Source organism: Lactobacillus pasteurii DSM 23907 = CRBIP 24.76 (assembly GCF_000297025.1).
In the GTDB taxonomy this organism is placed as follows: domain Bacteria; phylum Bacillota; class Bacilli; order Lactobacillales; family Lactobacillaceae; genus Lactobacillus; species Lactobacillus pasteurii.
Map to the genome: position 1 here is coordinate 1 of NZ_CAKD01000008.1, position 57,671 is coordinate 57,671.

General features: G+C 39.5%; 53 protein-coding genes, 1 tRNA gene and 3 pseudogenes (1 of these 57 running past the window's edge). 33 read left to right on the forward strand and 24 right to left on the reverse strand.

Going from position 1 to position 57,671, the window contains the following annotated elements; translation table 11 throughout:
• Positions 1 to 148 precede the first annotated feature (148 nt).
• On the reverse strand, positions 149 to 1,012 hold the full coding sequence (locus BN53_RS01605) for a GRP family sugar transporter (RefSeq protein ID WP_009559141.1): 864 nt from the start codon (positions 1,010 to 1,012) through the stop codon (positions 149 to 151).
• Between the two features lie 212 nt (positions 1,013 to 1,224).
• On the opposite strand from BN53_RS01605, the gene BN53_RS01610 reads away from it, so the two are divergent.
• The 3 genes from BN53_RS01610 to BN53_RS01620 all read left to right on the forward strand — a co-directional run bounded on the left by BN53_RS01610 (position 1,225) and on the right by BN53_RS01620 (position 5,476).
• Positions 1,225 to 2,535 (forward strand): NCS2 family permease, encoded by a 1,311-nt coding sequence (locus tag BN53_RS01610; protein ID WP_009559142.1) that lies wholly within the window; start codon positions 1,225 to 1,227, stop codon positions 2,533 to 2,535.
• A gap of 179 nt (positions 2,536 to 2,714) precedes the next feature.
• A complete protein-coding gene (locus BN53_RS01615; RefSeq protein WP_009559143.1) occupies positions 2,715 to 4,022 on the forward strand; it encodes an NCS2 family permease in 1,308 nt (435 codons plus the stop codon).
• A 143-nt stretch (positions 4,023 to 4,165) separates the two neighbouring features.
• Positions 4,166 to 5,476, forward strand: coding sequence for an NCS2 family permease (locus BN53_RS01620; RefSeq protein ID WP_009559144.1), 1,311 nt, complete (start codon positions 4,166 to 4,168; stop codon positions 5,474 to 5,476).
• Positions 5,477 to 5,534: 58 nt separating this feature from the next.
• On the opposite strand, the pseudogene BN53_RS09340 reads toward BN53_RS01620, so the two are convergent.
• Positions 5,535 to 6,925 (reverse strand): annotated as a pseudogene (locus BN53_RS09340) (IS3 family transposase).
• Between the two features lie 164 nt (positions 6,926 to 7,089).
• Here BN53_RS09340 and BN53_RS01635 point away from each other — a divergent pair.
• The 5 genes from BN53_RS01635 (at position 7,090) to BN53_RS01655 (ending at position 10,613) form a co-directional block, all read left to right on the forward strand.
• Complete coding sequence (locus BN53_RS01635) at positions 7,090 to 8,355, forward strand: MFS transporter (RefSeq protein WP_009559148.1); 1,266 nt, start codon at positions 7,090 to 7,092, stop codon at positions 8,353 to 8,355.
• A gap of 311 nt (positions 8,356 to 8,666) precedes the next feature.
• The gene (locus tag BN53_RS01640) at positions 8,667 to 9,188 is read left to right on the forward strand and encodes a hypothetical protein (RefSeq protein ID WP_009559149.1); all 522 of its coding nucleotides are present in this window, start codon (positions 8,667 to 8,669) and stop codon (positions 9,186 to 9,188) included.
• Positions 9,189 to 9,197: 9 nt separating this feature from the next.
• Complete coding sequence (locus tag BN53_RS01645) at positions 9,198 to 9,752, forward strand: hypothetical protein (protein WP_009559150.1); 555 nt, start codon at positions 9,198 to 9,200, stop codon at positions 9,750 to 9,752.
• Positions 9,753 to 9,776: 24 nt separating this feature from the next.
• Positions 9,777 to 9,998, forward strand: a complete 222-nt coding sequence (locus tag BN53_RS01650) for a hypothetical protein (protein WP_009559151.1) — start codon at positions 9,777 to 9,779, stop codon at positions 9,996 to 9,998.
• A gap of 234 nt (positions 9,999 to 10,232) precedes the next feature.
• Positions 10,233 to 10,613 carry an IS110 family transposase gene (locus tag BN53_RS01655; RefSeq protein ID WP_009559152.1) on the forward strand — a complete coding sequence of 127 codons (381 nt, stop codon included), beginning with the start codon at positions 10,233 to 10,235 and terminating at the stop codon, positions 10,611 to 10,613.
• On the opposite strand, the gene BN53_RS01660 is transcribed toward BN53_RS01655, so the two are convergent.
• The 5 genes from BN53_RS01660 to BN53_RS01675 form a co-directional block, all read right to left on the reverse strand.
• Positions 10,610 to 11,443 (reverse strand): IS982 family transposase, encoded by an 834-nt coding sequence (locus tag BN53_RS01660; RefSeq protein WP_040537259.1) that lies wholly within the window; start codon positions 11,441 to 11,443, stop codon positions 10,610 to 10,612. The two genes, BN53_RS01655 and BN53_RS01660, sit on opposite strands and share 4 nt — an antisense overlap.
• Before the next feature lie 94 nt (positions 11,444 to 11,537).
• Entirely contained in the window at positions 11,538 to 12,194 is a 657-nt protein-coding gene (locus BN53_RS01665) for an Rgg family transcriptional regulator (protein ID WP_009559154.1), read from the reverse strand.
• A 59-nt stretch (positions 12,195 to 12,253) separates the two neighbouring features.
• Positions 12,254 to 12,400 carry an XRE family transcriptional regulator gene (locus BN53_RS09815; RefSeq protein WP_236695141.1) on the reverse strand — a complete coding sequence of 49 codons (147 nt, stop codon included), beginning with the start codon at positions 12,398 to 12,400 and terminating at the stop codon, positions 12,254 to 12,256.
• 23 nt (positions 12,401 to 12,423) lie between these two features.
• A complete protein-coding gene (locus BN53_RS01670; RefSeq protein ID WP_009559156.1) occupies positions 12,424 to 13,197 on the reverse strand; it encodes a LytR/AlgR family response regulator transcription factor in 774 nt (257 codons plus the stop codon).
• A complete protein-coding gene (locus BN53_RS01675) occupies positions 13,197 to 14,507 on the reverse strand; it encodes a GHKL domain-containing protein (protein ID WP_009559157.1) in 1,311 nt (436 codons plus the stop codon). Before BN53_RS01675 ends, BN53_RS01670 begins: the two co-directional genes overlap by 1 nt.
• A gap of 463 nt (positions 14,508 to 14,970) precedes the next feature.
• Here BN53_RS01675 and BN53_RS01680 point away from each other — a divergent pair, with 463 nt between their 5' ends.
• Genes BN53_RS01680 through BN53_RS01695 form a run of 4 tightly spaced genes read left to right on the forward strand, consistent with a single transcriptional unit; the run spans position 14,971 to position 17,975 of the window.
• Complete coding sequence (locus tag BN53_RS01680) at positions 14,971 to 15,408, forward strand: CopY/TcrY family copper transport repressor (protein ID WP_009559158.1); 438 nt, start codon at positions 14,971 to 14,973, stop codon at positions 15,406 to 15,408.
• 2 nt (positions 15,409 to 15,410) lie between these two features.
• Positions 15,411 to 15,788 carry a cupredoxin domain-containing protein gene (locus BN53_RS01685; protein ID WP_009559159.1) on the forward strand — a complete coding sequence of 126 codons (378 nt, stop codon included), beginning with the start codon at positions 15,411 to 15,413 and terminating at the stop codon, positions 15,786 to 15,788.
• Complete coding sequence (locus tag BN53_RS01690) at positions 15,785 to 16,069, forward strand: cupredoxin domain-containing protein (protein WP_133286404.1); 285 nt, start codon at positions 15,785 to 15,787, stop codon at positions 16,067 to 16,069. The genes BN53_RS01685 and BN53_RS01690 overlap by 4 nt, the downstream gene beginning before the upstream one ends.
• Positions 16,059 to 17,975 carry a copper-translocating P-type ATPase gene (locus BN53_RS01695; RefSeq protein ID WP_009559161.1) on the forward strand — a complete coding sequence of 639 codons (1,917 nt, stop codon included), beginning with the start codon at positions 16,059 to 16,061 and terminating at the stop codon, positions 17,973 to 17,975. The genes BN53_RS01690 and BN53_RS01695 overlap by 11 nt, the downstream gene beginning before the upstream one ends.
• Positions 17,976 to 18,032: 57 nt before the next feature.
• Here BN53_RS01695 and BN53_RS01700 read toward each other — a convergent pair whose 3' ends face one another.
• On the reverse strand, positions 18,033 to 19,658 hold the full coding sequence (locus tag BN53_RS01700; protein WP_009559162.1) for a malolactic enzyme: 1,626 nt from the start codon (positions 19,656 to 19,658) through the stop codon (positions 18,033 to 18,035).
• 121 nt (positions 19,659 to 19,779) lie between these two features.
• On the opposite strand from BN53_RS01700, the gene BN53_RS01705 reads away from it, so the two are divergent.
• The gene (locus tag BN53_RS01705) at positions 19,780 to 20,664 is read left to right on the forward strand and encodes a LysR family transcriptional regulator (protein ID WP_009559163.1); all 885 of its coding nucleotides are present in this window, start codon (positions 19,780 to 19,782) and stop codon (positions 20,662 to 20,664) included.
• Positions 20,665 to 20,713: 49 nt separating this feature from the next.
• Here the strand turns inward: BN53_RS01705 and BN53_RS01710 are convergent, their stop codons facing one another.
• The 11 genes from BN53_RS01710 to rpmH form a co-directional block, all read right to left on the reverse strand.
• Complete coding sequence (locus tag BN53_RS01710) at positions 20,714 to 21,676, reverse strand: AEC family transporter (RefSeq protein WP_009559164.1); 963 nt, start codon at positions 21,674 to 21,676, stop codon at positions 20,714 to 20,716.
• Positions 21,677 to 21,881: 205 nt separating this feature from the next.
• On the reverse strand, positions 21,882 to 23,435 hold the full coding sequence (locus BN53_RS01715) for a ClC family H(+)/Cl(-) exchange transporter (protein WP_009559165.1): 1,554 nt from the start codon (positions 23,433 to 23,435) through the stop codon (positions 21,882 to 21,884).
• A 96-nt stretch (positions 23,436 to 23,531) separates the two neighbouring features.
• Positions 23,532 to 24,917 carry an NADP-dependent phosphogluconate dehydrogenase gene (gndA, locus tag BN53_RS01720; protein WP_009559166.1) on the reverse strand — a complete coding sequence of 462 codons (1,386 nt, stop codon included), beginning with the start codon at positions 24,915 to 24,917 and terminating at the stop codon, positions 23,532 to 23,534.
• Positions 24,918 to 25,025: 108 nt separating this feature from the next.
• Positions 25,026 to 26,840 carry a pyruvate oxidase gene (gene spxB, locus BN53_RS01725; RefSeq protein ID WP_009559167.1) on the reverse strand — a complete coding sequence of 605 codons (1,815 nt, stop codon included), beginning with the start codon at positions 26,838 to 26,840 and terminating at the stop codon, positions 25,026 to 25,028.
• Positions 26,841 to 27,198: 358 nt separating this feature from the next.
• A complete protein-coding gene (locus BN53_RS09820) occupies positions 27,199 to 28,134 on the reverse strand; it encodes an ATP-binding cassette domain-containing protein (RefSeq protein WP_009559168.1) in 936 nt (311 codons plus the stop codon).
• 7 nt (positions 28,135 to 28,141) lie between these two features.
• Positions 28,142 to 28,819: a hypothetical protein gene (locus BN53_RS09825; RefSeq protein ID WP_236695142.1), complete on the reverse strand. Its 678-nt coding sequence runs from the start codon at positions 28,817 to 28,819 to the stop codon at positions 28,142 to 28,144.
• A 128-nt stretch (positions 28,820 to 28,947) separates the two neighbouring features.
• On the reverse strand, positions 28,948 to 30,837 hold the full coding sequence (mnmG, locus tag BN53_RS01735) for a tRNA uridine-5-carboxymethylaminomethyl(34) synthesis enzyme MnmG (protein ID WP_009559170.1): 1,890 nt from the start codon (positions 30,835 to 30,837) through the stop codon (positions 28,948 to 28,950).
• A 14-nt stretch (positions 30,838 to 30,851) separates the two neighbouring features.
• Positions 30,852 to 32,237, reverse strand: coding sequence for a tRNA uridine-5-carboxymethylaminomethyl(34) synthesis GTPase MnmE (gene mnmE, locus BN53_RS01740; protein ID WP_009559171.1), 1,386 nt, complete (start codon positions 32,235 to 32,237; stop codon positions 30,852 to 30,854).
• A 112-nt stretch (positions 32,238 to 32,349) separates the two neighbouring features.
• A complete protein-coding gene (locus BN53_RS01745; RefSeq protein WP_133286405.1) occupies positions 32,350 to 33,219 on the reverse strand; it encodes a YidC/Oxa1 family membrane protein insertase in 870 nt (289 codons plus the stop codon).
• The gene (gene rnpA, locus BN53_RS01750) at positions 33,200 to 33,589 is read right to left on the reverse strand and encodes a ribonuclease P protein component (RefSeq protein ID WP_009559173.1); all 390 of its coding nucleotides are present in this window, start codon (positions 33,587 to 33,589) and stop codon (positions 33,200 to 33,202) included. The genes BN53_RS01745 and rnpA overlap by 20 nt, the downstream gene beginning before the upstream one ends.
• 51 nt (positions 33,590 to 33,640) lie before the next feature.
• Entirely contained in the window at positions 33,641 to 33,781 is a 141-nt protein-coding gene (rpmH, locus tag BN53_RS01755; RefSeq protein ID WP_008472873.1) for a 50S ribosomal protein L34, read from the reverse strand.
• A 468-nt stretch (positions 33,782 to 34,249) separates the two neighbouring features.
• Between rpmH and dnaA the strand changes: the two genes are divergently transcribed.
• The 12 genes from dnaA (at position 34,250) to dnaB (ending at position 48,280) form a co-directional block, all read left to right on the forward strand.
• The gene (gene dnaA, locus BN53_RS01760) at positions 34,250 to 35,614 is read left to right on the forward strand and encodes a chromosomal replication initiator protein DnaA (RefSeq protein WP_009559174.1); all 1,365 of its coding nucleotides are present in this window, start codon (positions 34,250 to 34,252) and stop codon (positions 35,612 to 35,614) included.
• 167 nt (positions 35,615 to 35,781) lie between these two features.
• Positions 35,782 to 36,912 carry a DNA polymerase III subunit beta gene (gene dnaN, locus BN53_RS01765; protein ID WP_009559175.1) on the forward strand — a complete coding sequence of 377 codons (1,131 nt, stop codon included), beginning with the start codon at positions 35,782 to 35,784 and terminating at the stop codon, positions 36,910 to 36,912.
• Between the two features lie 227 nt (positions 36,913 to 37,139).
• Complete coding sequence (gene yaaA, locus BN53_RS01770) at positions 37,140 to 37,361, forward strand: S4 domain-containing protein YaaA (RefSeq protein WP_009559176.1); 222 nt, start codon at positions 37,140 to 37,142, stop codon at positions 37,359 to 37,361.
• Positions 37,361 to 38,485, forward strand: a complete 1,125-nt coding sequence (gene recF, locus BN53_RS01775; RefSeq protein WP_009559177.1) for a DNA replication/repair protein RecF — start codon at positions 37,361 to 37,363, stop codon at positions 38,483 to 38,485. The genes yaaA and recF overlap by 1 nt, the downstream gene beginning before the upstream one ends.
• A 5-nt stretch (positions 38,486 to 38,490) precedes the next feature.
• Positions 38,491 to 40,455, forward strand: coding sequence for a DNA topoisomerase (ATP-hydrolyzing) subunit B (gyrB, locus tag BN53_RS01780; RefSeq protein ID WP_009559178.1), 1,965 nt, complete (start codon positions 38,491 to 38,493; stop codon positions 40,453 to 40,455).
• A gap of 11 nt (positions 40,456 to 40,466) precedes the next feature.
• Positions 40,467 to 42,923: a DNA gyrase subunit A gene (gene gyrA, locus BN53_RS01785; protein WP_009559179.1), complete on the forward strand. Its 2,457-nt coding sequence runs from the start codon at positions 40,467 to 40,469 to the stop codon at positions 42,921 to 42,923.
• Between the two features lie 210 nt (positions 42,924 to 43,133).
• On the forward strand, positions 43,134 to 43,430 hold the full coding sequence (gene rpsF, locus BN53_RS01790) for a 30S ribosomal protein S6 (RefSeq protein WP_009559180.1): 297 nt from the start codon (positions 43,134 to 43,136) through the stop codon (positions 43,428 to 43,430).
• 46 nt (positions 43,431 to 43,476) lie between these two features.
• Positions 43,477 to 43,980 (forward strand): single-stranded DNA-binding protein, encoded by a 504-nt coding sequence (gene ssb / locus BN53_RS01795; RefSeq protein ID WP_009559181.1) that lies wholly within the window; start codon positions 43,477 to 43,479, stop codon positions 43,978 to 43,980.
• Between the two features lie 32 nt (positions 43,981 to 44,012).
• Entirely contained in the window at positions 44,013 to 44,252 is a 240-nt protein-coding gene (gene rpsR, locus BN53_RS01800) for a 30S ribosomal protein S18 (protein ID WP_009559182.1), read from the forward strand.
• A gap of 134 nt (positions 44,253 to 44,386) precedes the next feature.
• A complete protein-coding gene (locus BN53_RS01805) occupies positions 44,387 to 46,408 on the forward strand; it encodes a DHH family phosphoesterase (protein WP_009559183.1) in 2,022 nt (673 codons plus the stop codon).
• A gap of 12 nt (positions 46,409 to 46,420) precedes the next feature.
• Positions 46,421 to 46,873, forward strand: a complete 453-nt coding sequence (gene rplI, locus BN53_RS01810) for a 50S ribosomal protein L9 (protein WP_009559184.1) — start codon at positions 46,421 to 46,423, stop codon at positions 46,871 to 46,873.
• Positions 46,874 to 46,894: 21 nt separating this feature from the next.
• Complete coding sequence (gene dnaB / locus BN53_RS01815) at positions 46,895 to 48,280, forward strand: replicative DNA helicase (RefSeq protein ID WP_009559185.1); 1,386 nt, start codon at positions 46,895 to 46,897, stop codon at positions 48,278 to 48,280.
• 45 nt (positions 48,281 to 48,325) lie between these two features.
• On the opposite strand, the gene ribD is transcribed toward dnaB, so the two are convergent.
• Positions 48,326 to 49,405, reverse strand: coding sequence for a bifunctional diaminohydroxyphosphoribosylaminopyrimidine deaminase/5-amino-6-(5-phosphoribosylamino)uracil reductase RibD (ribD, locus tag BN53_RS01820; protein WP_009559186.1), 1,080 nt, complete (start codon positions 49,403 to 49,405; stop codon positions 48,326 to 48,328).
• Between the two features lie 201 nt (positions 49,406 to 49,606).
• On the opposite strand from ribD, the gene BN53_RS01825 reads away from it, so the two are divergent.
• The 3 genes from BN53_RS01825 (at position 49,607) to BN53_RS01835 (ending at position 51,930) form a co-directional block, all read left to right on the forward strand.
• A complete protein-coding gene (locus BN53_RS01825; RefSeq protein WP_009559187.1) occupies positions 49,607 to 50,479 on the forward strand; it encodes an ROK family protein in 873 nt (290 codons plus the stop codon).
• 128 nt (positions 50,480 to 50,607) lie between these two features.
• Entirely contained in the window at positions 50,608 to 51,462 is an 855-nt protein-coding gene (locus tag BN53_RS01830) for an NAD(P)H-binding protein (protein ID WP_009559188.1), read from the forward strand.
• A 51-nt stretch (positions 51,463 to 51,513) separates the two neighbouring features.
• Positions 51,514 to 51,930: an Rrf2 family transcriptional regulator gene (locus BN53_RS01835; RefSeq protein WP_009559189.1), complete on the forward strand. Its 417-nt coding sequence runs from the start codon at positions 51,514 to 51,516 to the stop codon at positions 51,928 to 51,930.
• Between the two features lie 43 nt (positions 51,931 to 51,973).
• Here BN53_RS01835 and BN53_RS01840 read toward each other — a convergent pair whose 3' ends face one another.
• Both BN53_RS01840 and BN53_RS01845 read right to left on the reverse strand, forming a co-directional pair.
• Positions 51,974 to 53,167 (reverse strand): DUF2974 domain-containing protein, encoded by a 1,194-nt coding sequence (locus BN53_RS01840; RefSeq protein ID WP_009559190.1) that lies wholly within the window; start codon positions 53,165 to 53,167, stop codon positions 51,974 to 51,976.
• 100 nt (positions 53,168 to 53,267) lie between these two features.
• A complete protein-coding gene (locus tag BN53_RS01845) occupies positions 53,268 to 53,963 on the reverse strand; it encodes an MgtC/SapB family protein (RefSeq protein WP_009559191.1) in 696 nt (231 codons plus the stop codon).
• A gap of 196 nt (positions 53,964 to 54,159) precedes the next feature.
• On the opposite strand from BN53_RS01845, the gene BN53_RS01850 reads away from it, so the two are divergent.
• The 4 genes and pseudogenes from BN53_RS01850 (at position 54,160) to BN53_RS09840 (ending at position 55,554) form a co-directional block, all read left to right on the forward strand.
• Positions 54,160 to 54,232 (forward strand) — tRNA-Thr (locus BN53_RS01850).
• Between the two features lie 333 nt (positions 54,233 to 54,565).
• Positions 54,566 to 54,751: pseudogene (locus BN53_RS09830) on the forward strand (helix-turn-helix transcriptional regulator); the annotation flags it as partial.
• A gap of 57 nt (positions 54,752 to 54,808) precedes the next feature.
• Positions 54,809 to 55,057 (forward strand): annotated as a pseudogene (locus BN53_RS09835) (bacteriocin immunity protein); the annotation flags it as partial.
• A gap of 59 nt (positions 55,058 to 55,116) precedes the next feature.
• On the forward strand, positions 55,117 to 55,554 hold the full coding sequence (locus tag BN53_RS09840; RefSeq protein WP_009559194.1) for a hypothetical protein: 438 nt from the start codon (positions 55,117 to 55,119) through the stop codon (positions 55,552 to 55,554).
• A 222-nt stretch (positions 55,555 to 55,776) separates the two neighbouring features.
• Here BN53_RS09840 and BN53_RS01865 read toward each other — a convergent pair whose 3' ends face one another.
• Entirely contained in the window at positions 55,777 to 56,238 is a 462-nt protein-coding gene (locus BN53_RS01865; RefSeq protein WP_009559195.1) for a DUF3955 domain-containing protein, read from the reverse strand.
• Positions 56,239 to 56,428: 190 nt separating this feature from the next.
• Here BN53_RS01865 and BN53_RS01870 point away from each other — a divergent pair, with 190 nt between their 5' ends.
• Positions 56,429 to 57,445, forward strand: coding sequence for an AI-2E family transporter (locus tag BN53_RS01870; protein WP_009559196.1), 1,017 nt, complete (start codon positions 56,429 to 56,431; stop codon positions 57,443 to 57,445).
• 42 nt (positions 57,446 to 57,487) lie between these two features.
• Here the strand turns inward: BN53_RS01870 and BN53_RS01875 are convergent, their stop codons facing one another.
• Positions 57,488 to 57,671, reverse strand: the 3' portion of a protein-coding gene (locus BN53_RS01875; protein ID WP_009559197.1) for a hypothetical protein. It continues 2 nt past the right edge of the window; only the last 184 of its 186 coding nucleotides appear in the window; the start codon is cut by the window's right edge — 1 of its three bases falls inside, at position 57,671; it ends in the stop codon at positions 57,488 to 57,490.

Here is a 57,671-nt window from a genome sequence, read left to right on the forward strand (position 1 = left end):
TTATATATACGTAAAAAATCGCGATAAATTTTTAAGATTTGCGTCTTTACCATTTCTTAAGATTTAGCCAGCGGTCAGATACAGATATAAAAAAGCCGATATTCAATGTAAAAACAAAGAATATCAGCTTCTTAAAAATATTCAGTAATTAATGCATCACAGTCGTTAGAATTGCACCAACTAAGATTAAACCTAAACCAACCAAAGTAAAGATGTAGCCCTTTTTGCTCTTAGTTTCATGCAAAAATAGCATCCCGCCCAAAGTTGAGATCACAACTGACAATTGTGAAACCACAAAGGCAGTGTTAACGCCGTTGTCCTTAACTGAAAGAATGTAGCCAATTGCAGCAATAGCAAAGATAAAGCCTGACAACAAGCTTTGCCAGCTGCTCTTGTTAGTCAATTCCTTAGCTTGACCACTAGCAAGCATATAGATCAACACAGCAATAACCATTCCGATTGATTCTGGGAAGAAAATTGCCAATCCTGAAGCAGTCATTGCCTTAGGAATAGAATTGTAAATGATGTAACCGAAAGTGGTCAAAACCAACATAATCAAGGTACCAACTTGGTTCTTCTCACTACCTTCGCTGGTATTTTTATCAGAAAATGAAGTGAAGATTGCACCAACAATCAACAAAGCAATTCCGATAAAGCCCCATAACTTAGCGTTAGCAGTTGGCCATTCGCCAAACATTACTACCCCTACCAAAGAGGTTCCGATCAATTGCAAACCAGTTGAGATAGGCATAGTCTCAGATACGCCGACTCTTGCATAACTAGTGTATTGACCCAATTGACCAATTACCCAAAAAGCTCCTGCTAAAGCAGCCAAGGCAAAAGTCTTAGCATCAATTTCCATCTTGATAAATGGCAAAGCAACAAAGGCTACAATCAAAGTACCCACTGTTGTACCGAAAATTTGGTTAACTGGCTTTCCCTTAATCTTAGAAACAGCCAATGGCAAAATACCCCAAGCAAGTGCTGGGATAAACATATAAATATATTTCATCTGAATCTCCTATATGTATTGTGTAAGATAAGTAAGTGATCTAATCATTTTAGCGTTTTCAGTGCTATCTGGTCAAGTTTTATCTATCTTTCAGACTATTAATTTGATTGGCTTTATTCATAATTCGTATTTACATTTCAAAGTTAAAATGTTAAGCTTATAAAGTTGTTTAATTTATTTAAAACACGAACATTTTCTTTGGAGATTAAGTTATGAGTTTTGTTAAATCGTTTTTTAAATTAGAAGAAAACAATACTAATATCAAAACTGAGTTCTTAGCTGGACTTACAACTTTTATTAGTATGTCTTACATTTTGTTTGTTAACCCTAGCGTTTTAGGTGCTAGCGGCATGGATACAGGCGCTGTCTTTACTGCTACTGCTTTAGCTTCTGCACTTGGTACTTTAATCATGGGTGTGGTTGCCAATTATCCAATCGGTGAAGCACCAGCTTTGGGTATCAACGCCTTCTTTGCCTACACAGTCTGCGTGGGTATGCACGTTAAGTGGGAAACGGCTTTGGCATCAGTCTTTGTTGCCTCAATTATCTTTATCCTGATTACCCTTTTCAAATTAAGAGAAAAGATTATCGATGCCATTCCTAGCGACTTAAAATTCGCCATCTCATCTGGTATCGGTTTGTTCATTGCCTTTTTAGGTTTGCAAAACGGTAAAATCATCGTTGCTAACAAATCAACTTTGGTTTCACTTGGCTCACTTCACGATCCACTTGTTTGGATTACGATCTTCGGATTGCTTGCTACTATCATTTTGATGATTTTGAACGTTCCTGGTGCAATCTTCATCGGTATGGTCTTAGCTGCTATCTTTGGCGTTATTACCGGTCAAATTGCTTTGCCAACCAAGTTCGTTTCAATGGCACCAAGCCTTGCACCAACCTTTGGTCAAGCAATCTTCCATGTCAAAGATATCAACACTTTGCAAATGTGGGTTGTCGTTTTAACTTTCTTGTTAGTTACCTTCTTTGATACTGCTGGTACTTTGATTGGTTTAGCTCAACAAGCCGGCTTTATGAAAGACAACAAGATGCCTCGCGTTGGACGCGCATTGGCTGCTGACTCAAGCGCCATGATGGTTGGTTCAGTGTTAGGTACTTCACCAGTTGGTGCCTTTGTCGAATCAAGTGCTGGTATTGCCGTTGGTGGTAGAACCGGTTTGACTGCTGTCTTCATTGCCATCTTCTTCTTGATTTCAATGATCTTCAGTCCACTTCTTGGTTTGTTCACTAGCCAAGTTACTGCACCTGCTTTGATCATTGTTGGTGTCTTGATGGCTCAAAATACCGCGCACATCCACTGGAACAAATTGGAAATTGCCGTTCCATCATTCTTGATTATGCTTGGAATGCCCCTTACTTATTCAATTTCCGATGGTTTGTCCCTAGGTTTGATCACTTATCCAATTTGTATGATTGCTGCTAAGCGTCACAAGGAAATTAGTCCAATGATGTGGGTCCTTTTCTTCGTCTTCCTAATTTTCCTTTGGGTCTTGAATTTCAATTAATCGTTGGTAAATTGCGTATAAAGATCTGAAAAAATCCAGATCTTTTTTCTTTTCCTCTTGTATTTTAGAACAATATAACTTATTATAAGCTTAAACGTTCGGATAAATAATAGTTGATTCACTGATTTACGGTTAAAAGTAATTATAAATCACCAAATTAACGAACTTAGGAGGATAAAATGCATTCGCTTAACAAGTTTTTTCATTTGGAAGAAAATCACACTTCCTTTAAAACAGAATTGCTGGCTGGGCTAACCACCTTCGTCAGCATGTCCTATATTCTATTTGTTAACCCCAACGTCTTGGGTGCTAGCGGTATGGATAGAGGAGCCTTATTTACGGCAACAGCTATTTCATCAGCTTTTACCTGTATCATCATGGGTTTGGTTGCTAATTACCCAATTGCTTCTGCCCCAACTTTAGGGCTTAACGCTTTCTTCACCTACACTGTTTGTTTAGGAATGCATGTTAAATGGGAAACTGCCTTGGCAGCTGTTTTAGTTGCATCTATCTTGTTCATTTTATTGACCGTTTTCAAAATTAGAGAATTGATCATCGATGCCATTCCAGCAGATATCAAATATGCAATTTCAGCCGGAATTGGATTGTTTATCGCCTTCATCGGTTTGCAAGGCGGAAAATTAATTCAAAATAGCGATGCTACCTTGGTTACCATTGGCAGCTTGAACAACCCAACTGTCTGGGTTACTATCTTTGGCTTGCTTGTTACGGTCTTTTTGATGATTGCCCGCGTTCCTGGTGCCATCTTCATCGGTATGATTCTAGCTGCTATCTTTAGTTTAGTTACTGGCCAAGCCCAGATGCCTAAGACCATTGTTTCATCAATTCCAAGCCTTTCGCCAACCTTTGGCCAAGCAGTCTTTCATATTGGCGACATCAATACCATGCAAATGTGGGTGGTGGTGTTCACTTTCTTGCTAGTTACTTTCTTTGATACTACTGGTACCTTGATCGGCTTAGTTCAACAAGCTGGCTTGATGAAAGACAACAAGATGCCTCGAGCAGGTCGGGCCCTAGCAGCGGACTCTGCTGGTATGTTATTTGGTTCAATCTTAGGTACTTCCCCCGTTGGTGCCTTCGTTGAATCAAGTGCCGGCATTGCCATCGGTGGTAAAACTGGTCTTACCGCTGTCTGGGTTGGTATTTTCTTCTTGATTAGTACTATCTTTAGCCCAATCCTCAGCATCTTCACCACTGCAGTTACTGCACCTGCTTTAATCATTGTCGGTGTCTTGATGGCCGAAAACTTAGCCCACGTTCACTGGACCAAGCTTGAAATTGCCGTTCCTGCCTTCTTAATCGTCGTTGGAATGCCACTGACTTATTCAATTTCGGACGGTTTAGCTTGGGGAATTATCGTTTATCCAATTTCGATGCTGGCCGCTAAGCGCTTCAAAGATATTAGCCCAATGATGTGGCTGCTCTTTATTGTCTTTATCATCTACTTCGCTGTTCTCAACCTCTGATAAATCAATCAAAATCCCTACTCAATTGAGTGGGATTTTTTGCTAGCAATTTTATAAGACTAATTTTTCAAGTTTACTCAGCTAATTTGTGATAAACTTGTTCTAATTACTTTTATCAGTTATTAATTTATTTTGGAGGTATCATGCAGTTTATCGAGAAAACTTTTCATCTCAAAGAAGCTAACACTACTGTTAAGCGCGAATTGATCGCTGCTTTGACCACTTTTGTCAGCTTGTCCTATATTCTATTCGTTAACCCTAACATTTTGCACGCTGCTGGCATCCCTGCCGGTCCAGCCTTTACCGTAACTGCTGTTGCGACTGCAATTGGTTGTTTCATTATGGGACTAGTTGCCAATTACCCAATCGCTTTAGCGCCAACTTTAGGTAGTGCTGCTTTTTTTGCTTACAACGTCTGCGTGGGCATGAAGATCAACTGGGCCACTGCTTTATCAGCTGTTTTAGTTGCATCTATTCTCTTTATTTTGATTACCGCTCTTCACTTGCGGGAACTAGTCGTTGATGCAATTCCACAAGACTTGAAATACGCTATTTCTGCTGGTATTGGTTTGTTTATCGCCTTTATCGGTTTAAGAAACGGTCAATTGATCGTCAACAGCGATTCAACTTTGGTTACTTTAGGCAAGTTTTCTACCCCTGAAGTTTGGATTAGCTTGTTTGGTTTGATTTTGACAGTTATCTTGATGTGCTTGCGTGTTCCAGGCTCAATCTTCATCGGAATGGTTATTACCGCTATTTTCGGTATTGCTATTGGCCAAATTCCGTTGCCTCATTCCTTTATCTCAACCCCACCATCAATTGCACCAACCTTTGGCCAAGCTATTTTCCACTTAAAAGACATCAACACCATGCAGCTGTTCATCGTCGTTTTAACCTTCTTATTGGTTACCTTCTTTGATACTGCTGGTACTTTGATCGGAATGACTGAACAAGCTGGCTTAGTTGATAAAGATGGCAAAATTCCACGGATCGGTCGCGCATTTGCGGCTGACTCAACGGCTATGATCGAAGGTGCAATCTTGGGTACTGCTCCACTTGGTACTTCAGTTGAATCAAGTGCTGGTATCGCCATGGGTGGTAGAACTGGTTTAACTGCCATCTTCATCGGAATTTTCTTCTTGATTTCAATGATCTTTTCACCACTTTTAGCAGTAATTCCAACCACGGTTACTGCACCTGCTTTGATTATCGTTGGAGTGCTCATGGCAAGCAACTTAAAGAAAATTTCCTGGGAAAAGTTCGAAGTTGCCTTCCCTGCCTTCTTAATCGTTGTCGGTATGCCGCTAACTTACTCCATTTCAAACGGTTTAGCGCTAGGAATGATCGCTTACCCAATCACTATGGTAGCCACTAAACGCTACAAGGAAGTCTCCTTGATGATGTACATTCTATTCTTCATCTTCATCGGCTTCTTCTTGATTACTAATTTATAAGATTCAAAAAGGCATTGATGCTGCTTAAAACTGATATGAACCCCAAATTTAGGACATATTATTGATTAGCTTTGTTTAGAACCATATTCCGAAATTCTATCGAAGTATGGTTTTTTAATACCATTTTGATTCTATCGTTATTGTAGTAATGAATGTAGTCTTTGATTGCTTGTTCCAGTTCATCCATATTCTTGAAGGTCTTTTCAAAGCCATAGAATATTTCCCTTTTAAGTATGCCAAAGAAGCCCTCCATTAGCCCATCGTCTAACGAATTGCCTTTGCGCGACATCGATTGAGATATGCCGCGATTTTTAAGTCAAGCTTGGAAGGCAGCGTGTTGATATTGCCATCCTTGATCAGTATGAAAGATCACGCTGGATGTTTCTTGTATGCATCTTCCAGCATGTCCATGACCTGCTTTAGATCTGGACGTCTGCTTAGTCTGTAGCTGATGATCTCTTGTGTGCAGCCATCCATGATAGGCGACAAGTAGAGCTTTTCTCCATTCAAGTGAAACTCCGTGACATCCGAATACCATTGCCTGTCTGGCATGATGGACTTAAACTTGCGCTTGATCAAGTTGGGCTTGATCTTTCCAACAGTTCCTTGATAGCTCGAATACTTGAATCTTCTCCTAATTGAGATAGCGTACAAATACATTTTGGTCATCAATCGCTTGACGCGTTTGTGATTGACAGCGTAGCCTTCTCGTTTGAGCTGTGCAGTAATTCTGCGATAGCCGTAGCGATGCTTGTGCTCTTCGAAGATCTCTCTTATGCGCTCCATCAGCTTTTGATTGCGAATCAAGTCTTTATCTTCGCCCTTAGCTAGTATGTTGTAATACTGGCTGCGAGAAAGATGTGGAAGCTGAGAGTTGGAATTGATCGTATCGAGCACGAAACTAGCAGCTACGTGGAGTTCTCGCCTTAGCTCGGTAACTGCAGAAGCTATTTCTTTGGCTTTTGGTTTTTAGTTCTTTGAGAGACCAAGGCGTCTAATTTTTTTACGAATTCGATCTGAACAGTAAGCTTCAAGTTCTCTTGTTCTAGGTCTTTGATTTGCTTTTGAAGCTCCTGGATTTGCTTGTCTTTGTCTTTCATGGGTAGGTCTGCCTTTCTTGTGATTAATGACATTATACCCGTCTTTGATATAATTGCGAATCCAGTTGGAGATTGTGCCTTGATTTGGCAAGCCCAACTCCAATGACACACGGTAAGACGTCTCGTGATCGAAGAGCACTCTCTTGATAGCTGCTTCCTTGAATTCGACTGAGTAAGTTATATGTCCCTTATCAAGAATCTTTAGCCTATGACGTTCTATTAAAGAGAGCATATATCGCAGATTGCCGGAACAGACGCCATACTCTTTTGCCAACTGTTTAGATGATTTTCCATAATGTTTCCAACTGTTATATATATCAATTTTGTCTTGCCTAGATAATTTAGTCATAAATAAAACCCCGAAATTCTTGTCCGAATTTCGGGGTTTACATCAAACTAGTAGCTATCAATGCCTTTTGCTATCGAAAAAATTCAAATACGACTATTTCGTTCATTCAAGCATATATTCGATATGATGTGTTTAACTTTTTATAGGTACAGGGGTTAAACATTATGAATGTATTTTTGAAAAATAAAGATTATCGTAGATTTTCAATTGCTAGCTTTTTATCTAATGCTGGAGATATTCTTTTTTATCTAGCATTTATGACTTATGCAAGTAAATTGCAAAACTACTCTCTTGCTCTATCTTTAATTGCAATTTCTGAATCTATTCCAAGACTATTTAATATTTTTGGTGGATATTTAGCTGATAAAACCCGCAACAAATTTAAGAGTATTTTCTTAATAGCTGTAGTAAGATTTGTACTTTATAGTCTAGTCGGTGTATTATTCGTTACTAATATCTCTCAGTGGTCATTAGTGATCGTAGTAGTTATTATCAATTTTATCTCCGATACAGTTGGTGCTTATTCGGGCGGCCTTAACATTCCATTGATTGTTGAACTAGTTGGTCAAGATGAAATTGCTGAAGCTGAAGGTTTTACCAATGGTGTTAGCGAAGTTATTACTTCTGTTGCTCAATTTGTCGGTTCAGGCTTGTTGCTTTTTTTATCTTATTCAAATCTTGCATTTATCAATGCTATTACCTTCCTAGCTGCTGGCCTTTTATATGCTAGCGCCGGTTTCCACCATCAAACAGATACTCATTCAATTGAGTCAGAAGAAGTAAATGAAGAGAAATTTTTTGCGACAATGAAAAACTCATATACGCAAATAAGAAAGGCTTCAGGCTTATTAACTGTTGTTTTGGTGATTGCTCTTCTTAACGGAGCATTATCTGCCATAGGTTCACTATTGCCTATTGTTATAGCAGGTAACCGATCAACTATGATTATTTCTACTTATAGCTTTACTCTGGCAATCATTGGAGTCGTAGTCAGTGCTGGAGCAATTCTAGGTAGTGTTTTTGGCCCTCAAGTATTTAAAAAGCAATCTGTTTTCTTTATGGTTATTGTTGCCATCATTTTAAGTATTGCTGCTACAGTAGGCGCACTGACAGCAAATATCGTTATAATCTTGCCATTCTACTTTTCGTTGGCTGCAGTATCAAGCACGGCTTCACTTAAAATGCAACAATGGTTAGTTAATGCGATAGATCGTAAAATTTTAGCTTCAAGTGTAGGATTGCTCAATACTATTGTTATGGCTACGGCACCAATAATGACGACATTATTAACAACTATTTCTGGATTCGGAAATGTTAAATACGCTTTATTGAGTCTTTTAGCAATTGAAATTATTGCTCTCGTTATTGCGATTAAACTAAGCAAAACAGAAGTAAAGCCTAATGCTGCAAATGTGCAGATTAATCAATAATGGATGTTGTGCTAGATTGATATTATTAAATTAGGCACTAATATTTTAGGATCGGATTATTATGATTTACTCCTTTGATAATAGTTTTGTCAACAACCATTATAAGGGAGATCATGAATCTTTTGTTTTTATAAGGACCAACTGTTGCACTTAGATTGTAAATTCAAGGTATAAAAAAATCCTGTGGACAGAATATCATAAATATTCATCAACAGGAAAAATTATAGAGCCGTTAATTATAGTGATTTTTTATTGACATCGAGAATTTCATGAGTATTATTGTATAAAAATAAGTAACGAAGGTGATAATTATGAAAAGATTCAAAAAGTTGATTTTAGCAATTGTAGCACCGCTACTTGTTCAAGTATTTGTTCCACTTACCTCAGTATCTGCAGATCAGCAAAGTGTGGATTCGAGCAAGTCGATTGATTCTACTGTTCCGTACCTAGCACGTGATCAAATGGGATTAGGTTCTGGTGGAGTTGGCTTCGGAAAGCTGGGTGGCATTGCAGCAGGTGCAGCAGCTATTTATATTGGCGGACAAGCCTATCACAATGGTGTTGCAGTTAATAAGGCTAAACTTACCGAGAAAGATAGAAGAAATATTCCGAAGAAAGACCTAAAGGATAAAAATCATATTGACACAAGCAAATTCACTAAAAAAGTTAAAGGAAAAGAAGCTTGGGAGAATCCTAAGACGGGAAGTGTAATCGAAAGAGATAACTCCCGTACTAATGGACATGGTGGAAGTTTTTGGAAATATACTAAGAAACATGAAACAAATAAGCGAACAGCCAGCTTAGCAGAGAATGGGAAACTTTTAAGAAAGTAGGCTTTAGGTATGCAAGGAATTTGGAAAACCAAATATCGAGGTTTTAAACGCAAATGGCAAAAAAATTTTACATATTTTATGCAACAATTGAACGATCCAGAGGAAACAGAATTTGGTGTTTACTATGGGTTGGAAAATGGAAAGCGAAGAATTTCTGGAAAATACAAAAGACAGCTTATCGATTTTTTTCTAGAGTCACAAAAATATCGAGCTGAAAAATTTCCAGGTGAGTTGAATTACTTGTTTTTACAAATCGACGATATTTTACAATCTGAAATTTATACTACTAAGAGCCGTGAAGATTTCAATGATTGGCTAAAAAACAAGACCAAGAAATACAGTGATTGGTCAATATTTGAGCCTATACCATATCAAGAAATACCACAAGTATACAAAGATTTCTTTAGTGAAGAAGTGGCTAAAAAGGGCTTTTTGTTCAAGTGTTACTTTTTTGATGAAACAATTGATGACGCAACATACGTTTATGTACGGGCTAGCGATCAAGCATTAAATGATGATATCTATAAGGTATTCTTCAGTGATTCGAAAATCATCAATAACTGATCAATAACTATAGAGAGGATAGATATGAAAAGATTCAAAAAGTTAATTTTAGCAATTGTAGCAGCGCTACTTGTCCAAGTATTTGTTCCACTTACCTCAGTATCTGCAGATCAGCAGAGTGTAGATTCAAGTAAATCAATTGATTCTACTGTTCCATACCTGGCACGTGATCAAATGGGACTCGGTTCTGGTGGAGTCGGTTTTGGAAGATTAGGTGGTATTGCGGCTCTTTGTCAAACAACCTAAAGTAAGAGATGAATCATACTATGATGATATTATGGTTCACCTCTTATTTTTTATTTACAATTATATTGAGGTTGAGGTCGACAACAAAAGTGAATCTTGAATTCGTTTGTCAAACTGGCCCGTTAATATATTTTACTTGTGAAACTAGGTTTAGGTTGTTGGTCATTAAGATCGTATTTTAGAAATTGAGTAAGTAAAATATACTAGCCTCAATTAGACTTGTGAGGTGATATTGTGAATTTCATAGGAATTGATGTTAGCCAAGGCAAAAGCCATGCCACACAAATAACTGAAGATTTCGAAAAAAGAGTTTTTACTTTTAAGCACAGTAAAAGTGGTTTTAAAAAATTGTCTGCCTATGTTACCAAAGATACTTATATAATTTTTGAGACAACAGGATATTATTCCGAAGCACTAGCCCGTTATTTACGTCAAAACAACATAAACCATATTGAACTTAATCCGTTTGAAGCTAGTATGCGAACTGCTGAACTTAGACGTAATAAAAATGATGCTAATGATTCATTTAAATTAGCTATGTTAGGCGTTACCGCATTCAATGAAATTAAATTTCGGGGAAGAAAATGTATTGATAAGGCATACGCGTGGTGCTAGTTAAATCTGTCTAGACAATATGCCATATTGTAAGCTAAAATCGCTACTTCCAGTCGCTGAACAAAGCCAGACATGCTCCTTGCTCGATTGTTTTCTGCGTTGTAGTAGCTGAGCAATGAAAAGTCGCTTTCAATCGTTCTTCTAATCGCCATCAATTGATGATCGTTATGCTTCTTAACTCCCTGCATGTTTCTTCGATACGGAGTCCAAAGCACGTAGCCCATGCTTTTAAGCCTGCTGGCTAAGTTTCTTCCTAAGTAGCCTTCGTCGCCTAATAGATCGCGGCTGCTTGGATGAGCGTTTGCCATGAGCTCTACGGTTTCCTTGGAGTCGTGCACCGACGCCTTGGTTACTGCATAGTCGAGCAGATAGCCATCGTCGCTTACTATTGCATGGACCTTGAAGCCGTAATAGTAGATCTTCTTCGTGGCTTTATAGCCAACATCGGCTGTTCCACGAAAGATTTTGACGCGATAATTGCTAACAGGCTGGCAAAGCGGAACTGGGAAGCTGTCAATAATCAAAAGCTCTCCAGTTGTATTTACTTCCTGATTCCAAGCCCGACGAATGCAGCGAATCAAGGGCAAAAGCATTCTTGCCCGGCGATTGAAGCGAGAATGAGACAAGCCGACGAAAATGCTACAGAATCTTCTCTGAGATTCAATTCCAATTTCTGCCTGCCAAATAAGCAATGCTAGAATAGAGCTGTCGGAAAGCTTGACCTGATCAACGTTTCTACGATGCTTCAATTCGTCGGGAGCATAAAGCTTATACAAGGAACGACAGACTGCGTTCAGTCGAGAAAAACAATTAAGCTTGAGATGGTTCAATTAGATCAGACTCTTTTCTATTAATATTTTTTGCAACTCGAGTCTAATCCAATTGGACTTTTTTGTTAAAATGACTTAACTAGCACCACGCGTATCATTTATATTTTTCTAAAAGGCTATCAAGAACTTTGCTGTATTCCACCATTCCTATGCTCGATAGGAAATCTTTTGTTTTCTTGCTAATTTCGTAACTTTCTTGATCATGAACTAATCGATAGTTGATGAGGTTCTTAAAAAAGTAGAAAGCTGATTTATAAAATACCAATTCCGGCTGTGTTTTTATCTTATCTCCGTTTTTTATAAAATATTCAACTTCCTGTAGCTCACCATCTCTAAGCGAAAAAGCTAAAATATTTGCAATAATAGCAAGTAGTACTATCTGCATTTTAGAATTTGTAGTATTAATATTCTGCTCGATAATTTTTCTACTGATCATTTTATTGCTTTCAAGATCATAGAATTTCATAAAATTACAAAAAAGCGATATTTTATGGTAGTTAAAATTAGGAATATTGAATATTTTATCTCTTATTTTATTTCTTAATTCAATATCTGGCTTTTCATTGGGCTTTTTTATTAGTTGTAAGCATGCTTGAACCAACAGAATCTCTTCTTGTTTGTCTTTGGCTGATAAATTACTTTTATCGATTATAGTAATTAAGCTGTATAATTTGCCTTTATCATTATTATAAAATGCTCCAGCCATAGTTTTATTAAGCTCATCTATTTCTTGTTTGTTCATATCATCCATTGTATTAAGCCTACTAAAGAAATCCCAGACAGGAATATTATTATAATGGAGTAAATCTATCAAACTATCAGCAGTAATTCTATGAGCATTTTTTCCACTTTAGAATAATAAGATTGACTTACAATTATTCCATCGTTAGTAAACTCTTTTTGCTTTTTCCCTTGAGTTATTCGATATTCTTTAAGCAACTCTCCGATTGTCATCATATACTCCCCCATTTTTAGCAGCTTTAGTTATTCAACATCTTCTTAATTGCATAACGTCTTCTAACTGATACGCCGTGTGAAACCTCTTGATTTGGGCCAAAATATACCATCCCTGAGGCCATATCGAACTTACTGATTGTATTCAGATTGATCAAGGTATCGCGATTAGCGAAAACTAAATTCTCATACTGAGCTGCAAAGTCCTTCAGTGCACCGCTGCAGTCAAAAATCTTGTTATCCGCAAAAACTCTGATTCGCTTGTACTTTTGTGGCTGCAATTCCAGATAATAAACCTGATCCATTGGTATCCGCTCGAAAATACCGTTAGCCTTGCTGTAGGCAAAATATTTAATATCGCTAGTATTTTTATTGATCAAGGACTCGTAGCGCTCATAAGCTGTATCTAGCACCGCAAACAGACGCTCCTGGGCATGTTCGATGTCACCATCCTTAGTAATATAGTCTAGTGGCGCCACATGTTGCTGGATCGTATATTTCAAAGCGTCAGCGTCAGCTGTAACAAAAACCACCTGAGCATATGGATTAATACTTTTAATTCTAGCAGCCACTTCGATCCCATCGATTTCCGTCTGCAAGTCAATATCCAAAAAGGCCAACATGAAATCGTTGCTGTTAGCCTCAACTTTATCGATGATTTCCTGAGGCTTATCAGTCATTAATACAATTTGAGCATCATATTCTTTAGGAGTCTTATTTATCTTTATCCGATTGTTAATCATCTGCGTAATTAACTTTCGCTCGATCGGATTATCTTCAAGAACCATAATCGATAACATTAATTTTCCTCCGCTCTCTGCATATCTATTTCAAATGAAATCATTCCATCTTCTTGGTCTACTTCTAGCGATAGATTTGGATTGTCGTCGATGATCTGCTCTACATTGGCTAATCCTAAACCTTGATGCTTTTTCTTGTTGGTCTTTCCTGGCAAAAAGATTTCCCGGACATTGACTTCTTGTTCGATCGAATTTTTAAAGATCAAGGAGTAATAATCGTTGCTGTACTTGGTCAATAAGACCGGAATTTGTGGATTTTTTTGTCCTCTTGTTGCTTCTAGTGCATTATCAAGGAAAATCCCACTACATCTAATCAATGGAACAATGTTGACTGGAAACTCCGTAATTTCTTTGTTAATTTCTACTTTAACATTAGTTCCTTCTTCTTGCGCCTTTTGCAACTTAACAACGAAGAGATATTTCAATTCCTTAACCTTTAAGTTGGCTAGTTCCAAAGTCAAAGTCTGATTGATTTCTTGTTGTTTGTTATTTTCATCGACTAATTTGCTCAGATATTTTTTGGCACCATCTAAGTCGTTATCTAGGAAATAACCATTTAAAGAAAGCAGCGTATTTTTATAATCGTGGCGAGCTCTTCGTAGGGACATATTCGAGTCTTCCAAACGAATGGTGTATTTTTGAATTTGTTCAAACTGAGCCTGGTTGACGCTGGCTTGATTGAAGCGCTCATTTTGTAAAATAACTTCATATAGGTTAACGATAACCACCAGAGTAATAACCACAATCAGGAGCATTAAACTGAAAAATATCTCTGCCTTGGCTGTAAAGTAGGTCATCACCGTCCACAAAGAATAAGTGATCAAAACTAGCGACCAAACAATCCAGTTCAAGAATCTCAATAAGGAATCGTTGTTGCTGATATTGTCGATCAGATGACTTACTTGATAGTGGTTCTTATCAAATAAGCGATGTAGCAAATATAAAATCAAGATATCCGGCACAAATAAAATTAAATCGGTAGCAAGCGTTCCTAAGCTAACATGAAAAATCTTGTCAGAAATCGTCTGTATCAAAACCGACATAATTTCCTCTATTACCGGCGCTACCGCCAGATTAACATATAGATTCAGAGTCATTAAATGCAGATGTTTGTTTTTTCGCAAAAAAATCCAGCTGACCAGTTGCAAAATGACAACAAAAGCCAATTCATATGGATATCCAAAAATAATCGGCAACAAAAATAGCCAAACTAGCATAGTTTTTTGCCAGTTAAAATCGTTTAGCAGCAAACTAATCACCGCTGAAAAGAAGAAAGTATTAAAATATAGTCCTCTTACAATATCAAGCATATTATCCTCGCTCTCTTATATAGCAGAATTTCTACGCTCAACGTAAAAATTTTGACGTTCAAAAAATTTTTCCCTACAATTTCAATATCTATTATAAAGTATGATTGTAGGATTTCGGAGGAATATGATGAAGTTCTATTCTAGAATTAGTTAGCGATGTATAATCTTTCAACACAAACTCGATATTTGCTCCACACTTCGAGTTATTTTTCCTAACATGCATTGCTTCTATTTCATAGAGTCAGACAAAGAAACTCTTAATTACACAACCTACATTTTATAAACATTTTTACTACACGCGATTTCATTAGAAATCGTATTTTTTTGTTTCATGTGAAACATTTTAATTTGAATATTGTTAACCAGATTGATAATCAAATCAATCTGGTTTTTTTAAGCTTTTTCGTTGACAAACGTAAACCAAAGATTTATATTTACAAATGTAAACAAAAGGAGACAAATTATGACTAAATCTACTATGATCCCAGAATCAGAATGGGAAATAATGCGAATAATTTGGACAACTGGAACCATCGGTTCTAGCGAAGTAATCGCCAACCTTCAAGAAAAAACCACCTGGTCAGAATCAACTATCAAGACTCTTTTGCGTCGGTTAGTTGAACAAGGTTGGCTCAAAACTGAAAAAAAGGGGCGCAAATTTTTCTACACCCCAACTGTTGGGCAAACGGAAATGATGTATCGCACGAGCATGGAAATGTTTGACCGCATGTGCGATATGCACAAGGGCGATCTACTGATCGATCTGCTCAAATCTCTTCCCATCAGTAAGTCAGATTTAACTAAGATAGCAAAATTAGCTAGCGAAAAGGCAAAATCAGCTCCTGAAACTATTCCTTGCAACTGCTTGCCAGGCAATAAGACTCATAGAAAGGATTGTTAATTATGACTATTAGCCAAATTTTGATTCTGTTAGTTGCAATAGCTTTAATCATCTTTATTGTCTGGTGGTTTTTTGCTCCTAGACAAGAACAAGCTGCTAGCGGACAGATTGTCAATAATCAGCAAATCGCCGAAATTGTCGTCAATGGTGGCTACTCTCCTTCGACCATTGTCTTGAAAAAAGGTATCCCTGCCAAAGTGAAATTCAATTTGCAAGACTCCACTGCCTGCTTGTCTCGCATCACTTTTGAGCAATTGGGTGTCAATACTGCTTTAGATAAAGATCAGGCTGCTACTATCGAGATTCCAACCGACAAGGCTACTACTTTTAACTTTGCATGTGGAATGGATATGTTTCATGGAAAGGTTGTTGTTAAATAATGTTTTTTAAAAAAGATCAAGTTAAAAAAGTTGTCGTTGATGCTGGCTACAAGCCAGACGTTATTCATTTAAAGCGTGGTGTTCCTGCTAAGTTGAAATTCAAAACTAGCGATAACCTGGGCTGTCTAGATGAATTAGTTTTCAAGGAATTGGATCAAACATACAATTTAGAAAAGTCTTCAACCAAGGTAATTGAAATTCCAACTGATCAAGCTGGCGAAATCAATTTCGCTTGTGGCATGGATATGTTCCGCGGAAAGGTGATTATCGATGAAGCTTAGCAATATCCAGCGCTTCTGGATCTCCTTTGTTTTATCAATTCCAATGCTCATCCAAATGCTGGCTATGCCCTTTCACTGGATGTTTGCTGGCTATAATTGGTGGGCACTGATCACGACCACCATTATTATGGCAATTTCTGCTATTCCTTATTGGAAGAGTGCCTGGGCTGCTTTCAAGATGCATAATGCCAACATGAACACCCTAGTCGCAATCGGTACAGCTGTTGCTTACTTCTATAGTATCTTTGCCATGTTTACTGGCAGAGAAGTCTACTTTGAAAGTGCAGCTTTTGTCATTATTTTCGTGCTCTTAGGCGATGCCATGGAAGAAAAAATGCACAATAATGCTTCTAATGCTCTGAGCAAATTATTAAGCTTGCAAGCAAAAGACGCTGAAGTTAAGCGCGGAGATGACTTTGTTAAGCTTCCACTTGAACAAGTGCAAGTTGGCGATTTAATTCGCGTTAAGCCTGGTGAAAAAGTCCCAGTCGATGGCCAAGTTGTGTCAGGCACAACTAATATCGATGAATCAATGGTAACTGGCGAAAGCCTGCCTGTAGCCAAAAAGAGTGGCGATAGCGTAGTTGGAGCCACCATCAATGGCAGTGGCATGATTGTCATTAAGGCAACTAAGGTGGGCAAAGACACCATGTTAGCGCAAATTGTCGAAATGGTGCGCGTTGCGCAAACTAGCCATGCCCCAATTCAAAATTTGACCGATCAAATCTCCCATATCTTTGTACCAGCTGTGTTGATCATCGCTATTTTGACCTTTGTTATCTGGTATGTCTTTCTAGGCGCAACTGCAGTTCAGGCAATGTTATTTGCTGTCAGCGTAGTCGTAATTGCCTGCCCATGTGCTTTAGGCTTAGCAACCCCAACTGCTTTAATGGTTGGAACAAGTCGTAGTGCCAAGATGGGAATTTTGATCAAGAATGGCGAAGTATTACAAGAAGTCAGCAAGCTTGACGCAGTTATTTTCGATAAAACTGGGACCATTACTATCGGCAAGCCCGTTGTAACAGATGTAGTCGGCGATCAAACCAAGATCCTTTCTCTAGCTGCTAGCTTAGAGGCAAATTCTGAGCATCCCTTAGCTAGTGCAATTTTGCAAAAGGCTAAAGAAGAAAATCTGCCTCTTCAAGCAGTTGAAGACTTCAAGGCAATTGAAGGGCAAGGAATCACAGCAAGCATTGGGGGACAAGCAGTTAGCGTTGGTAGCTCGAAATTATTCGCTAAAGAAGCAATTTCGACAGAATTAGCCGATAAAGCCAGCAAATTGCAGGCTCAAGCAAAGACAATAATTTTCGTAGGCCTTGGGGGACAAGCACTCGGAGTAATTGCCATTCAAGACAAACCTAAAGAAAATGCCCAAAAAGCTATTGCTGCTCTTAAAAAGCGTGGCCCCAAAACCATCATGCTAACTGGCGATAACCCACAAGTTGCGCAAGCCATTGCCAATGAGGTGGGAATTGACGAAGTTGTTGCTGGCCTTTTGCCAAATGAAAAGGCTGAACACATCCAGCATCTAGTTCATTCTGGTCAAAAAGTTGCCTTTGTCGGCGACGGCATCAACGATGCTCCTGCTCTATCTAGCGCTGATGTAGGAATTGCCATGGGCGCAGGAAGTGACATTGCAATTGAATCTGGCGGAATTGTCTTAATGCAAAATGATCTAATGGGCGTAGTCAGGGCAATCGATATGTCCAAAAAGACCTTCAACCGAATCAAGCTCAATCTCTTTTGGGCTTTGATCTACAACACGATTGGCATTCCAATTGCGGCCGGTCTATTTATCAAGTTTGGCTTGCAGCTAAGTCCAGAATTTGCCGGCTTGGCCATGGCCTTTAGTTCAGTCTCAGTAGTAACTAGTTCTTTGCTGCTGAATAAAGCAAAAATTTCATAAAGCAAAAAAGCTGAGCAAATGCTCAGCTTTTTGTTATGGATTGGTATTATCTAAATTCTAATATCTTGCTTCCCACTTCATTGCTTCAGTTGCCTTTTTAGCATCCAAAACATCCCTACTAGCAATGCCAAGATCAATCGCAGTTTGGACTACAGCAACTGCCTCTTTAGCAGTAAAGCTTTGCAATTTGGCTACGGGTGGCAAAACTGCTGCTCCTGGTTTTTTAGGATCGACAATTCCACCTAGTGAATGTGCTGCAGCTGATAGCAATTCATCAGGAACAAGCTTAGCTTGACTAGCTAGCACTCCTAAACCAAGGCCTGGATAAATCAGCGCATTGTTAGCTTGGCCAATGTGATAAGTTACTCCCTTATATTCAACTGGATCTGATGGAATACCTGTAGCAACCAAAGCTCTGCCATCAGTCCACTTAATCAAGTCTTCTGCATGAGCTTCGATCAACTTAGTTGGGTTAGAAATTGGGAAAATAATTGGCCGAGCAGTATGAGCTGCCATTTCTTTTACAACTGCTTCAGTAAAGGCACCAGGTTTAGTTGATGTACCAATCATAACTGTTGGATGAACTGCCTTAACCACTGCTTCCAAATTGGTCAGTTCTTCTGAATTCTTAAATTCTGATCTTTCTCTGACAAAAGGCTTTTGTTCTGGAGTTAAATCTGGCGTATCGCTAAATAATAAGCCTTGCTTATCAACCAAATAGAAGTGTTTCTTAGCCTCTTGTGGATCCATCCCTTCAACAAGCATCTCTCGATAAAGCATGTTAGCAATACCCATTCCGGCAGTACCGGCACCAAAGATTAAGAAGATTTGGTCCGTAAACTTTTCACCCGAAATATTCAAAGCACCTAATACGCCTGATAGGCAAACAATACCTGTGCCTTGAACGTCATCATTAAAAATAGGCAAATCTTGGCGATACTCTTTCAAAATTTTAGTTGCATTGTCACGCCCAAAGTCCTCAAAGTGCAAGTAGACGCCAGGGAAAGCTTCGCGCGCAGCTTTAACAAATTTATCAACAAAGTCGTAATATTTCTTACCAGCTACACGCTCATGCTTATTGCCAAGATAGAATGGATCATCGATTAACTCTTGGTTATTAGTACCAACATCTAGTGATACTGGCAAAACTTCTCTTGGATCGATCCCAGCAGCTGCTGTATAAACCATCAACTTACCTACAGCGATGTTGACGCCATTAGCGCCCCAGTCGCCAATTCCCAGAATACCTTCTCCATCAGTTACGACAATTAATTTAATTTGGCGACCGCTGGCAGCATTTAGCAAGCTTTCCTTAATATTGTCAGGATCATCAATTGACAAAAAGGCTGCACCTTGTGGCTTCATAAAAATTTCGCTGTACTTTTCAACTGCTGGCGCAATTACTGGATCATAGACTACTGGCAATAGTTCTACCAAGTGTTGCTGCAAAACGTAGTAAAAGAGCGTGCGATTAGTGTTGAAGATTTCCATCAAAAATTTGCGTTTTTGCATTCCATCTGGACGAAGTTCGTATTGCTCGTATACCCTCTGAGCTTGTTCATCAATGGTTTGTACCTTAGCTGGCAAAGTACCAACTAAACCTAACTTTGCTCTTTCTGCCTTCGTAAAAGCTGTACCCTTGTTAAGAAATGGATCATTTAAAATTCTATCTGCATCGATCATTTAAAGCCTCCGATTTGAATTCTTGTACTCATTTGAATCATAATGGAGTATATAACCCCCATAAATTTATAGTCAAACTAGCAGAATCACTAAAGAAATGTTTATATGAGGAGGAATAGCTTTGAATATTCAGGATTTTCGTTATTATCACGATTTAGTGAAAGAAAAAAGTTATACAAAAACTGCAAAAAAATTTGGTGTTAGCCAGCCAACAATTACAGCAGCCATTAATAGATTAGAAGAACAGTTTGGTGGGCAGTTCTTAATTAGAGATCAATCACATAAAAGTATTATTATTACCCACTTGGGGATGCAATTTGACGAACATATTCAAACTATTCTCAAAGAAATTGAGATTGCTAAGCTTGAGATTCAGCGAAATTCCGCCAGCAAAATTTCTTTTGGCTTGCCACCAATTATTGGCCAAAACTATTTTCCAAAACTTGTACCAGAATTGTTGCATACTGGTATCCTCAAGAATTTAGAGGTCATCGAAGCCGGCTCTAACGACTTGATTGATTTGCTGATCCACGGCGAAATCAATTTTTCTCTACTAGGCTTAACTGATCCCAACCTAGCTTTTGGAATCGATGCCAAAATTATTGCCCATTACCCGCTTAGAATCATAGTTGCCAAGAATCATCCTTGGGCAAGCAGAGAGGGGCTATATTTTCGAGAATTAGCTGATCAAGATTTTATTGGCTTAAGCAGCAACTACATCCATAATCAATTATTGACGCAAATGCTCAAGCAAAATCAGATTAATATCAATACTATCTACCGCAGCCCAGACGTTGCAGTCGTAAAATCTCTAGTCGCCAAGAATCTGGGAATATCCTATTTGACTTCCCTAGCAATTGATGAAAATGATCAAGTTGTCGCCCTACCCCTGCTTGATAGCAATCAACCCGATTTCATTCTCGCAGCTGTTAGTAGACAGAATCATCTAATGACTAGCAAAGAAGAGCAGCTATGGAACATTTTGTCTAAACAAGCCGTTAATTAAAGAAAAAATCGCATCACTCCGGAGCGATGCGATTTTTATTTTCGATAAATTATCCTGCAATAATCATCAAGACAGGAATTACGACTATGAATACCAGCGTGCTCAAAACTACTAAATTGGTGGCATAATCAACATCGCCATGTGATTCATTGACCAATACTGGCAAAACTGCTAAAGCCGGCGTTCCTGATTGAACAATGAAAGTCCTACCCATCAGATCTGGCACAGACCAAGAAGTAGCTGGAGCGATGACTTTTATTAAAAGGATCATGATTGCTGGAGCGATGATAAATCTACCAATCAAAGCTAAAAGGCTATCGCGATCGATACGAATGTGCGAAAGACCCGAATCTGCTAACACAATTCCAATATAAATTAGCGCCAGTGGTGTCACTAGATTGCCGACATAAGTCAAAAATTGGCTGGCAAAAGTTGGCAACTGCCAACCTGTCAATAGCCAAGCAATCGCAAAGATAAATCCAACTAGGGGAGCTGGGAGCAGTTTTTTCCATTCAAGCTTGCGTCCTTTTGCTGGATTTTCTTGCATAGGATCGTCGTTTTTGATTAAAAATACCCCCAAGGCCCAAGTCGAGACGGTGTTAACGATGTAATAAACCAAAAAATATGGCATTGCTCGATTGCCAAATAGTGCAATATTTAAAGGCATCCCAATAAAAATGGTATTGGCATTGGCAATTACATTCATGAAAGTCCCTCGCCGGCCAACAGGGACCCTTACAGCTTTGACTAACAAATATGCTATAAAATACGAAATACCCACACCAAGCGCTGGCGAAAGCAAATTTTCAAAGAGTCTTGGCAAACTGCCTCGAGTCAAATTATTTTGTACTGAAATAAAAATTGAAGCTGGCAAAGCAATTTGGGTAGTTAATTTAGAAATATTACCCGAAAAACTGTCCGCAAACCAACCCTTGATTCTTAAGCTGTAACCCAATAACATAATCAAAACGATTACAGTTATACTTGAAATGGATGAAATGAATGCACCCACTTATCTCACTTCCTCATATAAATAAATCTTTAGCTGAGCTAAGCATAAATTATATGTTAGCTATCAACGCACAGTATTTATAGCATTCTTTTTCAGAAATGCAACTAATTGATTTATCTATTAGGTCATAAATAACAAACTAAAAAGTCACCAAACTGCTTGTCTGACAACAAGTTTGGTGACTTTTAATATTATTTTTGATAATCTATCCGTCTAATTCGACTTCCTGCAATTTTTTCAGCTTGTCGTAAACATAGCCTCGCTGGTTGGAGTCAACTGCTAATACCAGCATATCTCCGGCTGCAATGACCGTCCGACCATTAGGGATGATTTCTTCGCTTCCTCGGCGAATCATCTTGATCAAGGTATCCTTAGGCCATTCAATCTCGGCTACCTTCTTATCAACCAATTGGCTGCTCTCATATACCGGTACTGTCAATTGATCTTCCTTGCCGCAAGTCTTATTTTCGACTGACTTAGGCTGCATCCCTTCTGCCAAAACATCATAGATTGGCCGTCCCCCTAGGAGTTCATCGACTAACAAGGCAATAAAGGCAACAACTGCTAGCGGCATCAGGTGTAGCAAGGATCCCACCATTTCCGTAATCAAAATAATTGCCGTAAATGGTGCTCTGATGATAGCCGCAAACAAACCCGCCATCGAAAAGATCACTAGATTGATAATCAAGTGTCTAGGCAATAAACCAAGTTGAGCCATCAAGCTGCCATAAGTTGCCCCAATCAAGGCTCCCATGGTTAAGATTGGCAAGAAGATACCACTTGGCAAGCCAGAATCATAGGAAATAATTGAGAAGACAATTCTTAGCAAGTAGAAAAAGGCCAGCATGCCAACTGTCGCCCATCCCTGGGCGGTAATGGTTTTAGCTAGCGACAAAATCAATGGATTGCCCGGACCAGTTACGATTGGCCAAAAATATGCAATCGGGATCAAGAAGGCCATTGGAATCAACCCGTGTAGCCATCTTGGCAAAATCTTGATCTTTAAATAGAGCTTCTTGACGCTGAATAGGCCAAGCTTATATAAGTGCCCTAACAATCCCAAAATTATCCCTAGCAAGACCAAATGCCAGTAGATCGTAATTGGAAAAGTATGTTCATAGGGAATCGCTAAAACGGCCTTTTGGCCAAAGATATTCGAAACAACGAAGTTAGCTGCAATTGCGCCTGCTAGTGCATTAAGCCAAACCCTTGGCGAGAAGTTATGAAAGACTTCTTCAAGTACAAATAACGGTCCACTAAGCGGAGCTCCAAAAGCAGCTGCCAGACCACTGGCTGCTCCTGTTGCCAGCAGCACGCGAGAGTTAGTTTTACTTTGCTTAAACTTTTCGCCAACGCCCTGTCCAATCGTTGAACCTAGCTGAAGCGATGGCCCTTCTGGTCCCAAAAATAGACCAGTACCAATGACTAGAATACCACCAATTAGCTTACGCCATAAAATTGGCAGCCAGCTCAGTGATAATTTGCCTTGCAGTTGCAATTTTACTTCTGGAATACCTGATCCACCCACATGCGGTTGCTGCTTGACAAAATAGCCAGCAATCACCGCTACAGCAATCAAGCCAGTCACAATGACCAATAGCCAAACTGGATTTTGATGTGCCATATGATACAAATCTAACCAAATCTTTGATGTTGTCTCAATTCCAATGCGAAAGATCCCAACAACAATTCCCGTAAATATACCCACTAAAAGAGCCTGTCCTAACAATTTTAGGCTGGTTCCGCCCTCAGTTTTCACCTTTAACCACCTCTGAAATTTAGTAAATTTATCATACACCAAAAAAAGAACTCTGATCAAATCGAGTTCTTTTTTGTGTTACACGTGTAACAACGATTATTTTTCTTCGTACCATTCCATGTGGTAAGTGCCTGGACGGTCGTTACGCTTGTAAGTGTGCGCACCAAAGTAGTCGCGTTGACCTTGGATCAAGTTAGCAGGCAAATTGTCATTGAAGATGGATTCTAAGTAGTTAAGAGATGCACTAAGAGTTGGCGTTGGAAGACCAGCTGAAGCAGCTACAGCAATCACTTGACGCAAAGCTGGCAAATTATTTTCCATCAAGCTCTTGAAGTATGGATCTTGGAACAAAACGCTAATAGTAGCATCTTTTTCGTAGGCATTTTCGATATCCTTAAGCATAGCTGAACGGATGATGCATCCTGCTTCCCAGTTTTGAGCAATAGATGGGTAGCGCAAGTTCCAGTCGTAAGCCTTAGCAGCCATGGTCAATTGTTGGAAGCCTTGAGCGTAAGCAACTGCTTGAGCCAATTGCAATGACTTCTCTAAAGCAGCGATCAATTCTGGAGTATCTTCTTTAACTGTTACTTCTGGGTGTTCTTGTCTAGTAGTTGCCTTTGACATGAATCTAGCAATAACTGCTTCTGCAACTACACTGATTGGAGCACCAAGGCTAACACCGTCTTCTAACATCCAGTTACCAGTCCCCTTGTAAGATGCTTCGTTAAAGATGTGATCTATAATGTGGTCTGAAGTTAGGTCATCCTTTTGCTTCAAGACAGCAGTAGTAATTTCAGTCAAGTACGAAGGTACCAAGCCCTTGTTCCAGCTATCAAAAATTTCTGACATTTCATCGTTGGACTTGCCAGCAACTTGACTCAAAATATCGTAAACTTCAGAGAATTCTTGCATGATTGCATATTCAATTCCGTTGTGAACCATCTTTACGTAGTGACCACTTGAACTTGGTCCAATGTAGCTAACGCATGGACGGCCTTCTGGGGTCTTAGCAGCGATTGCTTCTAAGATTGGGGCAACTTCATTGTAAGCTTCTTCGTCTCCACCAGGCATCAAAGCAGGGCCATTCAAGGCACCTTCTTCACCACCAGAAACACCCATGCCGATAAAGTGGATGCCTGATTGAGCTAATTCTTCGCAGCGTCTAGTTGTATCGTGGAAGTTTGAGTTTCCTCCATCAATCAAAATGTCCCCCTTATCAAGCAAAGGCAACAACTTCTTGATTGTTTCATCAACTGGGCGACCAGCCATAATTTGAATCAAAATCTTGCGTGGCTTTTCAAGTGATGCGACGAAGTCTTCCCAAGTGTAGCAAGCAGTCAACTTGTCATCTTCGTATTTTGCAAAGGCATCTACTTCAGGCTTATCAATACTGAAACCCGAAACAGAGAAGCCATGATTATGAACGTTTAAAGCTAAGTTCTTGCCCATTACGGCCAAGCCAATAACACCAAATTGTGACATAAAAAATCCTCCATCAAAAAACTCTCTTCTAATTATACGCAAACAAAGCAAACAAAAAAAGCGAAATCATTTGATTTCGCCTTTCTTGAATTCTACCGACATTAATTATTAATGTTGTGAAGCACCTGAAGTAGCTTCTGGTTCTGGATCTGGTTCTGGTTCTTCTTCATGTTGAGATGCACCTGAAGCAGCATCAGTTTCCAAACCATACTTTTCAGCAAAGTAGTCGAATGGCTTCAATGCTTCAGCATGGTAGAATTTAACGAATTCTGGGTCGTTAAGGGTGTTAAGTTCAGTTGAGTAAGCCATGTGCTTAGTGTACTTAACGTCAATAAGCATAGGACCATCAGTGTTCTTCCATTCCTTAACAGCAGCTTCGAATTCGTCCTTGGTACGTACAGTTACACCACGAACGTTCATACCTTCTGCAACCTTTGCCCAGTCGTTATCTGGCATAATAACACCTGACAAAGGTTGGTTTGATTCGTCTCTTTGTTCTGCTTCGATGTAACCAAGAGTTTCGTTAGTAAATACTACGTTCAATACGTGCATGTTGTAGCGAGCCATAGTCAACAATTCTTGGTTCATCATAGCAAAACCACCGTCACCGGCTAATTGCCATACTTCACGGTCAGGCATTGCAGTTGCTGCAGCAAGAGCAGCAGGAGCACCGTAACCCATGGTTGCGTGTAAGCCTGAAGTAGTCCATCTTTGGTCATCGTGAAGGTTCAACATACGGCAAGTGTCCATGTTTACGTTACCAACATCAAGAGCAAAGATTGCGTCATCTGCTGCGTACTTGTTGATTACGTCAAAGATTGGTTCTTGACGAACACGACCTTCATCCTTAAGGTGGTCATCCTTGAATGAGTCCATCCATGCATCCCAGTTTTCACGGTCTGCAAGAGCTGCCTTGTAAAGTGGGGATTCAGCACGTTCTTCACCTGCATCGATCAAAGCACGAAGTGACTTCTTAGCGTCTGCAAGCATTGATACGTCTACTGAGTGACGCTTACCAAACTTAGCTGGATCAACGTCGATTTGGATAACCTTAGCGTTCTTGTTGAACCATAATACTGAGAATGGTGAGTTGTTACCTACCCAAACAACTAAATCTGCGTGACCTTGAATTTCGTTAGCTGGCTTAGCACCGATACGTCCGATAGTACCCATGTAAGCTGGGAATGCTGGTTCAACGATACCTAAACCAAGGTATGATGAAAGAAGTGGAGTCTTGTACTTGTTAGCGAATTCCTTCAATTCTTCGCCAGCACCCTTAGCACCTAAACCGTAGTAAACAACTGGGTTCTTAGCTTCTTTAATTAACTTAACAGCTTCTTCAACTGAAGACTTAGTTGGAGCTGCGTAGTTGTCTTCAACGTGTGCGTCGTAGTTTACGCGGAAGTTGTCTTCGATTGGTTGCCAACCAAGATCCTTAGAAATAATAACAACTGCAGGACCCTTTCTTGCGTAAGCTTGACGGATAGCTTCGTCAACAACTGTTGGAATAAGTTCAGCAGTCTTAGGTTGACGGCACCATACACTAGCGTTTTGGAACCACTTGTCTTCGTCAAATGCTTGGAAGAAGTCGATGTCTTGACGACCTTCTGGAACGTTAGCGATGATTGCTACCATTGGAGTCTTGTCGAACTTAGCGTCGTACAAACCGTTGAACAAGTGAGCAGCACCAGGACCTGCTGAACCGAAGCAGACACCAAGCTTACCAGTAAGCTTGTATTCTGCTGAAGCAGCTAAAGCACCTGCTTCTTCATGACGAACTTCGATGAACTTCATCTTGTCTCTAAAGTTGTAAATAGCGTTCATACTTGAGTCAAATGAACCACCTGGGAAACCATAGATGTGGTCAATGTGCCAGTCGTATAAAACTTTTAACATAGCGTCTGAGCCATTAATTTTTGCCATTTTAAGTGCATCTCCTTAAAAACTTTTTATTTATCACAACTCAATTAAAACACAAACTTTATTTTTTGCAAACATTATTTTTCCCAGTGCAACAACGATGTAAACGCTTTTTAAAAGATTGTGAATTCACAAACTTTGACGTGTAATACAGTGCCATCGGCTGTATGATAGCGTTTTTAAATGTGAATTGCTTACCAAAAGCAAGTACTATTTTTTAAATATGCTATATTTGTATAAATACGAATAGTTTAATTTTTGAAAAAATTTTTTTGTTTTTTGAAAAGTTAAAGTTATTTTTACCCGATTCAGAGAGTTTTACTTCTTAACTTATCAGCAATAATTAAAGCTCAAAAGCGTATTAGTCATGCCTAATTTTATAATTTTCTATTTTCCAAGAATCGAAGCCATATTCTTTCATCAATTCAAAATTAATATGATGAGCACTTTCAATAATCGTCTTAGGTGTATTATAGAGAATTTTTCTAATTGCATCTGAATTTTTATCATCAAGTGCCGCCGTAATTTCATCTAATAGGATAATTGGGCAGTCGCGTAAAAGTGCCCTTGCAATCACTAATCTTTGCCTTTGCCCACCTGATAAATCTTCTTTTTCCGGATGAATGACCCTGTTTAAAGGTTCCTTTCCTAATTCACTAGCTAAACCTACCTGTTCCAAGAGATCTAACAATTGTTTATCAGTAAAGCTCTCACCTAAAGACAAATTATCTTTAACTGTTCCCTGAAATATCCAAGGAATTTGAGCAATGTAAACTGATTGATTTGGATTAGGGTCAATACCGCCAATCCTTATCATGCCACTATCTGCTTTAAGCAAACCTGAAATTAGATTAAGTAACGTGCTTTTCCCTGATCCTGAAGGTCCTTGAAGTAAAATTTTCTTACCATAGGGTAGATCAAAATTTATATTTTGATAAATTGGACTTCCTTCATAAGATAGATTAACATCAACAAATTTGATATCTGGCTTAACACTTTCTACCTTACTGTCTTCAAAAATGTCATCCCTAACCAATTTGATTTTTCTAATTTCGCTAGTGCTGGCAACTTGTGCCCAATATTGCATTAATCCTCGAAAATTTTGAACAACACTATTAGCTGATAATGTTAATGAAAGCAAAGAACTGATCGTCACTGAAAATTGATTCGTAGTAATAAAATAAAAACCTATTGCCCAAGGTACAACAATTGCCAAGACGGTAAACATTAAGTTAGCATATTGGATCCACCATTGTAGATTTTCTTGTTTCAATAGCGTGCCTTCGCTAGTTTCCACATCTTGGCTAACCTCTAACCTTTTTAAAAAATGGTAATTGGACTTGATACTGCAAAATATCACGTAAGCCATTAAACCAATCGCTAGCTGATCGCATCATTTTACTATTTTCATCGCTCCATTGCTTACCTAATTTTCCTAATTTATTTTTGCCAAAAAGCATTGGAATTAAACTTAAACATGAAAAAGCGACAAAAATTATTCCCATTAACAAATTTACTCGTAAAACATAGACTGTAGAAATAATTGCTGCCGTACCAGTTGATAAAATTCCGGCAATGACAGCAAAATATTGCTCATCAATTTTAGTTGCATCATTACTAATATGGTTCAAACCACTGCTAGCATCTTCTCTCAATGCAAAACTATTGATTAGCATTGCCTTCTTTAGCTTAACCCTTAGACGCTTGCGTGCAATATTGATGAAAATATTTTGCAAGACAATCGCAGTATAAGTGGCGATAAAAATCACCGTGCTTTCAAGCAAAAATAAAATTAGATCTGCACTGCTTTTACCAACTAAATTTGGAAATTGTCCTAAAATTATCCCATTAATAACCCCTTCAAAACCACCGGCAACTAGCATAAGAACAATAAAAAATAACAACCATACCGGTAAATTCTTAATAATCCATTTGAAATTTACATTCATAATTATTACAGCTTTCATTATTAAAAATATCATACAGTTTACAGCTCTTATCATGCTAAAAAATGTTTATCTAAATATTGTATTGATAAAAAAGACAAAATAAAAACCAGTCCGCATTTTACGAACTGGTAATTAATTTAAGATCTTTTTCTGTTTAGTAATTATTTTTTCTGGTAGCGTCCATTTTGAATATAAACACTCAAAATTGCCAAGTCAGCTGGATTTACACCAGAGATTCTTTCTGCCTGAGCTAGCGTTTCAGGACGAATCTTTTCAAACTTTTGTCTAGCTTCAGTCGCCAAGCCTTCAATTGCATTGTAATCAATGTCTACTGGAATCTTCTTGGCTTCTTGTCTACGTAGACGATCAATCCGGATTTTTTCCTTCTTTATGTATCCTTCATATTTGATATTGATTTCAATCTGCTCTTTGACATAGCGATCATCTGAAATCTTTTCACCAGTCAAACGTTCAATATCATTGATTGTCACTCTAGGACGACGCAAGAAGATGTCCGCCTTCAAGCCGTTGCTGAGTGGATCTTCGCCAACATTAGCCAAGTAATTTTGAATAGCTTCTGTTGGGTGAATGGTAATTGTTGCTAGGTGTGCTCTAGCAGCTTCGATTTCTGCTTTCTTAGCTTCAAATGCTTCAAAGCGATCGTCTGAAATCAAGCCTAATTCTCTACCATAAGGAGTCAAACGCAAGTCTGCATTGTCATGACGCAAAATCAAACGGTATTCTGCTCTAGAAGTTAACAAACGATATGGTTCGTCAGTTCCCTTGGTTACTAGGTCATCGATCAAAACGCCGATATAAGCTTCATCCCTACCCAAAGTAAAGCCTGGCTTATCTTGTGCTCTCAAAGCTGCATTGATTCCGGCAATCAAACCTTGTCCAGCAGCTTCTTCATAGCCGGAAGTTCCGTTCATTTGACCAGCTGTAAACAAATTCTTGATGTTCTTGGTTTCCAAGGTGTGAGTCAATTGCCATGGGTCGATCACGTCATATTCGATTGCATAACCTGGACGCATCATTTCCGCATGTTCTAAGCCTGGGATCGTGTGGAGCATTTCCAATTGAACTTCTTCTGGCATTGAAGTTGAAAAGTCTCCAACATAGACTTCCTTAGTATTGCGACCTTCTGGTTCCAAGAACAATTGATGACGATCCTTATCTGCAAAGCGCACTACCTTAGTTTCAATTGATGGACAATAACGCGGGCCTACTCCGACAATATCGCCACTGAACATTGGTGAACGGTCCAGATTGGCATTGATAATGTCATGGGTTCTGGTATTAGTGTAGGTCATCCAGCATGAAATTTGATCGCGCAAGTAATCTTCGTCTTTTGATTCATAAGAAAAGTGTCTTGGAATTTCATCCCCTGGCTCTTCTTCAGTCTTAGAATAATCAACGGTATTGCCGTTAACTCTTGGAGGAGTACCAGTCTTAAAGCGGCGCAACTTAAAGCCAAGTCTTTCCAAGTTTTCTGACAACTTAATTGCTGGCAAGGTGTTGTTTGGACCAGATGAATAATTCAATTCACCAATGAAGATTCTGCCTCGAGCGGCTGTCCCCGTAGTAAGGACGACACTTTTAGCATGGTATCTAGCACCGGTATTGGTAATAACACCCTTGCAGATTCCATCTTCAACTAACAAGTCATCAACCAATGCCTGACGCAAAGTCAAGTTCTCAGTGTTTTCGATTACGTCCTTCATATGTTCGTGGTATAGCCACTTGTCAGCTTGAGCTCTCAAGGCTCTAACTGCTGGTCCCTTGCCAGTGTTAAGCATCCGCATTTGGATGTAAGTGGCATCGATATTTCTACCCATTTCACCGCCTAGAGCATCGATTTCTCTAACTACGGTTCCTTTAGCAGGACCACCAACTGATGGATTACATGGCATAAAAGCAACCATATCAAGCCCAATTGTCAAAAGTAGCGTCTTTTGACCCATTCTGGCACTGGCCAAGGCTGCTTCTGAACCAGCATGACCAGCCCCAACCACAATTACATCATATTCGTTTGAATCGTATTTCTTCATTAAGTTCTACCCCTTTACTTGCCTAAACAGAATTGACTAAATAAAGCATTGACCAATTCGTCAGGCGCGCTATCACCGGTAATTTCGCCTAAAGTTTCCCAGGCTCCGGTAAAGTCAATTTGTGCAATATCAACTGGCACTTCATCTTCTAGTGCCTTAATCACATCAAGCAGCTCCTGTTTGGACTTATTAAGTAGGCCAGTCTGGCGCTGGTTGGTAACTAGAATTTGATCGTTAGAATTTTCAATGCCGGCAAAGAACAATTTCTTGATCATGTCTTCTAGATCAGCCATATTCTTTTGCTTGAGAATAGAAGTTGTCACAACTTCGCTACCAGTTAATTCTTTGACTGCGTCAACCGTCAATACTTGACCAAGATCCATCTTATTCAAAACGATAATTCGCTTCTTGTCAGCTGTCATCTCGAGCAGCTTGCGATCTTCTTCAGTCAAGTCATGGCTAGCGTCGATCAATAGCAAAACTAAGTCTGCTTGACTAAGCGCTTTTTGCGAGCGCTCAACCCCAATTTTTTCAACCTTATCTTCAGTGTCATGAATCCCAGCAGTATCAATCAACTTCAATGGAACGCCTCTGACTGAAACGTATTCCTCCAAGGTGTCTCTAGTTGTACCAGCAACGTCAGTTACGATTGCCTTATCGCTTTGAGTCAAATAGTTCAATAAGGAAGACTTGCCGACGTTAGGCTGACCAACAATCGCTGTAGCTAGGCCATTGCGCAAGATAGTTCCTTCCTGGGCAGTTTGCAATAATTGATCGATTTGGTCGATAACCTTTTGCGAGGTTTCAGTCATTTGCTTAGCGGTAATCTGGTCGGCATCGTATTCAGGATAATCAATGTTAACTTCAACATTGGCCAAAGTGTCCAAAATTTCCTGTCTCATCTGGCGAATCTTAGTCAGAAGTCCTCCGGCTAACTGTCCGACAGCCACTTGACGTGCTTTATCGGTTTTGGCACGGACGATATCCATCACGCTTTCGGCCTGAGTCAAATCGATTCTGCCGTTAACAAAGGCCCGCTTGGTAAATTCTCCTGGGTCAGCCATTCTAGCGCCATTTGCTAGTAAAAGCTGCAAGATATGATTGGTAACCACAATTCCACCGTGGCAATTAATTTCAACGATATCTTCGCGAGTGAAAGTCTTAGGCGCTCTCAAGACACTTACCATCGCTTCATCGATCGTCATCTTTTTAGCTGGATCTACGATATGACCATAATGAATCGTGTGAGAATCAACTGCTTCAAGATCCTTGCCCTTGAATACTCGATTGGCAATCTTGATTGCATCTTCGCCAGACATCCGCACGATTGAAATACCACCTTCGCCAATTGGAGTCGAAATGGCAGCAATTGTATCAAATTCAGTTAAAGTTCTAACCATAGTAATCTGTCCTTTTTTCAATAAAAAAAGCGCAATATGCCATCACGAAATAGATCATGATGGATAAAGCACTTTGACTACTTTATCTAAAAATGATTTTTAGATTCATTATTTACTTTTTACGTCCTATACGTTTGTATGCCCTACGCAATTTACGCTTACGCTCACGTTCTGCCGTAGCTTTAGCTTCTTGCTCACGTTGATACTTGAACGGATTTTGCAAGAAGAAAGTTTGAATTGCCTGGAACAAGTTGGAAACTACCCAGTAGAGTGAGATTGCTGATTGGAAGAAGATAGCGTAAACACCAACCAGTAAAGACATTGCATACATCATGATCTTAGAAGTCATGTTTTGGCTCGACTTTGGAATTGACATCTGACTGATGTAAGTTGAGACAAAAGTAAAGGCAACTGCTAAGACTGGCATTACGTAGTATGGATCCGGCTTACCAAGGTCCATCCATAAGAAATGTCCGTTTTGCAATTCCGGCGTCTTCACAATAGAATCATACAATGCATACATAACTGGCAACTGAATCAATAAAGGTAGGCATCCAGCATATGGATTGACTCCTGCCTCTTTATATAGCTTGTTGGTTTCTTGGCTCAACAATTGTCTTGATTCAGCATCACGACCTGGATACTTCTTTTGCAAAGCTTGTACTTCTGGCTGAATTTGTTGCATCTTAGTTGAACTCTTGATTGACATTGCGTTCAGTGGCAACAAAATCACTCTGACGATAATGGTGAAGACAACGATTGTCATACCATAATTCTTGCCCATTAGGTCAGATAGCCACAACAAGAATTGCGACATATAGTAGATAATCCAACGATCCCACCAGCTGCCGCTAGTATGGGAAACTGAATGAGTCGTTGGCTGACCATTAGAAGCACATCCAGTAAGCACAACAGCAAGCCCAACTACTGCCAAGACAGCTAACAAGCGCTTGATATTTCTCTTATTCAGAATGTCTTTCACTCTCATTTTCCTCGATTTCATCTGGCATTTCATCAATGACGTGAGCTAAGGACAAAGCATGCAATAAATTACAACGCACCTTAGTCATGTCAAAATTACGAGCGTATGGCCGAGCAATTATCAAAAAATCAATTTTAGGATTAATTTTTGCCTTTTCCTCGGTAAGTACAGCCCGAATGTAACGTTTGAGTCGATTACGAGCTACAGCCGTATGACCGACTTTCTTGCCCACAGAAATTCCTACTCGAAAGTGTTTGTTTTCTGCTCGTTCTATTTTATAGATAACAAATGCTCGATTAGCGACTGAATCACCAGCTTCAAATACCTGCTGAAAATCCTTTTCAGATTTTACACGATAAGATTTTCTCAAAACGTTTCATTCCACTCTAAAGACTAAAAAAACCACTGGGATTTCAGTGGTTTAAGCAGATAGTACTTTTCTACCTTTTGCACGGCGTCTTGCTAAAACCTTGCGGCCATTTGCTGTACTCATACGCTTCATGAAACCATGAACACGTGAACGGTGACGCTTCTTTGGTTGGTAAGTTCTCTTAGTTGTCATTTATTGCACCTCCATATAATTTTGCGCTAACTGCACAATTTATTACTAAGGATAGCATGATTCGCCCAAAAATCCAAGTAAAAAATATAAAAAAATGATTGACAGAATAACTCAAACCTGATTTTTTGTCCGCTATTTGTGGATAAATCTCAGAAGAAAAATTTGAATTTGCCAAAAGCACACATCTTCTCCAGAGAGTTATCCACAATGAACACCATGTTGAAAACTGATTCCACAAGGTGTGGAAAAATAATTAAAAATCCGCATCTATTTGCGAGATTTCAATATTTTTTGTGCACAAGTGGCTTGTTTATAAGTCCATCTATTCAAATAGTAACATCTGTTATTAAAAGAATGTTAAATTTACTTTCCACACCCTGTTAATTCTGAATAATATTTATTCACTTGTGGAAAACATCGTCTTAAAATGCTAAAATTAGTTTGCTTTAATATTTGGAGGAATTAACTTTGTTTGATCTTGATAAATTTTGGCAACACTTCAACGATGAAATGCGTACGCAATTTAATGAAGTTGCCTACAATGCATGGTTTAAAAATACGAGGCCTTTGTCCTACGACAAAAATAGCCATGAATTGCTGATTGCCGTCCAAAATCCTGTATCTAAAGGTTATTGGGAGAAAAATCTTTCTTCTCAATTAATTCAATCAGCTTATGGTTATGCCGGTTTAGAAATCTTACCTGTCTTTCAAATCGAAGGCCAAGCCGGCCCAGAACGTCTTGTTACGCCAAAGCCTCATCACGAAATCCCTATTCCCAAGGCAGAACCTCGCCGAGATGAATTTACCAAGGATTTAAAGCTAAATGACAAATACACTTTCGATAATTTTGTCCAAGGTGAAGGCAACAAATTAGCTGCCGGAGCAGCTCTAGCCGTAGCTGATTCACCAGGTAGCTTTTACAATCCTTTATTTATCTTTGGTGGAGTAGGTCTTGGTAAGACTCACTTGATGCAGGCAATCGGCCATCAAATGTTATCGGAGCGCCCTCATGCTAAGGTAGTTTATATTCAGAGTGAGACCTTTGTAAATGACTTCATCAACTCAATCAAAAATAAAACACAGGACCAATTTAGAGAAAAATATCGGACCTGTGATTTACTTTTAGTAGATGATATTCAATTTTTTGCAAAAAAAGAAGGTATTCAGGAAGAATTCTTCCATACCTTCGAAACGCTTTATAACGATCAAAAACAAATCGTTATGACCAGCGACCGCTTGCCAACTGAAATTCCTGACCTATCTGAGCGTTTAGTATCTCGCTTTACTTGGGGCTTGCAAGTCGAAATTACGCCACCTGACTTAGAAACTAGAATCGCAATTTTGCGCAAAAAGTCAGAAGGAGAAGGCTTAACTATCGACGACAATACGCTCGACTATATTGCTTCGCAAGTTGACACCAACATTCGTGAACTTGAAGGAGCCTTGGTCAAAGTTCAGGCGCATGCAACAATTGAAAGAGAAGATATTAATGTCACTTTGGCTAGAGAAGCCTTAGCCGACTTGAAACTAGTTCAAAAAACGCGCGGCCTGCAAATCTCGAAAATTCAAGAAGTCGTGGCTAATTATTTCCAAACTTCAACGATTGAATTAAAAGGAAAAAAGCGGGTGCGGCAAATTGTTATTCCGCGCCAAATAGCCATGTACTTATCGCGCGAATTAACTGATTCCAGCTTGCCAAAAATTGGCCAAGAATTCGGCGGCAAAGATCATACGACCGTGATGCATGCCGTTGAAAAAATTCAGCGTCAGGTAAAAACCGACTCTGAAATTAAGGCAGCCATTTATGATTTGAAGCAGATGCTTGATCGGTAGATTGTGGAAAAAGCTCAAAATTATCCACAAACTATTAACCGGCGCTTTTTTGAAATATTTGGGTTAATTAGAGTTTTCCACAGGATTCACAGACCCTACTACTACTAATTACTTAAATATATAAACAATAAATATACCGTACTCAGAAATTCTATTAAGGAGTTTATATGAAATTTACTATCAATCGTAATTTATTTATCGAAAACTTGAACAACGTTATGCGCGCGATTTCTTCACGTGCATCAATTCCAATTTTGGCAGGTATCAAGATTGACCTTTATGAAGATCAATTAGTATTGACAGGTAGCGATACTGATATTTCAATTGAAATTACCTTGCCAAGCAGCGATGATTTAACCATCGAATCAACTGGTTCAATTGTTTTGTCAGCTAGATTCTTTAGTGAAATCATTAAGAAGTTGCCAGGGAAAGATTTTTCATTTGAAGTAATTAGCAACACCCAAATCAAGATCAAATCTGAAAATAGCGAATTTACAGTTAATGGCCTAGATGCAAACAACTATCCAAGATTGCCAGAAATTTCAACTGAGTCCGCTTTTGTTATCGGTGGAAAAGTTTTAAGAGAAATTATCAATGAAACTCAATTTGCCGTAGCTACTCAAGAAAGTCGCTTGATTTTAAGCGGGGTTCACTTTACTTTTAGCGCCGATGCGATTAAGGCCGTGGCAACTGACTCACACCGTCTGTCAGAAAGAAGCATTGCTTTGAATAACGGACCACAAGTTGCTACCGACTTGATTATCCCAGGTCGTAATTTACAGGAATTATCAAGAATTATCGGCGAAACTGATCCGGAAATCACAGTTTGCCCAGGCGAAAATCAAGTCCTATGCAAGATTGGCAATATTTCATTCTACTCACGCTTATTAGAAGGCAATTATCCTGACACAGATCGCTTGCTTCCAACTGAAAGCACTACTAGCGTAGAATTCGACTTGGCTGATCTTTCTAGCGCACTTGATCGTGCCAGTCTTTTGACTCACGTTGGTCGCAACAACGTGGTTGATTTGAACTTAGACGTTGAAAACCAAAAGGTCATTTTGAGCGGTACCTCTGCAGAAATTGGTAATGTTGAAGAAGAAATTAGCTTCAAGAGCTTAACTGGAGACAACTTGAAGATTTCATTCAACCCTGACTACTTGCGCGATGCCTTGCGTGCTTCAGTGACTGATGCAATTATGATGAAATTTACTCAACCATTGCGTCCATTCACCGTAACTCCAAATAAGAGCGATATTGAATTTATTCAATTGATTACGCCAGTTAGAACATTTTAGTAAAAGCATCCTGATTCAGATCTAGATAAACTTGCCTGAGTCAGGATGCTTTTTTGATGTAAAATTCGCTACAATTTCAAAAAATTACGCTGAATTAATTTTATGATCATTGACTATGAAAAGGCTTATTATAAAAAAAACGCTCAGATCGGCTAAAAATGGCTAATAAGTTTGTTTTTTAATTGATTTACTAATATAATTATATAGGTAAGTAAAAGGCATAGAAGGTGAGTATTATCAAGGTTTTTGTAGTAAAAGGCGAATATATAACTTTGAGCCAGTTCTTAAAAGAAGAGAGCATTATTTCATCAGGTGGTCAGGCTAAGTGGTATTTGCAAGATAACCCCGTAATTTTAAATGGCGAGTCAGAAAATCGTCGCGGCAAGAAATTGCGCGCAGGAGACGAGCTGGAAGTTAATGGGGAAGTTTACAAGTTCCAGGAACAATAATGTATCTTGATCATTTTATTGCGCAGAATTATCGAAATTTAACGATGGTCGATACCCATTTCGATAAGAACGTGAATATTTTTATTGGCAAAAATGCGCAAGGAAAAACCAACTTGTTGGAGTCGATTTATTTTTTGGCTTTGACTAGGTCACATCGAACTAGCAGCGATCGAGAATTGATTGCCTTTGATAAGGACTATACCAATATCATGGGCCAAGTTCATAAACATGGGCGCGAATTCGATTTGCGCGTGCTCATTAGCAAAAAAGGTAAAAAAGTTTGGATTAATCGGGTTGAGCAAAGCAAACTTTCTAAGTATGTTGGACAGCTCAACGCGATCCTTTTTTCGCCTGAGGATTTGGAATTAATCAAGGGTGCTCCAAGCTTGAGGCGCAAGTTTATGGACCAGGAATTTGGCCAAATCAATTCTGAATACTTGTATTTTGCAAGCAAGTATCGCCAGGTTCTGCAACAAAAGAATAATTATTTAAAGCAACTAGCCAGAGGGCAAGCAAAGGACCAAATCTTTTTAGATGTTTTATCTGATCAGCTGGCAGGAATTGCGGCTGAGATAATTTTTAGGCGAGTGCAGTTTTTGAATTATCTAAATGATCAAGCCCAAGAGGCTTATGAGCATATCAGCTTAGCTAGCGAAAAGCTAACCATCCGGTATCGTCCGTCAGTTAGCGAGATTAAGCCGAGCGACAGCGTAGAGGAGATTTATCAAAAGCTGCAGCTTGCTTTTAAAAATAATAAAGCAGCTGAAATTAAGAAGGCTACGACCTTGCTTGGCCCTCATCGCGATGATATTGCATTCTTCTTAAATGGCAAGGATGCTCATCTGTATGCCTCACAAGGACAACAGCGCTCAATTGCTTTAAGCATCAAGTTGGCTGAAATCAAATTAGTGCATCATGTGACCAAAGAATATCCATTGTTGCTATTGGATGATGTAATGAGTGAATTGGATCATGGGCGTCAGAGTGCGCTTTTAAATTATATTCATGGCAAGACTCAAACGTTTATTACAACTACAGATTTGGAAGGTATTTCCTGGGAAATAATAAAACAACCCAAGATCTATCATTTGGAATCTGGCGTAGTTAGTTTAGAAAAGGAGTAAATTAAATGGCTGACAATCAAGATCAGAAGCTTGAAGAAATCAAAAAATACGAACAAGAAGCTGATAAGTACAACGCTAGCCAAATTCAAGTCTTGGGCGGACTAGAAGCTGTTAGAAAACGTCCAGGAATGTATATTGGATCAACTAGTTCGCAAGGCTTGCACCACTTGGTTTGGGAAATTATTGATAACAGTATCGATGAACGCTTAGCAGGCTTTGCGACCAAGATTGAAATCACTGTCAACGAAGATGGCAGCGTAACTGTTCAAGATGATGGTCGTGGAATCCCAGTCGATATTCAAGAAAAAACTGGCCGTCCTGCGCTAGAAACTGTTTTTACAGTGCTTCACGCCGGTGGTAAGTTTGGCGGCGGAGGATACAAGGTATCTGGTGGTTTGCACGGGGTAGGTGCCTCAGTTGTTAACGCCTTGTCAACTAAGTTGAATGTAACGGTTATGAGAGATAGCAAAGTTTACGCTATTTCATTTGATCATGGCCGCGTTAAGGAAGATATGAAGCAGGTTGGTACTTGCGATCCAACTGAACATGGTACAATCGTTCATTTCTACCCAGACCCAGATATTTTTACCGAAACTATTGTCTTTGACGACAAGATCTTAAAGAATCGTATTCGCGAGTTAGCCTTTTTGAACAAAGGCCTTAAGCTAACCTTTACTGATAAGCGCAAGGAAACTGCCGAAACTGACGTATATCACTTTGAAGGTGGTATCAAGGAATACGTTGCCTTTTTGAACAAAGACACTAGCGTTTTATTTGATGATCCAATCTATGTTGAAGGCGACTATGATGGAATTAATGTTGAAGTTGCCTTGCAATACACTACTGGCTATAAGACGACTTTGATGACTTTTGCCAACAACATCCACACTTATGAAGGTGGGATGCACGAGGCTGGTTTTAAGAGTGCCTTGACTAGAGTGGTTAACGATTATGCCCACAAGGCTAAGCTGCTTAAGGAAAATGACGACAATCTTTTGGGTGAAGATATCCGCGAAGGAATGACTGCCGTTATTTCTGTCAAGCACCCTAACCCACAATTTGAAGGTCAGACTAAGACTAAGCTTGGCAACTCTAATGCTAGAACTGCAGTTGACCGTGCCTTTTCTGAAACCTTTAACCGCTTCTTGATGGAAAATCCAGCAGTTGGCCGCAAGATTGTTGAAAAGGCGCAATTAGCTGAAAAAGCTAGAACAGCTGCTAAGCGTGCGCGTGAAGTTACTCGTAAGAAGTCTGGTCTAGAAATCGCCAATTTACCTGGGAAATTAGCTGATAACACTAGTAACGATCCAACTATTTCTGAATTGTTCATCGTCGAAGGTAACTCAGCTGGCGGTTCTGCTAAGCAAGGCCGTTCTCGTTTGACACAAGCTATTTTGCCAATCAGAGGTAAGATCTTGAACGTTGAAAAGGCCTCAATGGACCGTATCTTGGCTAACCAAGAAATTAGATCTCTCTTTACGGCTTTAGGTACAGGCTTTGGTGCAGACTTTGACGTTGAAAAGGCACGCTACCACAAGTTGATCATCATGACTGATGCCGATGTCGATGGAGCCCACATTAGAACCTTGCTTTTGACGCTATTTTACAATTACATGCGTCCAATGATCGACAAAGGATATGTCTACATCGCTCGTCCACCTCTTTACCAAGTTCGCCAAGGTAAGGTGGTTAAATACCTAGATACTGATGAAGAATTGCATGATTATCTTGGCAGCTTGCAACCAAGCCCTAAGCCAACTGTTCAACGCTACAAGGGGTTAGGTGAAATGGATGCTGATCAACTTTGGGAAACTACTATGAATCCTGAAAACCGTCGCTTAGATCGTGTTAGCCCTGAATATGCAAAGAATGCCGATGAAGTATTCGAATTGTTGATGGGTAACGAAGTAGGTCCAAGACGTGATTTTATTCAAAATAATGCTAAATATGTCGAAAACTTGGATGCTTAGGGGGCAAATTGATGGATAACGAAAATCAAACTCAAGATCATAGAATTCGCAACGTTGATCTGACTGAAACCATGCGTAGTTCTTTCTTGGACTATGCAATGTCAGTTATCGTTGCCAGAGCTTTGCCTGATGTTAGAGATGGATTGAAGCCAGTACAGCGACGTATTTTATACGGAATGAGCGAATTGGGTTTAATGCCAGATAAGCCATTTAAAAAGTCAGCCAGAATTGTTGGGGAAGTAATGGGTAAGTTCCACCCACACGGAGACTCATCAATCTATTTAGCAATGGCGCATATGGCGCAAGACTTCTCATACCGCTACATGCTAGTTGATGGACATGGTAACTTTGGTTCAGTCGATGGCGATGAGCCTGCAGCCATGCGTTATACTGAAGCTAGAATGAGCAAGATTGCCGTTGAAATGCTTCGCGACATCAACAAAAATACGGTTGATTGGCAAAGAAACTACGATGACACCGAAAATGAACCAACAGTTTTGCCAGCTAGAATTCCTAACTTGCTTGTAAACGGAACTAACGGTATTGCCGTTGGTATGACTACCAACATTCCGCCACACAACTTGAACGAAGTTATTTCTGGCTTGCACATGTTGATGAAAGATCCAGACGTAACAACCAAGGACTTGATGAAGGCTATTCCTGGACCAGATTTCCCAACCGGCGGAATTATTATGGGCCGGGGCGGAATTTACCGTGCTTATGAATCAGGCAAGGGCAACATTGTTGTTCGCGCTAAGACCACCATTGAAACTGAAAAGTCAGGTCGTGAAAAGATCATCGTGAGCGAATTGCCTTACATGGTCAACAAGGCTGAATTGATCAAAAAGATCGTAGAATTGGCTAGAGCTAAGACCATTGATGGAATTACTGGTATTCGCGATGAAACTGACCAAACTGGTATGCGCATTACGATCGATATTCGTAGGGATGCTAGTGCGAGCGTTGTTTTGAATAATTTATTCAAGGAAACGCAAATGCAAACCAACTTCGGTATGAACATGGTTGCCATCGTTGATGGCGCACCACATTTCTTGACCTTAAAGGAAATGCTGGTTCACTACCTTAACCACCAAGAAAACGTGGTTACTCGCAGAACCAAGTTCGAATTAGCTAAGGCCGAAGCTAGAGCGCACATCTTAGAAGGTTTGCGCATTGCCTTAGATCATATTGACGAAATCGTTAACTTGATTCGCTCAAGCAAATCAAGCGATATTGCCAAGGCTGGTTTGATCAGTCGCTTTGGCTTAGACGACAAGCAAGCACAAGCCATTCTTGATATGCGTATGGTTCGCTTGACTGGCTTAGAGCGCGACAAGGTTGAAGCTGAATACAATGAATTGCAAACCAGAATTGCAGATTACAAGGATATTTTGGCTAAGCCTGAAAGAATCGATCAAATTATTTACGAAGAATTGCTTGAAATTCAAAAGCGCTATGGCGACGAGCGTAGAACTGAAATTGGTGCTAGCGAAGTTGTTTCAATCGAAGATGAAGACTTGATTGAAAAGCAAGATATCTTGTTGACATTGACTCACAACGGCTACATCAAGCGCATGCCAATTACTGAATTCAAGACCCAAAACCGTGGCGGCAAGGGTATCAAGGGTATGGGCGTTCAAGATGGCGACTTTACTGAACACTTGATTTACTCAAGTACGCACGATATGCTCTTGCTCTTTACTAACGCCGGCAAGGTTTACTCCAAGAAGGCTTACGAAATTCCAGAATACGGTAGAACTGCCAAGGGCTTGCCAATCGTTAACCTTTTGCAATTAGATAAGGGCGAAAAGATTCAGACCGTCATCAATATTCCAGAAGACGCTGACGACAACTACTTATTCTTTATCACTAAGATGGGTGTAGTTAAGCGTACGCACGTTAGCGAATTTGCGAATATTAGAAACAGCGGTTTGATTGCCTTGTCATTGCGCGACGGGGATGAACTAAGCAACGTCTTGACAACTGATGGTCAGCAAAACATCTTGATTGGTACTCACCTTGGCTATGCGGTAACGTTTAGCGAAAGCGATGTTCGTCCAATGGGTAGAACCGCTACTGGTGTTCGAGGAATCAACTTGCGCGAAAATGACTACGTAATTGGTTCTGACGTAATTAAGCCAGATGACGAAGTTTTAGTAATTTCTGAAAAAGGTTACGGCAAGAGAACTTCTGCCAGCGAATACCCAATCAAGGGCCGCGGCGGCAAGGGTATCAAGACTGCCAACATTACCGAAAAGAACGGTCCACTTGCTGGTATTACGATTGTTAACGGTGACGAAGATTTGATGTTGATCACAACCGACGGAATTATGATCCGCTTTAAGGCACAAAATGTTTCCCAAACAGGTCGAAGCACTTTGGGCGTTCGTTTGATCAAGGTTGAAGAAGATAGCCAAGTAGCAAGTCTAGCAACGGTTCCGGCTGAAGAAATCGAAGAAACAGAATAAATTTTTTGAAAAAATTTGAAAAATAAAAAAATTATCGGCATTTTTTGCGTATATATACTATGGGGAATAAATTTTCCCGGATCACGTGAAAATTGTTGGTAATTTTTTATTTATATGCTAGAATTAAAAATTGCGAGTAATAATTTTTCATTACTCCTTGTTCTTGATTCTAGCAAGAACCATTTAGTCCATAGGGAGGTGCAATAGTTTATGGCAATTACTAAGTACGAAGTAACTTACATTATTAAGCCAGACCTTGATGAAGAATCAAAGAAGGCTCTCGTTGAAAACTACGATAAGGTTATCGTTGACAACGGTGGTACTATGGTTGAATCCAAAGACTGGGGCAAGCGTCGTTTTGCATACGAAATTGAAAAGTACCGTGAAGGTGTTTACCACATCATGACTTTCACTGCAGAAAACGCTGAAGCAGTTAACGAATTTAGCCGTTTATCAAAGATTGACTCAGCAGTATTGCGTTCAATGACTGTTAAGTTAGACAAATAATTATCGTTAAATTTTTATCGTAATTTAGGAAAGGGAGGACCTAAGTATGATTAATAGAGTTGTACTTGTTGGCCGATTAACACGTGATCCTGAATTGCGTACTACTGGGAGTGGAATCTCGGTTGCTACGTTTACTCTTGCTGTTGACCGTCAATTCTCGAATGCTCAAGGCGAGAGAGGCGCAGACTTTATCAGTTGTGTAATTTGGAGAAAGGCAGCAGAAAATTTTGCTAACTTTACTTCCAAGGGTTCACTAGTTGGTATCGATGGCCGAATTCAAACCAGAAGCTACGATAATAAAGATGGGCAAAGAGTTTATGTGACTGAAGTTATCGTTGATAACTTCTCACTGCTTGAATCACGCAGAGACCGTGAAGCCCGCATTCAAAATGGTGGTTATAACCAACCTGCTGGAAATAATTCTTTCCCAGCAAGTAACGGAACGCCAATTGCAAACAGCAATCCTGCTCCTGCTCCTGCTCAACCACAAGATCCATTTGCTGGTTCAGGGGATGCAATTGATATTTCAGACGATGATTTACCATTTTAATTAAATAGAATTTAAAGAAAGGACCTAGGGATATGGCTCAACAAAGAAGAGGTGGCGCACGTCGCCGTCGTAAGGTTGACTACATTGCAGCTAACCACATCGAATACGTTGACTACAAGGATGTTGATCTGTTGAAACGTTTTATCTCAGAAAGAGGTAAGATTTTACCACGTCGTGTCACTGGCACTAGCGCAAAGAATCAACGTAAAGTAGCAAATGCTATTAAGAGAGCTCGTATTATGGGCTTGTTGCCATTTGTTGCTGAAGACTAAGATAGTCAGGCGAAAGCTGAGGAGAAATCCTCGGCTTTTTTTATTCGGAAAATCGAAAACATATTTTTTGCGAATTATCTCCATAAGGTATAATAATAGTTAAGTGTTATTAACAACTATAGGAAGGACCTTTCATGCAAGATTTTTTACGTAAGCTTGAATTGCCCGTCTTTATTAAAGATTCACGGCTAACAGCTTCCTTGATAATCGTTATCGGGCTGTCGTTTTTAGGCAGTATTATTGGGATGCTGATGGACCCTTTGTTTGGGTTAGCATTATTCTTGATCTTTATTTTGACAGTTGCTTTTGCAATTTATGGTGTTTACGTTTTAGCTGGCAATGCGAATAATTTCGCGGTTAATTTGTCTTATCGGATAAAACGTAGCGAGCAAGAAGCAATGATTAAGATGCCGTTGGGTATTCTGCTTTATGACAAAGATTTTCAAATTCAGTGGGTTAATCCATATTTGCAGCTTTATTTAAAAGAAAATGATCTGATTGGACACACGATCGAGACTGTCGATCCTGATTTGTTCAAGTTGTTAAATGAAGCTTTGGAGGCAAAGACTGCAGAAAATCATGTGGTTTCCTGGGATGGTCACCAATTCGAAATGGTGGTTCAGGCCGATTTGGGAGTAATTTATCTGCTAGATATTTCGCGCTATGCCAAGATCGAGGCTAAATATAAGGCAGAGAGATTGGCAATTGGACAAATCTTTATCGATAACTACGACGAACTAAGCGAAACTATGCACGACCAAGAGCTCAGCCAGATGAGTTCTTATGTGCAAAATACGCTAAGCGACTATGCGCAAAATTATCATGCTTATCTAAAGCGAATTGATGAAGATCACTTTTTGCTGATCACGCACATGCAAGATTTGCTGCAGCTTGAAAAAGATAAGTTTTCAGTTTTGGATAAAATTCGTCAGGAAACTAGTCGAAGCAATACTCCTTTGACTTTATCGGTTGGTATTGCCTATGGCAGCTCGTCACTGACAGAAATTGCAAATCAAGCTCAATCTAATCTAGATTTGGCTTTAGGCCGAGGCGGAGACCAGGTTGTTTTGCGGGCTCCAGGCAAGGAAGCTAAGTACTACGGTGGCAAGTCCAATCCAATGGAGCGCCGGACTAGAGTTAGGGCTAGAATGGTTTCGCAAGCCTTGAGTGAATTAGTCAAGGATGCAGACAGAGTCTTTGTTGTGGGACATGCTCGGCCAGACATGGACTCAGTTGGTAGCGGGATCGGCGTAGTCAAGATTGCTCGCTTGCATGGCGTTAAAGCCAACTTTGTGTTAGATGCTAACAAAACCAACTACGATGTTGGCCGACTAGTTGCTAGAATTGGCCAGCAAAAAGTCGACAGCGATATTTTTATCGATCCTAGTCTGGCCTTAGAGCAAGTAACGGATAAGTCCTTATTAGTAATGGTTGACCACTCGAAATATTCTATTACTTACTCAAAGCCGTTGTATGATCGACTAAAAAATCGGATAATTGTAATTGACCACCATCGCCGGGGCGAGGAATTCCCAGAAAATCCGATGCTGACCTATGTTGAACCTTATGCTTCTTCTGCTTCAGAGCTGGTAGCAGAAATGATCGAATACCAGCAGCCAGCTGGATCGCAGCAGGTTCTAACCGACCTAGAAGCAACGGGGATGCTGGCCGGGATCGTGGTGGATTCCAAAGAATTTTCACTTCGAACTGGCACCAGAACTTTCGATGCAGCCAGCTATTTGCGCTCAATTGGTGCAGATACTTCATTAGTTAGCGTGCTATTGAAAGAAGACAAGGAAAGCTTCTTGCAGCGCACCCATTTGGTTGCAACGCTAGAGATGGTTCGACCAAAGATGGCTGTTTTGGCTGGGCCAGACAATCAGATCATCGATCCAATCATTACCGCTCAGGCAGCTGATACGGCGCTAGATCTAGAAAATATCGGCGCAAGTTTTGCCATTACGCGTAGAAGCAGCGACATGGTAGGTATCTCGGCTCGGTCGATGGGCAAAATCAATGTTCAATTGATCATGGAAAAATTAGGCGGAGGTGGCCATTTATCCAATGCGGCAACGCAACTCAAGGATGTAACAGTGGATCAGGCCAAAGAGAAGCTTTTGCAGGCAATTGATCAATACGAGCAAGAAAACGAATAAGGAGGCAAAATTATGAAGGTTATTTTTACACAAGATGTTAGAGGACGTGGCAAGCGCGGAGAAGTTAAGAACGTACCAGATGGATATGCACAAAACTTCTTGTTCAAGCAAGGCTTAGCTAAGCCTGCCAGCAAGGGAAACATGCACACTTTAGAGCGAGTAGCTGCTAATGAAAAGGCAGCATACGAAGCTGAAAAAGCTGAAGCTCAAAAGGTTAAGGCATTGCTTGAAAAAGACGAAACGGTTGTTAACTTCAAGTCTAAGGCTGGTGCAGATTCTAGATTGTTTGGTTCAATCTCAAGCAAACGAATCGTTGAAGGCTTGGAAGAACAATACGGAATTAAGATCGACAAGCGCAAATTAAGCCTCCCTGAGCCAATTAAAGCTTTGGGTTATACAAATGTACCAGTCAAGCTTTTCAAGGGCGTAGAAGCTACTATTCGCGTTCACATTACAGAACAATAAAAAAGAAGTTAGGTGCGATTAATGGATAATATTGTATCGCAACAAATTCCTCGCGATGCCGAGGCTGAAAAAGCTGTTTTGGGTGCGATCTTTATCGATCCAGAAGCAATTGCAGATGCCAGTTCGATTGTTCAGCCGGAAGATTTTTATGAACGAGCAAATCGGATCATTTTCCAGGCAATGCTGGATTTATCCGACCGACAAGATGCAATCGACTTATTGACCTTGCAAGATGAACTTAGCAAGAAAAATCAATTAGACGATATTGGCGGAATAGCTTATATTTCCCAATTAGCTTTAGCAACGCCTACAGCAGAGCATATTAACTATTATGCTCAAATCGTGCACCGCAAAGCCATTTTGCGAAACTTAATTGCGGCCAGTCAGAAGATCATTGCTGATGCAATGGAAGATTCTGATGATGTTACAGATATTCTCGACAACGCTGAAAGCCAGATCATGAATGTCTCCTCAGAAAACAATACTGGGGGTTTTAGACAGATTAAGCAGGTCATCAATGCCACGCTGGAAGAAATCAACAATATTCCAGACGATGGAAATTTGGTGACGGGCCTGCCAACAGGCTTTTCTGAACTAGATAAGATGACGACGGGTTTTCATGAAGATGAATTGATCATCGTGGCTGCTAGACCTGGTGTTGGTAAAACTTCTTTTGCCATGAATATTGCTCAATTCGTTGGACTTCATACTGATAAAACAGTGGCTGTCTTTTCTCTAGAAATGAGCGGCGAGCAGTTAGTTCAAAGAATGATCGCTTCAGAAGGTTTGATCAATTCGCAGCACTTGCGAACAGGAAAGCTGGACGAAGAAGAATGGAGCAAGTTGATCATGGCTTCAGGGTCGCTAGCTAATACAAGCATTTATATCGATGATACGCCCGGAATCAAAATGAGCGAAATTAGAGCCAAATCTCGCCGGTTGGCTAAAGAAAAGGGCAATCTAGGGTTAGTCGTGATCGACTACTTGCAGCTTATTGAAGGTCCTAGAAGCGAATCGCGGCAACAAGAAGTCTCGGCAATTTCGCGTCAATTGAAAAAGTTGGCCAAGGAATTGCACGTGCCAGTAATTGCCTTGTCACAGCTATCTCGTTCGGTTGAACAAAGACAGGACAAGCGACCAGTTTTGTCAGATATTCGTGAATCTGGATCAATTGAACAGGATGCGGATATCGTTTCATTCTTGTATCGTGATGATTACTACCGCGATGAACAAGAAGAGGGCGACGATGCTGGCAACGTAAGCAAGGATGGCGGCGAAGATGATAGCGGGGAAATTGAAGTTATCATTGAAAAGAACCGTTCTGGTAGTCGGGGGACGGTAAAATTAATGTTTACCAAACCTTACAACCGCTTCTCCAATTTGGATTATGCACATACAGAACCATAAAAAAGCAGATGTTCGTAGAGAGCATCTGCTTTTTTGCCTGCAATTTTACCATTCAGTGTAGGCATCGGTATTTTTGACTGGCTTTTTGACATCGCCAGCAATGCGGATATTGTCGTCTAAAGTCTCAACCTTAATATTCTCTAGATCTAAGCTGCGGGAAGGAACAGGACCGCTAATGCCGATCTCGCCAAAGTAAATTGGCTTGACATAGTCAACGATCGCATCGACTAAGCCTTCATCCATAAAGGACTTTTCAACGCTAGGACCACCTTCAACGTAAAGGGATTGAATTTCTTCAGCGCGCAAGAGGTCAAGTACTTCGCCTAAAGTGCCAGTCGACATTTCAAAGACGCGGACATGGTCTTTGAAGTTGATTTTCTTCAAGTTGAGATTTTCGGTAAAAATCCAGGTAGGAGCTTTTTCATCGTTTAAGGCATTAAGTCCTTGATGATTCAATAGGCGTCCTCTGCGATCTAAAATCACGCGAATTGGTGGAAAATCAGTCTCAACGCTAGTCAAGAGGTTAGGATTGTCTTGAATCACGGTTGAACTGCCGATGATAATTGCTTGATAATTAGCCCGCTCTAAGTGAATACGATTGATTACGGCAGGGTTGTTCAGTACTACTCTAGGGCTGTTAGCAGCACTTACCATGTGATCCAAGCTGTTAGTTTGCTTAACGGTGATAAATGGACGACCATTTTCGTAGAAGTAATTGAAGTGTTGGTTTAATTGTCTAGCTTCTTTTTCCAAAATGCCTACTTTGACGTTAATCTTCTTGTCTAATAGGCGCTCAACTGCGTGGCTGCCTCTAGGGTCAGTTTGACCAATCACAACTTGATCAATACCAGACTTGATAATCAAATCGGTACATGAGCCACCTTCGGAAAAACTAGCACAAGGTTCAAAGTTGGTATATAAAGTTGCACCTTGAAGTTGAGCTGAATCAAGCGAAGAAATCAGTCGCTTGATAATGTGGTCTTGGCCAAAATTGTCCTGGTGACCTTGAGCAATGATTTGATCGTCTTTAACGATGATTGCGCCAATGATGGGGTCTTTATGAGTTTGGTAACGTCCCTTAATTGCTTCTTCTAAAGCAAGTTGCATATATTTTTTATTGTCCATATTCTACCTTCTAACATAACTTTCTTAACAAAATCTACTCCTATCATAAAACCGCTTACATAATTATGTCAACTTGAAAGGCTTGAATTTTTAGAATTGGTATAACTAAATAGATTAGCCATTTCATGTGAAAGCCTTTACATGGATGGGATGCATTTTTATAATTAAATTAGTTAAATTTAGAGAGTGAAGGGTTTTAACATGAACAAAAAATTTGTCGGAAGTATTGAAGCTGGTGGAACCAAGTTCATTTTGGCAGTGCAAGATCTTGAAAGTGGAGAAATCGTAGCAAAAGACAGAATTCCTACCACTACAGCAAGTGAAACTTTGCCCAAGTGCGTTAAATTTTTCAAAAAATATCCAGTAGCAGCATTAGGAATTGGTACCTTTGGCCCAATTGATATCAATCCAAATTCAAAGACCTTCGGCTATATTCTTGATACTCCGAAAAGAGGCTGGTCAGGAACTAAATTTAAGGGCTATTTCGAAGAAAAATTGCAGATTCCAGTAGCCTTCACTACTGACGTCAATGCCTCTTGCTACGGCGAATATATCGCTAGAGGCAAGGATGATACTAAGAGTTACTTCTACGTAACAATTGGAACGGGCGTTGGCGCAGGGATCGTGCAAGCAGGCAAGTTCGTTGGCTTGAACAACCACCCAGAAATTGGCCACACCTTGATCAATCCATATCCTGGCGATAATTATGAAGGCAAGTGTCCATTCCACGGCAATCGCTGCGTTGAAGGCATGGCAGCTGGTCCAAGCTTAGAAGGCAGAACAGGCATCAAAGGCGAAGATTTGCCAAGAGATCATGAAGTATTTACTTATGCAGCCTACTATGTAGCGCAACTACTCTACAACGTTTATATGACTGCTCGCCCAGATGTAATGGTTGTGGGGGGATCCGTTTTGAGCGAGGATGATTTAGTTAAAGTAAGAAAGTTCTTTGACGAATTTAACAACAACTATGTTGCAACGCCAGATCTTGATGAATTGATCGTAACGCCAGCTGTGGCAGACAATGGTTCAGCTACTTTAGGCGACTTTGAATTAGCTAAGGCTCTGTTATAAAAATTTGAGTTGAGCAAAAGCTCAACTCTTTTTTTTGCACTTTGATGTTGACAATAAAAATACATGTAGTAAGATAAATAATGTAATTAATAAAAATACACGTTTGAAAAATAAAAGGAGAACACCACATGATTTATGCAATTTCTGCAGCAACTGGTCATTTTGGCCAAGCCGCTGTTAAAACTTTAACTAAGCTCGTTGATCCAAAAGATATCGTAATTATTGCCCGCAACAAGGAAAAGGCTGAAAAGCTTTATCCAGACCTAACTGTTAGAGTAGCTAGCTATGATGATGCTGCAACAATGCAAGCTGCTTTAAAAGGCGTTGATCGCTTGCTCTTTATTTCATCGCAACCAGGCGGCGAAGTTTCAAGAGCTGATCAACACCGCAATGTGGTAGAAGCAATTAAGGCAAGCCGGCTTTCTTTTGTAGCTTATACTAGTTTTCCTGATGCACAAAATTCAGTCAGCGCCTTAGCAGCTGACCATGCTTTAACTGAAAAGCTATTAGCAGCTAGCGGCGTCAAGCATGCCTTCTTGCGCAACAACTGGTATTTGGAAAATGAAACTTCATTCATTACTGCTAGTGGTGAAACTCCAGCTATCTACTGGGCTAAGGGCAAAGCAGGCTGGGCATTAGAACATGAATATGCGGAAGCTGCTGCCAAAGTTTTGATAGGCGATTTTGATCAAGAAATCTTTGAATTTGCTGGTCCAGCTAGAAGCTATGCAGAACTAGGAGAAGCAGTTAAGGCAGTTGACAGCAGCGTTCAAGTAGTTGAATTGAGTCACAAAGAATATGTTGAAGCACTTAAAAAGTCTGGCTTGAGTCATGAATTAGCTACGCTTTATGCATCATTTGAATTGCCAATTGATAATGGTTCACTTGATGAAGCTAGCGATGACCTGCCTAAAGTATTGGGTCATGAATTAACCCCATTAGGGGATGCAATCAGAGCAATCCGTGCAAATTCTCAAAGTTAGTTTTGTGTGATATACTTGCTGGTAGATTTTGAATGACAGTGAGTTGATGAAATGAGATATTCATACAAGCTAAGCGATGCGGTACACATTTTGGCTTATTTGGAAATTTTCGCTGATGAAGATCATTCTAGCGTGGCCATTTCTAAGAGTATTAACTCTAATCCTAGTTTAGTTAGAAGCTTGATGAGCGATTTGCGCAAGGCAAACTTAATTGAAACTAAGCAGGGTTTAGCCGATACCAAATTGACCAGGGACCCAGCAGATATCTCTTTGTATGATGTTTTTCAGGCAATTGAGATGAATCATGATCTGCTTCATGTCGATCCTAAGACGAATATGAACTGCCAAGTAGGAAGCAGGATCCAGGGCGTTTTAGATCAGCAGTACCGCGCAGTTGAAGAAGCTGCTTTTGAAAAGATGAAGTCCATCAGCTTGAAAGAAATCATTGATGGCATTGTAAACAAATAAGAGACAGAATTTCCTGTCTCTTATTTTTGTTTCATGTGTAACATTATTTGTTTTTGTCTATATCTGGAATCGGTAGATTAGGTGTATTGCGATCGTAAAACTGAAAGAATACTGGTGCTTTGCGCGAATCATTGCTCTTAGGGTAGTGTTGGAACTCACCATCGATAAAAGGCAGGTTGGCATTGGCCCGGTAAGTGTTCCAAATATCGTTAAACATGCTGGTGATTAGCGATCTAGTAGCCGGATCAAGGCTCATGATCACCTTGCTTAGCCGATAGGTGCCAAGGAGTTTATGGGCAGTCAATTGCGAAACATCGCTGATCTCAGAATTTTCGAAAGCATCAAAAACTGCAGCAATCATTTCGCTACGCTTGTTTTCAGGAATCGTATGGTTGAAGTGAATCAAGGCATGCCGCAAAATTCTTGCTCCATTAGATAAGCCCTCTGCCATGACAAAGCTGTCTCGTCCAACGCTCCAAAGGCGAATATCATGTTGTTGTTTCATTGGATAGCTGCTTTTGACAATGAGAACTGGTTCAGGGTGATCCAGCATGGTACCAATAACTGAGCTTTCAGGTAGGTAGGTCTTCATCTTATCCATGACATTTTGAAAGCCGGGATCATTGAAGACGCTAGGATAAAAGCCAGGTCCATCAAAGTTATAGGCCTTGATTACGCGAGCTTGAATCTCGGGGCTGACTGCACCTAGAGCATACTGGGCAAAGTTGCCACCTTTAGAGTGGCCAACTAAGTAGATTTTATCTTTAGGAAAACGTTCAGCAATCTTGCTTAGATAGTCAGCTGCGACATTTTGACCATAAATTTCGGGCATGAAGTTCATATGCATGTCTTCTTGCCAGCCGATCATTGAACTGTCGGTTCCTTGATAGGCTACGCAAATACTATCGTCAGTGATTCTAAAAGCAGCTGCGGTAAATTGGAGGGGATGGGGCGTTTTTTCGTGGCGGTTGACCCAGTCTAAAATTTCAATCTGGCCGATGCGATCTGCATAAGGAAGCAGATTTAATTCTTCCTTAGTTAACTCGTCCATTTGCTCTTTGAAGCTGGCTAACTTTTGCAAAGACTGCGCTACTTCTTTCAAGTTGTGGCCGACTGCGCTAGGGTCAACTGGAAGATAGATAATTGATGCAAGCAGCCCAGCATCTAAACTGTTGAATTTGAATTGATCGAAAGTTAAATCACCACGCCAACGTAGGTAATCAAGAATTCCTGCCATAAAATCACCTCATCACTTAAAAATAGTTATAGTACTATTTTAGCAGGAATTTTGCCTGGTAAAAAATAAAAGCCCAGTTTTCTAACTGGACTTAAAAGCTTTACTTGCCCCCGCGCGTGTAGCTAATGCGGGTAATGTCTGGATATTTGCGCAAGGCCATGATGATGTCATTTTCGTTAGCCTTGTTGTCGATGATGCCGTCAACGTTGAAGACGATCTTTTCATCGCTAACATCGAGAATTTTGACAGAGACGTTTTCAACTTTGTTTCGCTCTAGCTCTTCTTCAATCTTAGGCAAAATCTGATGCTTGTTGACCGCCTCGATCTGAATGTTGAAGCGGACATGAACAATGATCTTGTTGATTAAGGTGTCGTCGTGGAAAAGCATTTGGATGATAAATAAGAAGATTGTCGCCAAAATACCGATCAGATATAGTCCAGCACCGATGGCCATACCGATGGCAGAAGTTGCCCAAACGCCGGCTGCGGTTGTTAAACCAGAGATTTGTTCTCGTCTGACTAAGATAGTACCAGCTCCAATAAAAGAAATACCGGTAACGATCTGTGCAGCGATTCTTGAAGGGTCAAGAGCTATATCGTGAGTCATTAACAAGTCGGCAAAGCCGTACTTAGAAACAATCATAAATAAAGCAGAGGCGATTGCCACGACAATATGCGTTCTAACGCCGGCACTTTTTCGCTGGATAGCCCGCTCATAACCGATAACTCCGCCACACAGGGCAGCTACAACAATTCTCAACAGCCAATCTAGTTGGACAGATACAAGGGATGACATTTTGTGTTTGGTCCTTTCCGCTGAAATTTCTTAAAACATACTAGTCTACATTAACTTATTGTAGTAAATAACTGCGACAAATCAACGAAAGTTATCTGATAAAAAATTTTTTGAACTTTTTTTCAAAAAAGTACTTGCGCAAGGTCAATTTATATGGTTTAATTAATATCGTTGTCGGATGAGACAACACGAAGTTGCTGACTTAGCTCAGTTGGCAGAGCACGTCACTAGTAATGATGAGGTCGGAGGTTCGAATCCTCTAGTCAGCATTAAAGATAATCATTTAAATTGATTAACCTTGATTTATCAACGTTTTACGAAGGTAAGTTAAGGTTAATTTTTTTGCGTAAAGGTAAATGATGCACAATAAGTGCACTATGTTAATTTGTTAAAGTGCAATTTTTGCACGCGGTTTTTTGAGAGTGGAATAATGATCAAAAATAAGAAAAGACTCTTATCTATGAGAAAAGTAGGTAAGGGTCTTTGTATTTACTAAAAAAATAAATATGTGTCTAATCATAGTTGACATATTTGAAAAATAGTCTAATATATGAGACATAAAGATGTTAAATATATATGACATCTTAGAAAAGGATCGATCCATGAATCAAGTGAAATATTATCGTAAACAAAAAGGTCTATCACAAAAGGCATTAGCTAATGAAATTGGCGTTGCCAGACAGACAATAAACCTAATTGAAAAGAATAAGTATAATCCATCATTAGATTTATGTATGAAGTTAGCCAATGCTTTAGGGACAGACCTCAATTCATTGTTTTGGTCTGGAGGCAAAATTATGTCTGAAAAGAAATTGAGTAATGATAGTTTAGCTTTTAAAAATGAATTGGAAGAGTTGGCTTCTAAACAAGAGGTACTGGATAATAAAAAATTAACTGAGCTGTTTGATCAAGCGATTGATCGGATTACTAATAATGAATCAATTCAATCAGTTGCCTCAAATCTGTATCATCAATTGCAAGCTAATTTTTCAGAAAATGACTTACCAAGTTATCTTGTCAGTTTCCAGTTAGAAATTGCTAAGTATGCTCAAATCGCAAGTTCTGGTATTACGATGAGAATTTTTAAGAAATAGTCTGATCTAGGACTGAGTAATTATGGAAAATAAAAATAGGCTCTTATCTATGAGATGAAGTGAGACCAAAAGGCGCTTATAGATATTGTTTACCTATTAAGAATAATAAAATAATTGATTTGATTAAGGAATTTCAGATTAAACAAAAAAAGTATCTCAATGAATATGGTTTAAAAAATACATCAGGATACATTTTTCTGAACTTACATAATTATAGATCAATTAGTTCAAATAACCAATTACCAGTTACACAGGCAAGTTTAAATGATATGCTAAAAGCCGCATGTAGTAAGTCTGGAATTGAAAAACAAAAAAATTCTGTTTTAGCTTTATATTCTTTGAGAGTATATTTAAGTAGTCTACTTGGAAATGATAATCGCATTTCTAATATGTATGCTTGTCAAAGAATGGGAAATACAATTCAAGTTTTCCTTTCAACTTATGTGAAAGAAAATCGAGAATCATATAAGCAAAATTCCCGACTTTGGAGCTGTTAATAACTATGCACTTTGTCTGCACTTTACAAATAGCGTGCAGGCTATAAATGTTGGTAAATCAAGTGATGTTGACTAAAACCCTTTACCTTCTAGTCAGCATTTATATATACGGTTATCCTTAATTCATCTAAGATGAGTTAAGGATTTTTTTGTGTCTATTTTCCAGCAAAAAAAAAGCAGAATGTTTCATCTGCTTTCTTGTTAATTATTTCCCAGGCAATATTATTTCTTGAAAACTCTAATCAAGGTTACGATAAAGATGATCAAGGCGATCAAAATAAAGAGATAGCCAATTGGCAAAAGGAAGAAGTTCTCATGTAGAATCCCATTTTTGTCAATGTATTCAACTGACGCTGCTTTGATCATGAAGCAAAATAGGCCAATGATCAACATGAACACGCCCATTAACCATGACATTGCATAGTGCTTCAACTTGCTACCTTTTTTGCCATCGTCGATCAACTTTTGCGTAAGATTGTTGAGTTGATCTGGTTTGTTCAATAACTTGTCTAGAGAAATGTTGTAGCGATCAGAAATTTGCAATAACATTTCTAAGTCTGGCAAGTTGCGGTTGTTTTCCCAATTTGAAACTGCCTGTCTCGTAACATTTAAGTTATTGGCGAATTCTTCTTGAGTAAGTTTGTTGTCTTGTCTCAATTGTTTAATTTGTTGTCCAAAATCCATGGTTTTTACCTCGTGAATAAATTTCTTAACTAAGAAAATAATAAGGTGAACTGCAGAGATTAACAAGCTAGCCGTGCTTGCTAAAGAGATACTAGGGCGCCATTTTAGCTAGCTAGTAAGACATTTCAGCAATTTAAAGCAAAAAATGCTAAAATGGTCAAAAGAAAATTAACTAGTTGGAGGAAGGCAAATGAATTCGGCCTGGCAAAAATTTCAAGCAAACGTTCCCTTGCGAAGGTTTGCAGTTTTATTATTGATCATGCTCTGCCTTTATGAAGTTAGGGCGATGATGAATACCATCTTATTGACCTTTATCTTTACCTATTTGATCGTGCACTGGATTAGGTTGGTGCAACGATTTATCCCTAAGCTATCTTCAAAAATAATCGTTAGCCTCACTTATATCCTGATCTTGCTCGGGCTTTATTTTGTAGTTACGGTCTACATGCCGATGCTGGTCAATCAAATATCAAGCATGATCAAATCTTTGGTTGAATTTTATAAAAATGAAAACTTAACGAGTCTGATGCTAAACTTCAAGCAGCTTTCGAGCAGCAGCGAAGTGATGTCGCAGGTGAAAAACGGCATGAAGATCATGATGCACACAGTAACTAGCGTGGGCAGCGTGACTTTTTCAGTCTTTATGGCTTTAATTTTGAGCTTCTTTTATACTATTGAACTAAAAGAGATGAACAAGTTTTCTGGTCTCTTTGTCAAAGCAGGCGTACTTAAATGGTTCTTTGAGGACTTGGCCTTTTTCGGCAGAAAATTCACCAATACCTTCGGGGTTGTACTCGAGGCGCAATTCTTTATTGCTATCTGCAATACAGCCATTACCTTGGTCTGCTTAGCCATTATGGGCATACCACAACTAGTTGCCCTAGGCTTAATGGTCTTCATCCTTAGCTTGATTCCAGTAGCCGGCGTCATCATTTCGCTAGTTCCACTTAGCTTTGTAGCTTATTCAGTTGGCGGCATTCGCTATGTGATCTACATCTTTATAATGGTGATGGTCATTCATGCCATCGAGGCCTACATTTTGAATCCAAAATTTATGTCTTCAAAAACTGAATTGCCAATTTTTTATACCTTCTTGGTTTTGCTGGTGGCAGAACACTTCTGGGGAGTTTGGGGCTTGATCGTTGGTGTGCCGATCTTCACTTTCTTCTTGGATGTCTTAGAAATCAAGTCTGCCGACAATAACTGAAAATAAACAAAAAGAGCTTGGATTTTTTCCAAGCCCTTTTTCTTATCTAGTTGCCAGTGCCCACAAGCCGTAGCCAATACCAAAAACAATTAATACTGGTATCAGCAAGTAAGCAAAAAAGGTAGCTGTAAGAAGTATTCCAACAATAAAAATTGTTAATTTAACGAATCCTACTCCTAGCTTGAAAAATAGCCATAGGAGAAAGAATGCGAAAAGTAATGTAAAC

What these genes read in the sequence shown, in the direction of transcription:
- BN53_RS01605 (WP_009559141.1), bottom strand. Translation starts at nt 1,012, where the DNA reads ATGAAATATATTTATATGTTTATCCCAGCACTTGCTTGGGGTATTTTG.
- BN53_RS01610 (WP_009559142.1), top strand. Translation starts at nt 1,225, where the DNA reads ATGAGTTTTGTTAAATCGTTTTTTAAATTAGAAGAAAACAATACTAAT.
- BN53_RS01615 (WP_009559143.1), top strand. Translation starts at nt 2,715, where the DNA reads ATGCATTCGCTTAACAAGTTTTTTCATTTGGAAGAAAATCACACTTCC.
- BN53_RS01620 (WP_009559144.1), top strand. Translation starts at nt 4,166, where the DNA reads ATGCAGTTTATCGAGAAAACTTTTCATCTCAAAGAAGCTAACACTACT.
- BN53_RS01635 (WP_009559148.1), top strand. Translation starts at nt 7,090, where the DNA reads ATGAATGTATTTTTGAAAAATAAAGATTATCGTAGATTTTCAATTGCT.
- BN53_RS01640 (WP_009559149.1), top strand. Translation starts at nt 8,667, where the DNA reads ATGAAAAGATTCAAAAAGTTGATTTTAGCAATTGTAGCACCGCTACTT.
- BN53_RS01645 (WP_009559150.1), top strand. Translation starts at nt 9,198, where the DNA reads ATGCAAGGAATTTGGAAAACCAAATATCGAGGTTTTAAACGCAAATGG.
- BN53_RS01650 (WP_009559151.1), top strand. Translation starts at nt 9,777, where the DNA reads ATGAAAAGATTCAAAAAGTTAATTTTAGCAATTGTAGCAGCGCTACTT.
- BN53_RS01665 (WP_009559154.1), bottom strand. Translation starts at nt 12,194, where the DNA reads ATGGATGATATGAACAAACAAGAAATAGATGAGCTTAATAAAACTATG.
- BN53_RS09815 (WP_236695141.1), bottom strand. Translation starts at nt 12,400, where the DNA reads ATGATGACAATCGGAGAGTTGCTTAAAGAATATCGAATAACTCAAGGG.
- BN53_RS01670 (WP_009559156.1), bottom strand. Translation starts at nt 13,197, where the DNA reads ATGTTATCGATTATGGTTCTTGAAGATAATCCGATCGAGCGAAAGTTA.
- BN53_RS01675 (WP_009559157.1), bottom strand. Translation starts at nt 14,507, where the DNA reads ATGCTTGATATTGTAAGAGGACTATATTTTAATACTTTCTTCTTTTCA.
- BN53_RS01680 (WP_009559158.1), top strand. Translation starts at nt 14,971, where the DNA reads ATGACTAAATCTACTATGATCCCAGAATCAGAATGGGAAATAATGCGA.
- BN53_RS01685 (WP_009559159.1), top strand. Translation starts at nt 15,411, where the DNA reads ATGACTATTAGCCAAATTTTGATTCTGTTAGTTGCAATAGCTTTAATC.
- BN53_RS01695 (WP_009559161.1), top strand. Translation starts at nt 16,059, where the DNA reads ATGAAGCTTAGCAATATCCAGCGCTTCTGGATCTCCTTTGTTTTATCA.
- BN53_RS01700 (WP_009559162.1), bottom strand. Translation starts at nt 19,658, where the DNA reads ATGATCGATGCAGATAGAATTTTAAATGATCCATTTCTTAACAAGGGT.
- gndA (WP_009559166.1), bottom strand. Translation starts at nt 24,917, where the DNA reads ATGTCACAATTTGGTGTTATTGGCTTGGCCGTAATGGGCAAGAACTTA.
- spxB (WP_009559167.1), bottom strand. Translation starts at nt 26,840, where the DNA reads ATGGCAAAAATTAATGGCTCAGACGCTATGTTAAAAGTTTTATACGAC.
- BN53_RS09825 (WP_236695142.1), bottom strand. Translation starts at nt 28,819, where the DNA reads ATGATATTTTTAATAATGAAAGCTGTAATAATTATGAATGTAAATTTC.
- mnmG (WP_009559170.1), bottom strand. Translation starts at nt 30,837, where the DNA reads ATGAAGAAATACGATTCAAACGAATATGATGTAATTGTGGTTGGGGCT.
- mnmE (WP_009559171.1), bottom strand. Translation starts at nt 32,237, where the DNA reads ATGGTTAGAACTTTAACTGAATTTGATACAATTGCTGCCATTTCGACT.
- rpmH (WP_008472873.1), bottom strand. Translation starts at nt 33,781, where the DNA reads ATGACAACTAAGAGAACTTACCAACCAAAGAAGCGTCACCGTTCACGT.
- dnaN (WP_009559175.1), top strand. Translation starts at nt 35,782, where the DNA reads ATGAAATTTACTATCAATCGTAATTTATTTATCGAAAACTTGAACAAC.
- recF (WP_009559177.1), top strand. Translation starts at nt 37,361, where the DNA reads ATGTATCTTGATCATTTTATTGCGCAGAATTATCGAAATTTAACGATG.
- gyrB (WP_009559178.1), top strand. Translation starts at nt 38,491, where the DNA reads ATGGCTGACAATCAAGATCAGAAGCTTGAAGAAATCAAAAAATACGAA.
- gyrA (WP_009559179.1), top strand. Translation starts at nt 40,467, where the DNA reads ATGGATAACGAAAATCAAACTCAAGATCATAGAATTCGCAACGTTGAT.
- rpsF (WP_009559180.1), top strand. Translation starts at nt 43,134, where the DNA reads ATGGCAATTACTAAGTACGAAGTAACTTACATTATTAAGCCAGACCTT.
- ssb (WP_009559181.1), top strand. Translation starts at nt 43,477, where the DNA reads ATGATTAATAGAGTTGTACTTGTTGGCCGATTAACACGTGATCCTGAA.
- rpsR (WP_009559182.1), top strand. Translation starts at nt 44,013, where the DNA reads ATGGCTCAACAAAGAAGAGGTGGCGCACGTCGCCGTCGTAAGGTTGAC.
- BN53_RS01805 (WP_009559183.1), top strand. Translation starts at nt 44,387, where the DNA reads ATGCAAGATTTTTTACGTAAGCTTGAATTGCCCGTCTTTATTAAAGAT.
- rplI (WP_009559184.1), top strand. Translation starts at nt 46,421, where the DNA reads ATGAAGGTTATTTTTACACAAGATGTTAGAGGACGTGGCAAGCGCGGA.
- dnaB (WP_009559185.1), top strand. Translation starts at nt 46,895, where the DNA reads ATGGATAATATTGTATCGCAACAAATTCCTCGCGATGCCGAGGCTGAA.
- ribD (WP_009559186.1), bottom strand. Translation starts at nt 49,405, where the DNA reads ATGGACAATAAAAAATATATGCAACTTGCTTTAGAAGAAGCAATTAAG.
- BN53_RS01825 (WP_009559187.1), top strand. Translation starts at nt 49,607, where the DNA reads ATGAACAAAAAATTTGTCGGAAGTATTGAAGCTGGTGGAACCAAGTTC.
- BN53_RS01830 (WP_009559188.1), top strand. Translation starts at nt 50,608, where the DNA reads ATGATTTATGCAATTTCTGCAGCAACTGGTCATTTTGGCCAAGCCGCT.
- BN53_RS01835 (WP_009559189.1), top strand. Translation starts at nt 51,514, where the DNA reads ATGAGATATTCATACAAGCTAAGCGATGCGGTACACATTTTGGCTTAT.
- BN53_RS01840 (WP_009559190.1), bottom strand. Translation starts at nt 53,167, where the DNA reads ATGGCAGGAATTCTTGATTACCTACGTTGGCGTGGTGATTTAACTTTC.
- BN53_RS01845 (WP_009559191.1), bottom strand. Translation starts at nt 53,963, where the DNA reads ATGTCATCCCTTGTATCTGTCCAACTAGATTGGCTGTTGAGAATTGTT.
- BN53_RS01865 (WP_009559195.1), bottom strand. Translation starts at nt 56,238, where the DNA reads ATGGATTTTGGACAACAAATTAAACAATTGAGACAAGACAACAAACTT.
- BN53_RS01870 (WP_009559196.1), top strand. Translation starts at nt 56,429, where the DNA reads ATGAATTCGGCCTGGCAAAAATTTCAAGCAAACGTTCCCTTGCGAAGG.